The following is a 57,671-nucleotide window of genomic DNA, read 5'->3' as shown; positions in this document are numbered from 1 at the left end:
CCAGCTTGACCAGACAAAAGTAAATGCCCTTTACCATCTCGTATCAAAAAGTGTTCCTGGGCTATCTACAGATAATATCGTCATTATGGATCAAAATTTTGAGTACTTTGATTTAAAAAGTAATAAAAATATTCCTATTGTAGAAAATATTTCCACTCAGCATGATTTGAAAACGAAAATTGAGCGTGATATTCAGCGTCAAGTTCAAAAAATGCTGGGAACAATGATGGGACAGGATAAAGTTGTTGTATCTGTTACAGCTGATTTAGACTTTACCCAAGAAAACAGAGAAGAAAACATCGTAGAGCCTGTTGACAAGGAAAATATGGAAGGTCTTGCTGTGAGTGTAGAAAGAATTACGGAAACGTACACAGGCGAAGGCGCACCAGAAGGCGGTGTCACTGGTGCTGGAGAAGACGATGTACCTGGCTACGAAGCAGTTCAAAGCTCGGGGACAGGCGATTACGAAAAAATCGAAGAACGAATAAATAATGAAGTAAACCGAGTGAAAAAAGAGATTGTTGAGAGTCCATATAAAGTTCGTGATTTAGGAATTCAGGTCATGGTGGAACCGCCTGAAGCAGAGGATCCAAATTCATTATCTGCTGAAAGTGTAAGTGACATCGAACAGCTCCTTGGGACAATCATCCGCACATCGATTAATAAAGATGAAACAGAAGAGCCGCTGACAGATGAACAGGTAGGGGAGAAAATCTCCGTGTCTGTACAACCGTTTGCAGGGAAAATGGACATGCTGGATGAAACAAAAACGTCTCTTCCAGTCTGGCTTTATGCAGCAGGAGGAATTCTCTTGCTGATCATTATCATCCTGCTCTTCCTGCTTTTTAGAAAGAACCGCAAAGCAGATGAGGAATATGAAGAAGAAGACATTTTTGTTCAAGAGAAAATCATCTTGCCGGATGTAAACGCCGAACATGAAAGCGAAACATCTGTAAGGAAAAAGCAACTAGAGAAAATGGCCAGAGAAAAACCAGAAGATTTTGCAAAGCTGCTTAGATCTTGGCTGACGGAAGAATAGGAGGTTTTAAGTGATGGTAAGAAGAGCAAACAATGGAAGACTTACTGGGAAGCAAAAAGCCGCCATCCTTCTGATTTCCCTTGGTCCGGATACAGCTGCATCCGTTTATAAGCATCTATCAGAAGAGGAAATTGAAAAATTGACTCTTGAAATCTCAGGAGTCAGAAAAGTAGATTCTCAAAATAAAGAAGAGATCATTGAAGAGTTTCATCAAATTGCCATGGCTCAGGAATTTATTTCGCAAGGAGGCATCTCTTACGCGAAACAAATCCTGGAAAAAGCTTTAGGAGCAGAACGGGCATCAAGCATTATTCACCGGCTGACTTCTTCCCTGCAGGTAAAACCTTTTGATTTTGCAAGAAAAGCTGATCCTGCACAGATTTTTAATTTTATACAAGGGGAGCATCCTCAAACGATTGCCCTAATTTTATCTTATTTAGACCCTGTACAATCAGGGCAGATTTTATCAGGCTTACCGCACGAACAGCAGGCTGACATCGCAAGGCGCATCGCAAAAATGGACCGCACTTCGCCAGAAATTATTAATGAAGTTGAACAGATCCTTGAGCGGAAATTATCATCCACTGTCACGCAGGATTATACACAAACAGGCGGAGTAGAAGCTGTAGTAGAAGTCCTTAACGGTGTAGACCGCAGCACAGAAAAAACCATTCTTGACTCTCTTGAAATTCAGGATCCGGAACTTGCAGAGGAAATAAAGAAAAGAATGTTTGTGTTTGAAGATATCGTGACACTTGACAGCAGAGCGATTCAGCGCGTGATCCGCGACGTGGAGAACGAGGATTTAATGCTTTCTCTTAAAGTTGCCAGCGAGGAAGTTAAAGAAGTTGTCTATAAAAATATGTCTAAGAGAATGGTTGAGACCTTTAAAGAAGAAATGGAATTTATGGGTCCAGTCAGACTTCGGGATGTTGAAGAAGCTCAATCACGCATTGTTGCTGTTATCCGCAGACTTGAGGATGCAGGAGAAATCGTAATTGCCCGAGGCGGAGGAGATGATATCATTGTCTAAATTGATTAAATCGGCCCATGCCATCCAGCAGGAAGATGCCAAAAAATCAATTTTAATACAGACAACGGACTTTCTTCCTTCTTCTAATGAAATAGAAAATCCAGAACTGTCAATGAAAGCAAACGTCTATCTACAGCAGGCAAGCAAGGAAGCTGATGTTCTTATTCAAAGCGCTAAAGCTGAAGCGGACAGCATCCGTATTAAAATGGCGGCCGAGCAGAAGGAATGGAAAACGGAGCGTGAGAGGCAAAAAGAAAAAGCCAGACAAGAGGGATTTCTTGATGGTCTGGATGCCGGAAAAGAAGAAGTCAGCAGGCAGTACAGTTCGCATCTTGAAGATGCACGGAAAATTGTTGAGCAATCGAAGGAAGACTATATCAGCAAAATTGTCAGCTCTGAAGAAACGATTGTCAATCTTGCTGTTAAATTAGCCGAAAAACTGATTTTTATTGAATTGGATGAACATCCGGAATTGTTTTTGGAGCTAGTTAAAAAAGCTTTACACGAAGTGCGGGAGTATCCTGAAATTAAAATTTTTGTCCATCCTGTTCATTATGGTTATGTACTGAAACAGAAAAATGAATTAGAGAATATGCTTATGTCCAAATCAGAATTATTTATCTTTCCTGATGAAGCATTGCCTGAAGGCAGCTGTCAGATTGAATCTCCTTTCGGAAAGATTGATGCTGGAATAGATGCACAGCTTCAGCAGCTGAAGCAGCAAATGCTCGAATTGATTGGAGAGGAATGAGAACTTTTTGAAAGCAGAGGATTTAATTTCGAAAATAGAAACTCTGGACTCTTATAAGAGATATGGAAAAGTTAACAAAGTCATTGGACTGATGATTGAGTCTCGTGGTCCGGAAAGTTCAATCGGAGATTTATGCTATATCCATGCAGGTTCAAAAAAAGAATCAAGAATTCCTGCTGAAGTGGTTGGATTCAAAGGAGAAAATGTCCTATTGATGCCATTTGAACATCTATCCCATATTTCACCGGGGAGTATTGTTGAAGCAACAAAGGACTCTCTGAAAATAAAAGCAGGTTCCGGTTTGATCGGTCAAGTTGTAGATGCCTATGGCCATCCTCTCAATCAATCTCCATTGCCAAAGGGATTAACACCAATATCTGCTGAACAAAGCCCTCCAAACCCAATGAAAAGACCTCCAATTCATGAACCGATGGAAGTAGGCGTTCGTGTGATTGACAGCCTGCTGACTGTAGGGAAAGGTCAGCGTGTAGGCATATTTGCAGGAAGCGGCGTGGGAAAAAGTACACTCATGGGAATGATTGCAAGAAATACTAAAGCGGACCTGAATGTGATTGCTCTAATAGGAGAGCGGGGGCGCGAAGTCAGGGAATTTATTGAAAAGGATCTGGGAGAAGAAGGGCTGAAACGTTCAATTGTGGTAGTTGCAACATCAGATCAGCCTGCTTTAATGAGAATGAAAGCTTCCTATACAGCAACGGCCATCGCTGAATATTTCCGTGATAAAGGCATGAATGTCATGTTCATGATGGATTCGGTGACCAGGGTTGCCATGGCCCAGAGAGAAATAGGGCTCGCAGTTGGTGAGCCTCCGACAACCAAAGGGTATACACCAAGTGTTTTTGCGGTTTTGCCCAAGCTTTTAGAGCGGACTGGAACTAATGAAAAAGGAACCATCACTGCTTTTTATACCGTGCTGGTTGATGGTGATGACATGAATGAACCGATTGCGGATACGGTGCGGGGAATTCTCGATGGGCACATCGTGCTTGACCGCGGTTTAGCTAACAAAGGCCAGTTTCCCGCAGTCAATGTATTAAAAAGCATAAGCAGAGTCATGAATCAAATTGTTTCGGATCCTCAGAAAAAGAATGCGGCAAAACTGAGAGAATACCTTGCCACTTACATGAATTCTGAAGACTTGATAAACATTGGCGCATACAAGCGAGGTTCGAACAGAGAAATTGATGATGCCATAAGGTTTTATCCAAAGATTCTTTCATTTTTAAAACAGAATGTGCACGATAAAATCACGTTTGCAGAGAGTGCGGCATCATTAGAACGATTGATTGAAAAAGGTGAGAATGGGTGAAATATACATACCGGTTTCAAAAAGTGCTCGAATTAAAAGAAAATGAAAAAGAAAAGTCTCTTCAAGATTATAACCGCTCTGTTACTGAGTTTGAAAAAGCGGCGGAAAAGCTGTATGACAGCTTGAAGAAAAAAGAAGTGCTCGAAGAGAGAACAGCAAGAGAGCTGAACACAGGCATGCCTGTTCAGGAAATCCGCCACTTTCAGCAGTTTGTTACAAACTTAGAAAAAACAATCAGTCATTATCAGAGACTTGTGGTTATTACCCGGGACAACATGCAAGAAAAACAGCTTGAGCTTACTGAAAAGAATATCGAAGTAAAGAAATATGAAAAAATGAAAGAAAAGCATTATGAAGTACATCTCGAACATGTGAAAGCGTCAGAATCAAAGTTCATGGATGATCTCTCGATTCAAGCCTTTGCACTTCGGGGGAATTAGGTGAAAATACTGTGAAAAACAATGAGAATGATTCAAGCAAGCTTCAATGGACGTTATTTGTAATTGTTATTCCCGTCCTTTTTACTCTCACTTTCATTACGGTCATTCTAACAGTCGCAGGCGTTGATGTGGCCGGGAAATTGAAAGCAGCCATCTCGCATATACCAGGAACTGCAGAGCTTACGAGTGTTCAAGAGAAAAATAACAGCAAAAATGCAGATGCCGCCCCTACAGCAGAGCTTGAGGAAGAAAATAAACTTCAGAAAACCACCATTGAAAAACAGCAGCAGGAAATCTCAGCTTTGGAAAATGACGCAGACCTGAAAGTAAGAGAAATACAGCAGCTCAGCCAAGAAGTAAAGTCTTTAAAAGAACAGCTTCAGGCATCTGACAACAAAGAAAAAGAAGGCAAAGACATTGCCAAACTCTATGAAAAGATGTCCAGCAAAAAAGCGGCTGAAATTATTCCTTTTCTTTCAGATGAAGAGGCATTAAGGATTTTAACGTCTATTAATGACGATCAGGTCATTGCAGTAATGGAAAAAATGCCAGCTGAAGATGCTGCGAGATATACAAAGATGCTTGCTGATTCTTGAGATGACTTGACCAGGAGGTGAAAAGGTGAAAATATCGGCTGATTCACTAAGTGCAGGAACTGCATGGCAGAATACTATTCAAAAAAGTGAGCAATCAGCTTCTTTTCAGCCTTTTTTTAATAAATTGCTGATTATTGATCAAGAAAATCATTCAGCAGAATCCGAGAAGGCTGATGAAAAAACAGTTGAAGAATTTGAGTTTAATGAACTTAAAGAGGAAATGGGGAATCTCTTAACCTCATTACCAATGGAAGATGGGTACTTCATTCAATCTAAAATGGTAAGTGAAAAGACTGATGAAATAGCAGGGCTTGTAAATGAGGAAGAAGCCGGTATCATCCTTTCAATCTTAAATCACTCTCGATCTATGGAGGATCTCTTTGCTCAGCTGGAAGAACATCCTGCTGAAGATATAGTGAAACAGCTTACTGTACTTGCTGGAATTATGCAGCTGCCCGGTTCAAAGGAAGTGATTGAGCTTAAAAATGAGGTGATTTTCCATTTTACTAATAATAAGCCTGATCTTGTACAAAAGGACACACCGCTTATAGAAGCACTAAAGATCTTTGAAGAATATGATCAGAGTGAAAATCAAATGAACAGACCTGCAATCAATCGTTTTAATCTTTTGCAAACTGCTGCACATGAGAAGCTGAACCAATCCGTATTGAGATTAGATGCTGAGAAGATTATGGAAGAAGCGAACGTTAGAACCCCACTATCAGCAAGAATAAAAGGACAGGAAATTTACACAAGCCTCTTTTTTAGACAGAACATAACCGGCAGCAAAGGAGAAATTTCAAGAGCCTTAGATATGGATGTGAGCCAAACGGATTATCCAGTTAATACTAATTCATTAGTATCATTTGAGAAATCCAAATTCGAAAACACCGAAGTAAGTAAGATTATTCCTGCTATAGGCGTGACCGGTCCAGATGCACAAAGCAGTTACGCTTTTTCAGAAAGTGTTTTAAAAGGAAATGCTGGAAAAGCGGAAGTTTTCACCATATCAGTTAAGGAGAGTTCAGGCTCTTCTAATCAGCAGCTATTTATTAATCAAGTAACAGAAGCATTTAAACGCTCCAAACCACTTTTCACAGCCTTTGGTTCATCTCAAATGACGATCCGTTTAGCACCGGAGCATTTAGGGATGCTGACAGTAAAACTTCAGCAGCAAGATGGGAAAACGATTGCGAAAATCATTACTTCTACACAATCCGCCAAAGAGCTGGTTGAACAAGGCATTCATCAGCTGAAGCAAGTACTTCCAGCTATGAGTATCCAGGTTGACAGGTTTGAAATTTACGGCGAACAACTTGAGCCTTCATTCAATCGTAAACATGAAGAAGATGATCACCATCGCCGTGAACAAGAAAGAGAAGAATTGAAAGAAGATGAAAAAGATACGTTCAAAACTCATTTAAATATGTTGACGTAAGCGGAGGATGAAAATGACTCAAACCACAATTGATGCAGGACTGCTCATATCTTCTATTAATACTGCAGAACGAACCGGAGGAAAATCCAGTTTAGGAAAAGACGACTTTTTGAAAATCCTGATTGCCCAGCTTCAAAATCAGGATCCGCTAAATCCAATGGAGGATAAAGAATTCATTTCCCAGATGGCCAGTTTTTCCTCACTTGAGCAAATGACAAATATGAGTACCCAGCTCAGTGATTTCATTCAGCTTCAAGTGAATGACGGTATTTTAAAGTACTCTGAAATGATAGGAAAACAAGTTGAGTGGGAGTCAGGTGATGGAAAGTCTTCAGGGATTGTTAAATCCATTAAACAATCAGGTGCAGATATTATTCTGGAAATGCAGGATGGAAAAGAAGTGCCCAGCGCTTTGATCACAAAGGTGACAGTCCAGGATTCTTAATTTTTGAAATTCAAATTGATTCAGCATCAAATGCTGACATAAAGGGAGAGCAAATCTATGTTACGTTCAATGTATTCTGGAGTAAGCGGCATGAAAAATTTCCAAACAAAGCTTGATGTGATCGGAAACAACATCGCAAACGTAAATACATACGGATTTAAGAAAGGCCGTGTGACTTATAAAGATTTAATCAATCAGCAGATTGCCGGCGCAAGTGCAGCTACTGGAAATACAAGCGGTATGAATGCCAAGCAGGTTGGACTTGGTTCAGCACTTAGTTCAATTGATACAATTCACACAGCAGGTTCAAATCAAACAACAGGCAGAACGCTTGACCTTGCTTTAGCTGGAGATGGATTTTTTGTGGTTGGGACGATAAAAGACCCTAACAAAGTAAACGAAGATATTGGCACAGCAAAAGGGAACAACAAAATTACAGAACCAATTGATACTGCAATGGATTTAAGCTATACACGTGCAGGAAATTTCTATTTAGATGATAAAGGATATCTAGTAACATCAGATGGCTATTATCTGGTAGGCCAAACCGGAGATAAAACCCCTGGTAATGCAACTACCGAATCAACTTGGTCAACAACTCCTGCTGGAGCTAGTGCAGGACTAATTCAAATTCCGTTAACAGCTAAAAGTTTTAATATTGGCCCAGATGGTACGGTGAATTTTGTAGATGATGGAGGTCAATTAAGATTTGCAGGACAAATCAGGGTAGCTAATTTCGCAAATGAAGGCGGTCTAGAAAAAGTTGGAGGTAACCTGTACAAGCAATCAAGTAACTCAGGAACTCTTAATACCAATGTAACTGCCGGAATTCAGCTCGACGAACTTTCAGTCCCTGGCCAAGACGGTACAGCAACAATCATGGCCGGAATGCTTGAAATGTCAAACGTGGACCTTGCAGATGAATTCACAGAAATGATTGTGGCTCAGCGCGGTTTCCAGTCAAATACAAAAATTATAACAACATCTGATGAAATTCTTCAGGAATTAATGAATTTAAAACGTTAAGTTTGGGGGGCAAGGGGCTCATATCTTTATATGAACCCCGCAGCATTTGATTTTATTAACTCGTTTGAACGGAAAGTCATTTACATTAAATGCGATTTACATAGAGCAGGTCGAATCTTTTCCGGACACTACCATCACGCTGACAAGCGGGAAAAAGTTTGTTGTAAAAGAATCAGAAGCCGCTGTAGCGTTATTAACCCGCAATTTTTATAGAGAAATTCATCTATTACATACAACAGGTTCTCCGGAGGTGTGTGATCATGAATAAAAAATTATTAACCATCATGCTTGTCATCATTACATCCGTTACGTTAATAGGTGTAACAGCATTAGTTATCGTTACAAATTTTATGGATACTGCTGAAGCAAAAGTAAAAGAGCCGTCTATTGATGAAGTAATCGAGTATTCCTTTGACCTTCCGGAAATCACGACAAATCTTGCTAGTGACAACATTGTCCGTCTGTCTTTTAAATTAGAAACGGACAGCAAGAAAGCGAAAGAAGAGCTCGAAAAAAGAGAATTTCAAGTCAGGGATATCATCATTTCAGAGCTTTCAAATATTCCTGCAGAGAAATTGGAAGGCAAAGACGGTATGAACGCTTTTAAAGAAACGGTTAAAAAGCGGGCAAACGATTTGATGCAAAAAGGGAAAATCCAGAAGGTCTACACAACCTCCTATATCATTCAATAGGCTGGCATAAATCCCATGCACAGGAGGTGTGAATGCATGACAAGTGAAATACTGTCTCAAAATGAAATAGATGCTTTGCTGTCAGCTATTTCGTCAGGTGAAATGGATGCTGATGAATTGAAAAAAGAAGAAACAGAGCGGAGAGTGAAAGTTTATGATTTTAAGAGAGCTCTCAGGTTCTCTAAAGATCAAATCAGAAGCTTAACCAGAATTCATGAAAACTTTGCACGGCTTTTGACCACTTATTTTTCAGCTCAGCTCAGAACGTATGTCCAAATCAGCGTGGGGTCTGTAGATCAGCTGCCATATGAAGAATTTATCCGCTCGATTCCAAAGATGACGATTCTTAATGTATTTGAAGTGAACCCTTTAAATGGACGAATTGTAATGGAAGTCAATCCTAATATCGCTTATGCCATGATGGACAGGCTGATGGGAGGGCTGGGCACAGGGGTAAATAAAACAGATCAATTAACGGAAATCGAAAACAGAATTATGTCAAACTTGTTCGAAAAATCGCTTGATAACTATAAAGAGGCATGGAGTTCGATCTATAGTATAGAGCCAAGTATGAATAATCTTGAAATCAACCCACAGTTTCTGCAGATGGTATCACCGAATGAAACAGTAGTTGTCATATCGCTGAACACACAGATTGGCGAAACAAGCGGCATGATAAATCTCTGTATTCCGCATGTGATCTTGGAACCGATTATTCCGCGGTTAAGTGTTCACTTTTGGATGCAGTCTGAAAGAAAAGAACCAAAGCCAAACGAAGTAGAAGCACTGGAGAGAAAAATTCAATCAGCAGAACTTCAGATTATTGCAGAACTTGGGATTTCAGAGATTTCAATTCAAGAATTTTTAGACATTCAAGCTGGAGATGTGATACAGCTTGAAAAAGCCATTGATCAGCCTTTGGTGGTCAAAATTGGAGATAAACCTAAATTTTATGGTCAGCCCGGAAAAATAAAAAGAAAAGCAGCTGTGCAAATAATCGGCCATTATCAAAGGGGGCACGAAGATAGTGAATAATGGTATGTTATCTCAAGATGAGATTGATGCCCTTTTAAAGGGTACAGATTCAGGCGATGAAGAGGATTATATGATAAATACGGATGATTATTTGGATGTCATGGAGAAAGATGCAATTGGGGAAATTGGCAATATTTCATTTGGCAGCTCAGCAACAGCACTATCTACATTACTGCAACAAAAAGTGGAAATTACCACTCCAACAGTTTCAGTTGTCCAGAGACAAAGATTATCAGATGAATTTCCTCATCCCTATGTAGCAATTAAGGTGAACTATACAGAAGGATTTATCGGCAGTAATTTGCTTGTGATCAAGCAAAGTGATGCTGCCATAATTGCTGACTTAATGATAGGCGGAAATGGTGAAATTACAGATTCATCACTTGATGAAATCATGCTCAGTGCGGTTCAAGAAGCCATGAATCAAATGATGGGGTCTGCTGCAACGTCAATGTCTACAATTTTCAATAAAAAGGTAGACATCTCTCCTCCATTTATTGAACTTTTGGATGTAAAAGAAGGGGAGGGTACAGAAGCCTTTCCGAAGGATGATTTATTTTTAAAAGTAGCATTCAGACTGAAAATTGGAGCCTTAATAGATTCAGAGATTATGCAGCTGCTGCCTCTTCAATTTGGAAAAGATCTTGTTGAAGAGCTGATGAACCCGAAGCAGCAAGCAGCGACTATTGAAGCTATTGAAGAAGAAGTTCGGATTAAACCTGCACCTGCTCATTCAGAGCAGCAGCGCAGTTATCCTGCACAGCCTGTCCAGCAAAGAGCAGAGAGGCAGCCAGTCGATGTAAAACCGGCAGAATTTTCATCTTTCGAATCTGTCCCAATGTATCAAAATGAAATGAAAAATCTTGATATGCTGCTGGATATCCCGCTTCAGGTAACTGTTGAACTTGGCCGCACGAAGCGTTCAGTGAAAGAAATTCTGGAATTATCATCCGGCTCCATCATTGAGCTTGATAAACTGGCAGGCGAACCAGTTGATATTCTGATCAACAACAAAATCGTCGCTCAAGGGGAAGTCGTCGTTATTGAAGAAAATTTCGGAGTTCGGGTGACAGATATTTTAAGTCAGTCAGAGCGTTTAAATAAACTTAAGTAATCAATCATGGGAGTGACTGGAATGGCACATAAAATAATGATCGTGGACGATGCAGCATTTATGAGAATGATGATCAAAGATATCTTAACAAAAAATGGATTTGATGTCGTAGCGGAAGCTGCTGACGGTGCACAAGCTGTAGAGAAGTATAAAGAGCACTTTCCGGATTTAATAACAATGGATATCACAATGCCGGAGATGGATGGCATTACTGCCCTTAAAGAAATTAAAAAAATCAACGCTCACGCTAAAGTCATCATGTGTTCTGCAATGGGACAGCAGGCTATGGTCATTGATGCGATTCAAGCGGGTGCAAAAGATTTTATCGTGAAGCCCTTTCAGGCAGACAGAGTGCTTGAAGCCATTAACAAAACATTAAGCTAAAAGGAGTCTTCCCACTTGCAAGTGAAAATAAAATGGATACCAATAGCTGTGATTCTTCTTATCCTCCTGCTGCCGCAAAGTGAGTCAGCTGTTCATGCGGAGCAGGGGGCTGAATCTGTGGCAGACTGGGTCGGGTCAGATGAAAAAACGGCTGACAGTAAAAGTGAAAAAAACAGCGTGAAATCGGATGTTGGATACCAAGATTCTGACACATCTGTCACAGCATGGGACTTCATTAAGATGATCCTGGCAACTGCATTTATCATATTTTTAATTTACATACTGCTGAAATTTGTGAGTAAAAGAAACAAATTCACTTCTTCATCAAACTACATTGAGAACCTTGGCGGGACAAGTGTCGGACAGAATCGTTCCATCCAACTAATTAAAGTAGGAAAAAAAATCCTTGTAGTAGGTGTTTCAGATTCTGTTCAGCTGCTGAAAGAGATTGAAGATGAAGATGAATGCAGGGAGATCACAGAGGAACATAAGCAGAGGTTTGCTGCCGCAATCGACACGAAGGACTGGCTTAAAAACGCAACAGCACCGTTATTTAAAAATAAAAATAATGAGATGGCGGACGGGCATTCAGTTTCCTTTAAAGAACAGCTGGAGCAATTAAAAAAAGATAGACGAAGCAGCTTAGAGGAATTAGCCAGAAAGGACCACACAAAATGAATGAATTTGTGGAAATTTTCAGCAATAGTGATGCAGAAAATGTCAGCACGTCAGTCAAATTGCTGCTGCTGCTGACTGTCCTTTCTCTCGCACCAAGCATCTTAATCTTAATGACATGTTTTACAAGAATCATAATTGTCCTGTCATTTGTAAGAACGTCGCTTGCAACCCAGCAGATGCCGCCAAACCAGGTGCTGATCGGCATTGCCTTGTTTCTGACATTTTTCATAATGGCCCCGACTTTTTCAGAAATAAATGAGCAGGCACTTACGCCATTATTTAATGAAGAAATTGACCTCGAGGAAGCTTATGAGAAAGCTGCACTCCCTTTGAAGGAATTTATGAGCAAGCATACAAGGCAAAAGGATTTAGCGCTGTTTCTTGAATATGCAAAGATGGACAAGCCCCAATCGGTTGAAGATATTCCTCTTACAGCACTTGTTCCTGCGTTTGCCATCAGTGAAATAAAAACGGCTTTTCAAATAGGATTTATGATCTTTATCCCATTCTTAGTCATCGATATGGTTGTAGCTAGTATTTTAATGTCCATGGGAATGATGATGCTGCCGCCGGTGATGATCTCCCTTCCATTTAAAATTCTGCTGTTTGTGCTTGTAGATGGATGGTATTTGGTCGTGAAATCACTTCTTCAAAGTTTCTGAGTAGGAGATTAAATATATGAGTTCAGAATTTGTCATTTCGATTGCTGAAAAAGCGATTTATACAACTTTGATTATATGCGGTCCTCTTTTGGCGATCGCCCTGGTCATTGGATTAGTTGTCAGTGTTTTTCAGGCGACAACCCAAATTCAGGAGCAGACGCTCGCGTTCGTTCCTAAAATTGTGGGAGTGCTGATCGGGCTCGTCTTTTTCGGCCCGTGGATGCTGTCAATTATCATTTCGTATGCACAGGATATTTTCGGCAATCTTAATAGATTTGTAGGTTAAAGCATGAATGTAATTGAAAGTTTTCCGGCATTTTTGCTTATTTTTGCGAGATTGAGTGCCTTTTTTGTCACATTGCCGCTCTTTTCATATCGCACAATTCCGTCTTCGCATAAAATCGGTTTTTCTTTTTTTCTATCTCTTATTGTATTCACTGCAATAAACCCAGAACCAATGGAACTTAGCGGAGCATTTATACTCCTTGCAGTTAAAGAAGTCATGATAGGTCTTTTCATCGGTTTTTCTGCCTATCTTATGATGGCCGCTGTCCAAATCGCAGGAAGCTTGATTGATTTTCAAATGGGCTTTGCCATTGCCAATATTATCGATCCGCAAACAGGTGCGCAAAGTCCGCTTATCGGTCAATTCCTGAATATTTTGGCCTTGCTTTTCATGCTGAGTGTAAACGCCCATCATCTTTTGCTGGACGGTGTTTTTTACAGTTTTCAATACATTCCGCTTGAGGGTGCTGCTTTTCCTTTTGGTGATGGGAATATCGCCAAAATGATTACAAAATCGTTCAGCGCGATGTTTTTGATCGCTTTTCAAATGTCCTTTCCGGTTGTGGCATCGCTGTTCCTGGTGGATCTGGCTCTTGGCATTGTTGCGCGCACAGTCCCTCAGCTGAACATTTTTGTTGTAGGACTGCCGCTGAAAATAGGCGTCAGCTTTATTATGCTCATATTGGTAATGGGAGCGATGTTTATGCTCATCCAGGATGTGTTCGAAACGATGATTTATACGATGCGGGGTTTGATGGAATTAATCGGAGGAGCATGAAATGGAATTTCTTAAACTTGATCTGCAGTTCTTTTCAGGTGAAAAAACAGAAAAAGCTACACCGCGCAAACGTGATGATGTCAGAAAAAAAGGGCAAGTCGCAAAAAGTGCAGATGTAAATACGGCAATCAGCCTGCTGGCCATTTTTTTATCCCTGCTGTTTATCGGGCCTTTCATGTTTGAACGGATAATCACAATGATGAATGCGTCTTTGCAGGAGACAATTTTAATGAATCTGACAGAAAAAAATGTTCATGAGCTTATGGTTGAAATGGTGATTGAATCAGCCTATATAAGTGCTCCTGTTATGGGGGTTGCATTAGTTGCAGGAGTCGCAGGAAACTACATGCAGGTCGGTTTTTTATTTTCAACGGAAGCCATTCAGATGAAGCTTGAGAAAATCAATCCGATTCAAGGCTTCAAACGCATTTACTCTCTGAGGGCGATTGTTGAACTGCTTAAATCGATAATGAAAATATCATTTGTCGGAGCTGTAACCTTTTCTGTCATCTGGTTTCAGATGGCGGAAATTCTGTCTCTTTCAAAATTAACAGTAGAAAAAGCATTCATCTTCATAGCAAAACTTACCTTTCAAATGGGTTTGTTCGCTTCCATCGCTCTGTTGTTTCTCTCGCTGCTTGACTATTTTTATCAAAAATTTGATTTTGAAAAGAACATTCGCATGTCAAAGCAGGATCTTAAAGATGAGTACAAAAAGTCCGAGGGAGATCCTTTAATAAAATCCCGCATAAAACAAAAGCAAAGAGAAATGGCTGCAAGGCGAATGATGCAGGAAGTGCCGAATGCAGATGTGGTCATTACAAATCCGACACACTTTGCTATCGCCTTAAAATATGACGAAGACAAAATGGATGCACCGTTCGTTGTCGCTAAAGGAGTCGATTTTGTTGCTCAAAAAATCAAAGAAACAGCAAAAGCAAATGAAGTGACAATGGTTGAAAATCGGCCTTTAGCTAGAGCGCTTTACGATCAAGTTGAAATCGGAAAAGCGGTGCCGGAAGAATTTTTTAAAGCCATTGCAGAAATATTGGCTTATGTTTATCAGCTGAAAAATAAGATGTAAAGTTTTTATAGGATACTGGTTCTGTTTGAAAGAGAGGTTAACCATGCAAGCTCGAGATTTATCTGTTTTATTAAGTGTCATATTGATTGTAGCAATGCTGATTATCCCGTTTCCAACATGGCTTTTGAGCCTGCTGATCATGTTGAATATAACCCTCGCTCTGCTCGTTCTTTTAACTTCAATGAATATGAGGGAGCCGCTCGATTTTGCCATTTTCCCATCTTTACTGCTGCTGCTGACTCTCTTTCGTCTTGGATTGAATGTTTCTACTACACGTGCGATTCTCTCACATGGAGAAGCAGGCGGTGTTGTTGAGACATTTGGGACGTTTGTCGTAGGCGGAAATGTATTAGTAGGTTTTGTTGTATTCCTTATCCTGATAATCATTCAGTTTGTGGTTATCACGAAAGGATCTGAAAGGGTATCTGAAGTTGCGGCGCGATTTACTCTTGATGCGATGCCCGGAAAACAGATGAGTATTGATGCTGATTTAAATGCAGGCGTCATTTCTGAGCAGCAGGCCCGCACACGCCGTGAAAAAGTGTCCAGAGAAGCAGATTTCTACGGAGCCATGGACGGTGCGAGCAAGTTTGTAAAGGGAGATGCGATTGCAGGGATCATCATCGTGATTATCAATATGATTTTCGGAATCATTATCGGAATGATGCAGCTGGGCATGGGTTTTGGAGATGCGGCAGCTCACTTTACGATGCTTACAGTCGGTGACGGTATTGTCAGTCAAATACCTGCCCTGCTTATTTCAACCGCAACCGGAATAGTTGTGACAAGAGCTGCTTCTGACGGTAATTTAGGAACAGATATTACAAGTCAATTGTTTGCTTATCCGAAAATGATGTATGTCGCAGCGGGAACCATTCTCCTGCTCGGAATATTTACACCGCTCGGTTTATTTGTTACAGTGCCGATTGCGTCTGCATTTGGTTTCGGAGGATATTTTATTTCTAAATCGAAACAGGATCAGCTGAAATTAGAAGAAGAAGTGGAAGAGGAAGTTGAGATTGATGATATGAAAACACCTGAGAGTGTCGTTCAGCTGCTGAATGTGGATCCCATTGAATTTGAATTTGGATATGGTCTGATTCCGCTTGCTGACACGAATCAGGGGGGGGATCTGCTTGACCGGATCGTGATGATCAGGAGGCAGCTTGCGATTGAACTTGGACTTGTGATTCCAGTTGTGCGAATACGTGACAACATCCAGCTCCAGCCCAATGAATACAGGCTGAAGCTAAAAGGAAATGAAGTAGCCAAAGGTGAGGTTCTTCTGGATCATTATCTAGCTATGGCTCCTGGTATTGAAGATGATTCCATTGAGGGAATTGATACGATTGAGCCCTCGTTTGGGCTTCCCGCCAAATGGATTAATGAAGAAAACAAGGATGCGGCTGAAATGTTCGGTTATACCGTCGTTGATCCCCCGTCAGTTGTTTCTACACATATTACTGAAACGATAAAACAATATGCCCATGAGCTTCTTGGGCGTCAGGAAACAAAACAGCTTATCGATCATTTAAAAGAGTCGTATCCGATTCTGGCAGAAGAGGTTACACCATCTCCCCTTTCAATCGGTGAAATTCAAAAAGTGCTTGCAAAGCTATTAAAGGAGAAGGTGTCGATTCGGAATTTGCCGGTGATTTTTGAATCTTTGGCTGATTACGGAAAAATGACGTCAGATACCGAATTATTAGGAGAATACGTCAGACAGGCATTAGCAAAACAAATTACAAGCCAGTATTCATCAGGTGAAACGCTGAAAGTAGTGACTCTTTCAGGAAGGGTCGAAAAAGCTGTTGCAGAAGGTGTGCAGCAAACAGAGCATGGAAATTACCTGTCTATTGAACCTGACATCTCTCAAGCTATTATTGAATCGATCGCAAAGGAGATCGAACAATTAGCCCTGCAGGAACAGTCACCGATCCTTCTATGTTCGCCGGCTGTAAGAATGTATGTCAGACAATTAATAGACCGCTATTTTCCACAGCTGCCTGTGCTCTCCTATAACGAGCTTGAGGCCAACGTGGAAGTTCAAAGTGTAGGGGTGGTGAATATCGCATGAAGGTAAAAAAATATATTGCTCCGAATATGCAGGAAGCGATGAAAAAAATTAAAAGTGAACTCGGTCATGATGCCGTGATTCTAAACTCAAAGGTCATTCATACAGGCGGAGTCTTTGGTCTTTTTACGAAAAAAAAGATAGAAGTGATTGCCGGGCACGATCCGGATCCGCTGATTAATAGAAGTCACTTGAAAACCGGATATGTAAAAGACGAGCCTGCAGAGACAGCGGCATATGAGATGAATCATGAGCAAACCGTGATGTCAGAGGTTCTTGAACTGAAAAAACTTGTGAAATCCATAACTGTGAATGAACAACAAAAGAATCTGCCTTCTCATCTGATAAAGCTGAATCAATTTCTTAAAGAAAAAGGAATAGGTTCTGCAGGCAGAAATGACATTCTTTCAGACTACTATGGTGACAAGACAGAGCCATCCGAATTACATTCAGAAGTAGTTAAGATGATGGAGAAAAAGATGGGACACCTGGCGTTTGGAGGAATCTCCTATCAAAAGAAATATATTAATGTTGTCGGTCCAACTGGTGTCGGAAAAACAACTTCACTGGCGAAGCTCGCAGCTGAAAGCATGCTGAAAAATCAAAAAAAAATTGCTTTTATTACTACGGATACATACAGAATCGCAGCAATCGAACAGATCAAAACGTACGCCAAAATATTAAATGCACCGCTTGAGGTCTGTTATTCGCTTGAAGACTTTCAGAAAGCAAAAGAAAAATTCAAGGAAATGGATATGGTTTTTATTGATACCGCCGGCCGGAATTTCAGGAACCGGCAGTTTGTAGCAGATTTAGAAAAGCTGATTGATTTCACCGAAGAAGTGGAAACATTCCTCGTGCTGTCGGTTACTTCTAAACTAAAGGACATGCTTGAAATCTATGATAATTTCTCTTCCATTCAAATCGATAAAATCATTTTTACAAAGCTTGATGAAACCAATTCAAAAGGATTGATGTATGATTTTATTCAGTCTGCTGATAAAGGCGTTGCCTATATGACGAACGGACAGAACGTTCCGGATGATATTCTGATGGCTACCGCAAGACTGGCAGCGGAAGAGATTTTGAAGTAATGGATCAGGCAGAGCAGTTAAGGCTGCATTTACAGCAACTGAATAAAAATGATGCAAGATCCATTGCTGTCATCAGCGGAAAAGGCGGGGTCGGCAAATCGAATTTTACAATCAATTTTGCTATCAGGTTAGCAGAAAATGATAAACGTGTGCTTGTTTTTGATTTGGATATTGGTTATGGAAACATAGACATCCTTATAGGGCAATCGAGCTCTTGTTCAATCTTAGACTTTTTTAATCGAAAAAAAGAGCTGGATGAACTGATACAAAAGGGCCCTGGAGGTTTTGACTATATATGCGGAGGAACCGGATTATCATATTTGTTCAAAATGGAGAAATCTCAGTTTGATTCTTTCTCCGCTAAGATTGAAGCATTGTTTAAAAGATACGATTTCATCATTTTTGATATGGGTGCCGGTATGACAGAGGAAAGCTTGAAATTTGTTTTGTCAGCAGATGAGCTGATCATGGTCACTACACCTGAGCCAACTTCCATTACGGATGCCTATTCAGCCATCAAGCAAATAAGCATGCATGATAAAAGCATCCCGATTTCCATTGTTGTGAACAAGGCTGATCATGCCAAAGCAGCCCATCAGATATCTGTAAGAATGCAGGGTGCAATTGAACAGTTTCTTGATATGAAATCCTCATACTCAGGATGGCTGCCTGATGACGGTGTTGTTTCACAGGCTGTAATCAGACAGATACCATTTACTATATTATTTCCCAAAAGCGCGGCAAGCAGGGCGCTGCATGAGATTGCTGCGAATTTTTTGGACGGCGGCAAAAAGGATACGGCAATCCATCCAAAAACTGCTTCGTTTCTCTTTAAAATGTCGCAATTGATCAGAGGAGGCAGATATTAAATGACCAAGATTAGGGTTCTGGTGGTAGACGATTCTGCCTTTATGAGGAAGCTGATCACCGATTTTTTAGAAGAAAGCGGCTTTATAGAAGTGGTGGCTGCAGCGCGCAATGGTCAAGATGCCCTGTCTAAAATCGGCCTATTGGATCCTGATGTCATTACGCTTGATATTGAGATGCCGGGGCTGAACGGTCTTCAACTATTAAAACGGATTATGGAGGATTTCCCAAAACCTGTGATTATGCTGTCGAGCACCACAAAAGAAGGGGCAGATCATACCATTCAATCCCTGCAGCTTGGCGCGATCGATTTTATCACAAAACCTTCGGGAGCGATCTCTCTTGATCTCCATAAAGTGAAACAGGAATTAATTCAAAAAGTACAGATGGCAAGTCATTCAGGCGTTAAAAAAACTAGTTCTATAAGAATGGAACCGATCAAAATAAATAAGAAGACATGCGTACATAGGTACAGTAAACATCTCGTCTGCATCGGAACTTCCACAGGCGGCCCAAGAGCTCTCCAGCAGGTTTTGCCCAGGCTGCCGGAAGATCTTGAAGCACCAGTCTTTATCGTGCAGCATATGCCAGAAGGATTTACTTCTTCTTTAGCTGCAAGACTGAATGCTCTTTCAGCTATAAATGTGAAAGAAGCAGAAGAAGGTGAACTTGCTTTAAATGGAACAGCCTATATTGCGCCGGGCGGATTTCATATGAAGATTGCAGGGGATAAAAACGGGATGATCATCAGGCTGAATAAAGAAAATCCGCGGAGCGGCCACAGACCCTCTGTTGATACGTTGTTTGAATCAATAAGCATGCTTGAAAATATTCATAAAGTGGCTGTTATTATGACAGGCATGGGGGCAGACGGAACAGTAGGATTAAAGAAATTAAAGCAGTCTGGAGATCTGCATGCCATCTCAGAATCTGAAAAAACGTCGATTGTTTTTGGAATGCCGAAGAACGCTTTTCAGACAAAAGCAATTGATGCAGTTTTAGATGTACAGGATATTGCTGCTTCTATTATGAAATTTATTCGAGGCTAAGGGGAGTAAACTTAAATGGATATGAGTCAATACTTAGAGGTCTTCATTGAAGAAAGTAAAGAACATTTGCAGTCTTGTAATGAAAAGCTGCTGGAACTGGAGAAAAACCCTGCAGATTTATTCATCGTTAATGAAATTTTCCGTTCAGCCCACACATTAAAAGGCATGAGTGCGACGATGGGGTACAGTGATTTAGCTAATTTGACCCACCAGATGGAAAACGTGCTTGATGCTATCCGCAATAAGAACCTGCAAGTATCCGATGTCCTGCTTGATGCCGTCTTTCAGGCTGTTGATGACCTTGAAGTAATGGTTTTATCCATTGCGGAAGGCGGAGACGGAAAGAAAGATGTTAGCAGCGTGATTGCCAAGCTGAAAAAGATTGAAACGGGTGAACCTGAGAAAATGGAACATACAGTCGAAGAATCATTCCTCACAACTATGAAAGAATTCGATGATTTTGAGCGGACTGTTCTGCAGCAGTCAAAAGAGCAGGGCTTTCATACATATGAACTGACGATTCGATTAAGAGAAGATTGTCTCTTGAAGGCAGCGCGTGTTTTTATGGTTTTTGAAATAGCTGAAAAGCTAGGAGAAGTCATAAAATCTGTTCCTTCAGTTGATTTGCTTGAAGAAGAAAAATTTGATCGGCAATTTCAGCTCGCTTTTGTCACTAAGGAATCTGCAAATGAAATAGAAAGACAAATCATGAAGGTTTCTGAAATTCAGTCTGTTGAGGTTTCTCCGCTTTCGATTGATGAAAGATTGATAGAAAAAGAACCTGGTCAAAATGAAAGTGCTGCAAATTCAGAGCAGGCAGCTGCAAAAGATGAAGCAGCTGTTTCTAAAGGAGCCGTTCAAGCAAGCTCAAAAACGATCCGCGTGAATATTGACAGACTTGACAGCCTAATGAATCTTTTTGAAGAACTTGTGATTGACAGAGGAAGGCTTGAGCAGATCTCAAAGCAGCTGAAAAATAACGAGCTAAATGAAACAGTGGAGCATATGTCGCGTATATCAGGAGATCTTCAAACGATTATCCTGAACATGAGAATGGTCCCTGTTGAGACGGTTTTCAACCGTTTTCCCCGCATGATCAGACAGCTTGCTAAAGACTTAAATAAAAAAATCAATCTTGAGATAAACGGTGCTGAAACGGAGCTTGACCGGACTGTTATTGACGAAATCGGAGACCCGCTCGTACATCTTTTAAGGAATGCCATTGATCATGGAATTGAATCGCCTGAAACGCGCCTTAAGCACGGAAAGCGCGAAGAGGGCAAAGTTGTCCTTAGAGCTTATCACAGCGGAAATTATGTCTTCATTGAGATTGAAGATGACGGAAATGGCATCAGCAGAGAAAGAGTATTAAAGAAAGCGATTGACAGAGCGATTGTATCAGAAAAAATGGCTGAGGCACTTTCTGATAAGCAGGTATATGAATTGATTTTCTCTTCCGGGTTTTCTACAGCAGAAACGATATCAGACATATCCGGTAGAGGAGTGGGACTTGATGTAGTCAAAAACACCATTGAAGCTCTTGGAGGTTCGATTTCGATCGATTCGAGAGAATGTGCAGGTTCCCTATTTTCCATTCAGCTTCCCCTCACGCTGTCTATCATATCTGTCATGCTTGTCAAGCTTGCGAATGAAACATTTGCTATTCCGATATCTTCAATCATTGAAACGGCCGTGATCAGCAAAGATGAAGTCATGAGTGCACATAATCAGAAAGTCATTGACTTCAGAGGCAGAATTGTCCCGCTTATCTCCCTTACAGAAGTTTTTGAAGTGCCGGCTGAAAAAGAAGAAGACTCACATCTTGCAATTGTTATTGTAAAAAAAGGAGACAAAACGGCTGCACTGACAGTGAGTTCGTTTATTGGCCAGCAGGAAATTGTTCTAAAGTCACTGGGACATTACCTGAACTCCGTTTTTGCTGTATCCGGTGCAACGATTCTCGGCGATGGACAAGTGGCATTAATCATAGATTGCAACGCTCTTATCAAATAGTTTATTTACCGAATAGGGGATGTAGAAATGACGGATACAATCAAAAAACAGATGAAAATGATTGTTTTTCAATTAAATCACGAAGAATACGGTATTTCAGTCGATAAAGTGCGTTCTATTGAAAAAATACAGACCTTTACACGTGTTCCCGGGACAGAGCCTTTTGTTAAAGGTGTTATCAATTTAAGAGGGATTGTCACGCCAATTATTGATTTGCGCACAAGATTTAATCTGGAGCAGAAGCCATTTACTGATAGCACGAGGATCATTGTTGCTTCTTTAGATCAATTTGAGGTCGGATTGATCGTCGATGCCGCTAATGATGTCATTGATTTGGCATTGGATGAAGTGGAATCTGCTCCAGAGGTTGTCGGTGCAGTAGAGGCAGACTATGTAGAAGGTATTGCTAAAATCGGCAGACGCCTGATGATCATTCTTGATTTGAATAAAGTATTGGCAGCAGACAAAACGTTTGCCCTTCAATCTTAAGGTTCTTATGTATGAATGATTTTAATCAGCTTACAGCTCTGCATTTGGATCTTTTAAAAGAAGCGGGCAATATAGGAGCCGGTCATTCGGCTACAGCTCTTTCGGCTCTTTTAAATAAAAGAATTGAAATGAAGATTCCTGATGTCAGCCTGCTTTCATTTAATGAGCTTACAGAACGTTTAGGCGGACCGGAAATGGCTGTGGCTGGCCTTTATTTAAGAATTGAAGGGGACCTGCCGGGTTCCATGTATTTTATCTTATCCCTTGAACAGGCTGAAAGATTCATCCGGAATTTGACGAAGGATCCAGGGTTTAACATAGAAAATATTGAACAGGAAGAAATCGGAACCTCTGCCCTTAAAGAGCTTGGAAATATCGTGACGGGATCTTATTTGACTGCATTGTCAGACTTTACAGGTCTCAGGCTTTATCCATCAGTTCCAGGCCTTTCCATTGATATGTTCGCAGCCGTCATTACACATGGGCTGATTGAGCTCTCGCATGTGAGCGATTACGCTATTGTCATTGATACAGCTATCCAAGAGAGCGGCGATGAGAGCACAGAAGTGATCCAAGGTCATTTTTTCCTGATGCCGGACCCGGACTCTTTTGACAAACTCTTCAAATCAATAGGGGTATAACAGCATGACTCAAATAGTGGAGATTGTAAAAGTCGGAATAGCTGAAAAAGATGTCGTAGAACCGCCAAAGTGGATTCGCACTTCAGGCCTTGGTTCTTGTGTAGGACTTGTTCTTTATGATGAGTTCAGAAAAATAGCAGGATTGGTGCATGTCATGCTTCCTGATTCAGCTCTCGCCAAGTCAGGTGTACAAAATCCATCTAAGTATGCTGACACTGCAGTCAAAGAACTAATCAGACAAATTATTTCATGCGGAGGACGCCGGGGTTTGTTAAAAGCAAAACTTGCAGGCGGTGCGCAAATGTTTCAATTTCAGTCTGCAAACAGCACGATGCGCATCGGTCCAAGAAATGTCGAAGCCATACTCGAACAGCTTCATCAATTGCACATTCCCGTTGTAAGCATGGATGTAGGGGGAAGCAGCGGGAGAACAATCGAGTTTGATCCTGCTACCTGCATGATGCATATAAGAACGGTGAATCAAGGATCTAAAACGATATAAAAAACACACCAGAAGTTAAAAATCACAAATCAAAAGGGGAGAAAAATGATACAAGCAGCAAAAATCGAAGAACAAGAGCATTGGGACAAATGGATTCACTTCCGCGACAATGATGCGTGCGATGCGCTGATTAAAAGATACATGCCGCTTGTAAGCTATCATGTGCAGCGCATCTCCGTCAGTCTGCCTAAATCAGTGAATAAAGAGGATTTAAAGAGCATCGGAATGATCGGGTTATATGACGCCCTTGAAAAATTTGACTACAAAAGAGATCTGAAGTTTGAAACATATGCTTCATTCCGGATAAGAGGAGCCATTTTAGACGGTCTCAGAAAAGAAGACTGGCTGCCGAGAAGCTCAAGAGAAAAAGCTAAAAAAGTGGATGCGAGTATAGAGCGTCTTGAGCAAAAGTATTTGCGGAATGTGATGCCCCGCGAAGTTGCAAAGGACCTTGAAATGTCAGAAGAAGAAGTAACACACATTATTAATGAGGGTTTCTTTGCAAATGTTCTTTCTATAGACGACCAAAATCACGAGCACGATGAACAGGAGCACCATTCAAAAATGGTTCTGAAAGACGAGAAGTCAATTTCTCCCGAGGAAAAAATCGTGAAGGATGAGCTGATTCGGCAATTAAGTGAAGTCATCATCGGCCTCTCTGAAAAAGAACAGCTTGTGGTCAGTTTATTTTATAAAGAAGAACTGACGCTTACAGAAATCGGACAAGTGATGGGGCTTTCGACATCGCGCATTTCCCAAATTCACTCGAAAGCGCTGTTCAAATTAAGAAATTTACTTGAAAAAATCATTCAATAATGAATCAGCATAAGTCTTAAAACAAGTGAGTGAACAAATATATGACAGCCGTTCTATTGATCATCAGCATGATTCTCCATGCTGCAGGTTTTTATTTTATTGCCCTTTTATTTTTAAAATATCAATCAGTTAAACAATCAGAAGAAAAGCAAGCAGCCATGCTTGAAGAAGCAGAGCAGTCGCTTGCAGCTTATTTGATTGAATTTAAGGAAGAGAATGAAAAACTGATAGCCGGAATGAAAATGGCTCAGCAGAAAGATATTAATATAGGTAGAAACAGCTCTCACCCGGAAAAATCAGAGACAAAACCGGAAGATCCGGAATTTCCGGTTCTCCGAATAGCCCATGAAGATCAGCCGGAGTTATCAGACCTATTGGAAAAAGGTCAACACGAATCAGAAGAGGAAAAGATCATTTCCCTTTATCAAAAAGGGTTTTCTTCTGAGGAAATAGCGAGAGAATTTAATAAAGGGAAAACAGAAGTTGAGCTTTTGCTTAAATTCCGTCAAAACTAGTCGATTTTTGCTTGCTTATGATCAATCCTTATGATATATTAATTTTTGGTGTTAATACACACGCCATAGATTTGGGCAATGGTGCTGTTTAAAACAGTTTTGCCTAAAGATGATATGTGCGGAGGAGCAAAAACCATTTAGGAGGAAATATCATGTCAGTCATTTCAATGAAGCAACTACTTGAAGCAGGTGTTCACTTCGGTCATCAAACACGCCGCTGGAACCCTAAAATGAAACGTTACATCTTCACAGAGCGTAACGGCATCTACATCATCGACCTTCAAAAAACAGTTAAAAAGGTTGAAGAAGCTTACCAATTCACGAAAGAACTTGCTGCAAACGGCGGTACAATTCTTTTCGTCGGTACAAAAAAACAAGCTCAAGATTCTGTTAAAGAAGAAGCTGAGCGTTCAGGCATGTACTTCGTTAACCAACGCTGGTTAGGCGGAACGTTAACAAACTTTGAAACAATTCAAAAGCGCATCAAACGTCTTAAAGACATCGAAAAAATGCAAGAAGACGGCACTTTCGAAGTACTTCCTAAGAAAGAAGTTGTTCAGCTTAACAAAGAGCTTGAGCGTCTTGAAAAATTCTTAGGCGGAATCAAAGACATGAAAGGTCTTCCTGATGCATTGTTCATCATTGACCCTCGCAAAGAGCGTATTGCAGTTGCTGAAGCTCGTAAATTAAACATTCCGATCGTTGGTATCGTTGATACAAACTGTGATCCAGATGAAATTGATTACGTTATCCCTGCAAACGATGATGCAATCCGTGCAGTTAAGCTTTTAACTTCTAAAATTGCTGATGCAATTCTTGAAACAAAACAAGGTGAAGAAACAACTGCTTAATTAGGTAAAGTAAAGGTGATAAGAGGGGAATGCCTTTTATCACCTTTTTTAAAGAGGCTCCATTCTTCGGGAGGAGCCGTCCTTTTATAATGCAAAAGCAAACAGCATTCATTTATGAATGAAAACAATACATAACGCCGAAAACGGCCACATAATAAGGAGGAAAACTCTCATGGCAATTACTGCTCAAATGGTAAAAGAACTTCGCGAAAAAACTGGTGCAGGCATGATGGACTGCAAAAAAGCTTTAACAGAAACAAACGGTGATATGGAAAAAGCAATCGACTTCCTTCGTGAAAAAGGAATCGCTTCTGCATCTAAAAAAGCAGACCGCGTTGCTGCAGAAGGCTTAGCACTTGTTAAGTCTGAAGGCAACGAAGCTGTTATCCTTGAAGTAAACTCAGAAACGGACTTCGTAGCTAAAAACGAAGGCTTCAAAGAACTTCTTGATGCACTTGCTTCACATTTGCTTGCTAAAAAACCTGCAAACCTTGATGAAGCTATGACTCAAACAATGGACAACGGATCAACAGTTGCTGATTTCATTAACGCTGCAATCGCAAAAATTGGTGAGAAAATCACGCTTCGCCGCTTTGAAATTGTAACAAAAACAGACAGCGACGCATTTGGTGCTTACCTGCACATGGGCGGACGCATTGCTGTATTAACTGTTCTTGAAGGAACAACTGAAGAAGAAACTGCAAAAGATGTTGCTATGCATGTTGCTGCGGTTAACCCTAAATATATCGGACGCGACGCTGTAAGCGAAGAAGAAGTAACTCGCGAGCGCGAAGTATTATCTCAGCAAGCTCTAAACGAAGGCAAGCCTGCTAACATCGTTGAGAAAATGGTAGAAGGCCGTCTTGGCAAATTCTTCGAAGACATTTGCCTTCTTGAGCAAAGCTTCGTTAAAAACCCTGATTTAAAAGTTAAACAATTCGTAGAATCTAAAGGCGCTTCAGTGAAGAGCTTTACTCGCTACGAAGTTGGCGAAGGCATTGAAAAACGCCAGGATAATTTCGCTGAAGAAGTTATGAACCAAGTCAAAAAATAATCAAGTCTGTTACGCCTGCTGAAGCAAAACTTTAGCAGAAGACAGAAATGAGTAAATGAAAAACAGGGAACACACATCTGTGTTCCCTGTTTTTAAAAAATCATTTACACGGTACTTAGATCTATTGGAAAAGACTTGGAGGTCATTATGAGCAAACCTAAATATAATCGTATTGTACTTAAATTAAGCGGTGAAGCTTTGGCTGGAAACGACAGCTTTGGCATAAAGCCTGCCGTTATTCAATCCATTGCTAAGCAAGTAAAGGAAATTGCAGAACTGGATGTTGAGGTTGCTGTTGTAGTAGGCGGCGGAAACATTTGGCGCGGTAAAATCGGCAGTGAGATGGGCATGGACCGTGCGACAGCAGACTATATGGGGATGCTCGCCACTGTTATGAATTCACTTGCTCTTCAGGACAGCCTTGAAACGTTTGGAATTCAAACTCGCGTTCAAACTTCCATTGAGATGCGTCAAGTGGCTGAACCGTACATAAGAAGAAAAGCAATCAGACACCTGGAGAAAAAACGGGTTGTCATCTTTGCTGCCGGTACAGGAAATCCGTATTTCTCTACTGACACAACAGCTGCACTGCGTGCTGCAGAAATTGAAGCTGATGTCATTCTGATGGCTAAAAACAATGTCGACGGAGTTTATACAGCCGATCCTAAAAAGGACTCAACAGCTGTAAAATATGAAACACTTTCTTATCTGGATGTTTTAAAAGAAGGTTTAGAAGTAATGGATTCAACTGCTTCATCACTATGCATGGATAATGATATTCCGCTTATTGTCTTCTCAGTTATGGAAGAAGGAAATATTAAACGTGCGGTATTAGGCGAAAATATCGGAACTATTGTAAGGGGGAAATAATCATGGCAAAACAAGTGCTATCACAAGCGAAAGACAAAATGGAAAAAGCAGTATCTGCATTTAACAGAGAGCTTTCTACTGTCCGTGCCGGACGTGCGAATGCATCATTGCTTGATAAAATCGTTGTAGACTATTACGGTGCTCCAACACCTGTAAATCAATTAGCTTCCATCAATATTCCTGAAGCAAGATTGCTTGTAATCCAGCCTTATGACAAAACAGTCTTAGGCGAAATTGAAAAAGCGATTTTAAAATCAGATCTTGGTTTAAACCCGACAAATGACGGATCTTTAATTCGTCTTGCTATTCCTGCACTTACTGAGGAGCGACGCAAAGAGCTTGCAAAGCTTGTTAAAAAATATGCTGAAGAAGCAAAAGTTGCTGTCCGCAATATTCGCCGAGATGCAAACGACGACTTGAAAAAGCTTGAAAAAAATGGCGAAATTACGGAAGATGAGCTTCGCAGCAACAATGACAATGTTCAAAAAGCAACAGATGATTTCATCAGCAAAATTGATGCAATTGCAAAAGATAAAGAAAAAGAAATCATGGAAGTTTAAGAAAAAACTCTGTACAATGGAATTGTGCTTAAAAGACCCTCTAATGTTTACAGGGGGTTTTTTTGTTAATACTGTTAACATTGTTGCAGTATATGAGACCGCAGAATGGTGATGGAGGAATCACATGCTTGGCAAACTGAAAAAATGGAGAAATCCTAACCGTGAGCAATCGGAATTGACAAAAGAAGAAATTCTGCAACGGGAAATTCCGGAACATATTGCAATTATTATGGATGGAAATGGCCGCTGGGCTAAAAAAAGAGCTCTTCCCAGAATTGCCGGACATCATGAAGGCATGAAAGTTGTCAGAAAAATAACGAAGCTTTCTAATGAACTAGGAGTAAAAGCCTTAACCTTGTATGCTTTTTCTACAGAGAACTGGAAGAGACCAAAAACGGAAGTAGATTACTTGATGAAGCTGCCTGAAGAATTTTTGGGAACATTCCTCCCTGAGCTTGTAGAAGAAAATGTGCAAGTGAGAATTATAGGAGAAGAATCAAAAATTCCAGAACATACACTTCGCGCTGTGCAAAAGGCAAAGGAAGATACGAAAAATAATAATGGTCTTATCCTGAATTTCGCCCTTAATTATGGCAGCCGGGCCGAAATGATTCATGCGGTTCAGGGAATTGTGCAGGACGTTGAGAAGGGCAGCATCAGCCCTGAAGACATTAATGAAGCATTGTTTTCACAATACTTAATGACAAAAGACATGAGAGATCCGGATTTGCTGATTCGAACAAGCGGAGAAATCAGGCTGAGCAATTTTATGCTCTGGCAGCTTGCATATTCTGAATTTGTCTTTACAGACGTGCTTTGGCCGGACTTCAGCGAGGATCATTTACTTGCAGCCATTGATGAATACCAGCATAGAGGGCGAAGATTTGGCGGCTTATAAGATGAGGGTGACAGAGTGAAACAAAGAATCATAACTGCCGTAATCGCTTTGGCCGTTTTTTTGCCGGCCGTAATTTATGGACGCGCTCCTTTTACTATTTTTATCTACTTATTAGCTTCCATCGCCCTTTATGAACTGCTGAAGATGAAGCGAATTACGATATACAGTGTACCGGGGCTGCTCAGTTTATTCTTGCTTTGGGTTCTATTAATCCCCAGTAACTACATAAACTTATTAGATGAATACAGCATTACTAAAATAGAAATTGCATTGCTTGGTGTCCTGTTTTTCTTATGTTATACCGTGATGACAAAGAACAGATTTTCCTTTGACGATGTAGGATTCACCATTATAGCAACCATGTACATCGGGATCGGATTTTTTTATTTTATTGAAATGCGAAACATTGGCCTTTATTCAATCTTTTATGCCCTGCTGATTATTTGGGCTACAGATTCAGGCGCTTATTTTATCGGAAAATCTGCAGGTAAAAGAAAGCTGTGGCCGGAAATAAGTCCAAACAAAACGATTGAGGGATCTATTGGAGGAATCTTCTGCGCTGTCATCATCGCATGGATCTTTCAATCTTTTACTGCCTTTGCAGACTCCTATTTCAGCATCACACTAATCACTGTTTTACTGTCCATTTTTGGACAAATTGGGGATTTGGCCGAATCAGCGTTAAAGCGTCATTATCAAGTAAAAGATTCAGGACATATCCTGCCTGGACACGGGGGAATCTTGGATCGCTTTGACAGTCTGATCTTTGTATTGCCGATCATGCATTTCTTGTTTCTGTTTTTTAACTGAATAGATTATCTGTGACAAACGAATGGGAGTGACATGGTGAAGAAGATTAGCTTATTGGGTGCAACAGGTTCAATTGGTCAGCAAACACTGGATGTAATTAAATGTCATCCCGATCAATTTCAGCTTGTTGCCATGTCTTTTGGAAGTAATTTGGAGCTTGGAAGAAAAGCGATTTCTGATTTTTTACCAAGTCTTGTAGCTGTTAATGATTTTAATGCATATTCACAGCTTAAAGAAGAATTTCCGAACATAACATTTACATATGGTGCCGAAGGTCTTATAGAAGCAGCTGTTATTTCTGAAGCTGAAATTGTGGTAAATGCAGTTGTTGGAAGTGTCGGACTAATGCCTACTTTAAAAGCAATTGAATGCAAAAAAACGATTGCGCTTGCAAATAAAGAGACCCTGGTTACTGCCGGACATCTTGTAACAGAACATGCAAGAAAATATGGTGTGGATCTTCTTCCGGTTGACAGCGAACATTCCGCTATTTTTCAATGTCTGCAGGGTGAAAATCCTAAATCACTGGAAAGATTGATTGTAACGGCATCCGGCGGAAGCTTCCGCGACAGAAAACGTGAAGAGTTAGCAGATGTAACAGTCGACGAGGCACTGAACCATCCGAATTGGTCCATGGGTGCTAAAATCACAATTGATTCTGCTACTATGATGAACAAAGGTCTTGAAGTGATTGAGGCACACTGGCTCTTTGATTTGCCATACGAAAAGATAGAGGTACTGCTTCATAAAGAAAGCATTATTCACTCTATGGCAGAGTTTCATGACCGCAGTGTGATCGCGCAGCTAGGATCTCCGGATATGAGAGTGCCCATTCAATATGCCTTATCCTATCCAGAACGATTGCCGCTCTCATCAACCAAGCAATTAAATCTGTGGGAAGTAGGCAAGCTTCATTTCGAGAAAGCGGACTTTGAAAGATACCGCTGCTTACAATTTGCGTATGATTCAGGTAAAATAGGCGGTACAATGCCGACTGTTCTGAATGCTGCAAACGAAGAAGCAGTCGGAGCATTTTTAAAAGGACAAATTGCCTTCCTTCAAATTGAAGATCTCATAGAAAAAGCTTTGACAAAACATAGTGTGATATCAAACCCGGATTTGCATATCATTCAAGAAGTGGACAAAGAGACGAGACAATTTGTTCAAACATTATATTCATAAAGGTGGTCATGAAACGTGAATACCGTTTTAGCGTTTGTTATTATTTTTGGAGCACTCGTATTCTTTCACGAGCTGGGACATTTAGTTTTAGCAAAACGGGCAGGTATTTTATGCCGTGAATTTGCAATTGGGTTTGGACCGAAGATCTTTTCTTTCATGAAAGATGAAACGGTCTATACCATCAGACTCCTTCCCCTTGGCGGATTTGTCCGCATGGCTGGTGAAGATCCAGAAATGATAGAAGTGAAGCCTGGATATAATGTAGGTTTGCTGTTTAATAAAGAAAATAAAGTTGAAAAAATCATCCTTAATAATAAGGAAAAATATCCGCGTGCAAGAGTCATTGAAGTAGAACAGGCTGATCTTGAACATAAAATGTTCATTTCAGGTTATGAACAGGGCGAAGAGGATGAAATTCTGAAAAACTTTGAAGTGAGCGAAAAATCTTTCTTCATTGTGGATGGTTCTGAAGTTCAAATTGCCCCTTATAACCGCCAGTTTGGCTCGAAAACGCTTGGACAGCGGACAGCGGCGATTATTGCCGGACCGCTGATGAATTTTATTTTAGCGTTTGTCCTGTTATTCTCCCTTGGATTTATTCAGGGGGCTCCAATAGATGAACCGATTTTAGGGAAGCTGACGCCGGACGGTTCAGCTGTAGAATCTGGACTTAAAGAAGGCGACGAAATCACATCCATTGAGGGAAAAGTAATGTCTTCATGGAAACAGGTCGTTTCTGTTATTCAGGCAAATCCAGAACAAGAACTGACTTTTGCCATTAACCGCGGCGGTCAAAACCTTGAAGTGGAAGTAGTTCCTGAAGCGAGTAAAGTAGGGGAAGAAACGATTGGCAGAATCGGTGCTTATAACCCTGTTGAAAAATCTTTCTTCGGCTCATTGAAATATGGAGTAACGGAAACATTCAATTGGACAAAAGAAATTCTGCTTGGACTTGGAAAATTGGTCACTGGACAGTTTTCGATCGACATGCTTTCAGGTCCGGTGGGAATTTATGACATGACAGACCAAGTAGCAAAAACAGGCATCATCAATTTAATGAGCTGGGCTGCCATTCTGAGCATCAACTTAGGTATTGTCAATATGCTTCCGATTCCTGCACTGGACGGAGGAAGACTATTATTCTTCCTTGTAGAAGCGCTGAGAGGGAAACCGATTGACCGCCAAAAAGAAGGCGTCGTCCATTTTATCGGTTTTGCCTTATTGATGCTGTTGATGCTGGTTGTCACATGGAATGATATTCAAAGATTCTTTTTATAAGGCTTAGCTATGACCTGAGAGGCCGTTGTCATTTTTACTCAGACCGTCCTCTCTTTTTCTTAAACCAGACTATTAAAATGTATAAATAGATAGAGGTGCCCAAAGATGAAACAGAGTATGACATTTATTCCTACTTTACGAGAAGTGCCTGCAGACGCTGATATTAAAAGCCATCAGCTTTTATTGCGTGCAGGCTTCATGCGTCAAAATGCAAGCGGGATTTACAGTTATTTGCCGCTTGCTTCCATTGTCCTGAAAAAAATTGAGCAAATTGTGCGTGAAGAAATGAATCGTGCCGGATCATCCGAACTGTTAATGCCTGCACTTCAGCAGGCAGAGCTTTGGCAGGAGTCAGGCAGATGGTATACGTACGGCCCTGAACTAATGCGGATGAAAGACCGTCACAGCCGTGAATTTGCGCTTGGTGCAACCCATGAAGAAGTTATTACTTCTCTTGTTAGAGACGAGGTAAAATCGTATAAAAGACTGCCTTTGAATCTATTTCAAATTCAATCTAAATTCAGAGATGAAAAGCGACCTCGTTTCGGTCTGCTTCGCGGCCGTGAATTTATTATGAAAGACGCCTATTCTTTCCATGCATCTTTTGAAAGTCTTGATGATGTCTACGAAAAAATGTTCCAGGCTTACAGCAATATCTTCTCACGCTGCGGCTTAAATTACCGTGCAGTCATCGCAGATTCCGGTGCAATGGGCGGGAAAGATACGCATGAATTCATGGTACTCTCAGATGTAGGAGAAGATACGATTGCATACTCTGATACTTCCCAGTATGCTGCAAACATTGAAATGGCTCCTGTCATTAATCAATACGAAAAAAGCGGCGAGGAAGCTCAAAGTCTTGAAAAGGTGGAAACACCCGATCAAAAAACTATTGAAGAAGTTTCTGCGTTCTTAAATACAGCTAAAGAGCAATTAATTAAGTCTCTTCTTTTCAAAGTGGATGAGAAATTCGTCTTAGTTTTAGTACGCGGTGATCATGAGGTTAATGACATCAAAATTAAAAACTTGTATGGAGCTTCCGTTGTAGAGCTTGCATCGGCTGAAGAGACAAAGCAGGCAGCCGGAGTACTGCCGGGCTATGTAGGTCCTGTTGCAGTCAGCTCAGAAGTAGAGATAATTGCTGACATGGCCGTTCAGGCAATCGTAAACGGTGTGTGCGGAGCTAACGAAGAGAACTATCATTACACAGGCGTGAATATTGAACGTGATGCAAACGTATCTCAATTTGCTGATTTGAGATTTATTGAAGAAGGAGACTTATCTCCTGATGGACAAGGCATCATTCAATTTGCAAAAGGCATTGAAGTAGGTCATGTATTTAAACTTGGCACACGTTACAGTGAAGCTATGAATGCTACGTTCCTGGATGAAAACGGCAGAGCGCAGCCGATGATCATGGGCTGCTACGGAATTGGAGTTTCACGAACACTTGCAGCCATCGTCGAGCAATATAACGATGAAAAGGGCATTGTATGGCCTGCTGCGGTTGCTCCGTTCCAGGTTCACCTAATTAGTGCCAATGCAAAAAATGAGGTTCAGGCTGAATTAAGTGATAAATTATATGCAGATCTTAAAGAAGCTGGATTTGAAGTTCTATACGATGACCGCATTGAACGTGCAGGCGTGAAATTTGCAGATTCAGATCTCATCGGCATTCCAGTAAGAGTCGTGGTTGGGAAACAGGCGGCTGACGGAATCGTTGAAGTGAAGGTCCGCAAAACAGGTGAAGGAATGGATGTTGCATTGTCTGATTTAACTGGCACCATTTCCAATTTATTATCCAATTAAAAAACATGAAGCTCTCATTTATTCATGTTATGATAAGTAAGTGAATAAAACATTTAAAGGTACCTCGCAAAGAGCGAGGTACCTTCAATTATGAGGATCGATTATTGTAAGAGGGGACGGTTAGAATGGACGAACTTTCGAAAGCTCAAAAAGAGCGATTTCAGCTGCTGCTTCAGCAAATCGATTTAACAGACGATGCTGTTTTTAATCATTTTAAAAACGGTGCGATCACTAAACTGACGGTCCATAAGCTGTCAAAGAAATGGGAATTTCAATTTTCATTTGACCGGATCCTTCCTTTTGAAGTGTACCGGATTTTTTATGCGAAATTAACAAAATCGTTTTCGCATATAGCTGATGTATCATTTAAAATTACCGTTAATGATCAAACATTTGATGAAAAATTAATTGCAGACTATTGGTCGGTTTGTGTCCAGGAAATGCAGGGGATTTCTCCTCCTATGCTCTCGTTGTTAAATGAGCAAATTCCTGAAGTACAGGGATTAAAGCTGATTGTAAAAACGAGAAATGAAACCGAAGCAATGGCCATCAAGAAAAAATACACATCGGTTCTTCAGGACAGCTTTGCTCAATTTGGCTTTCCGCTCATTCAGCTGGATACGACCGTTAATATATCAAAAGAAGAAATTCAAAAGTTCCAAGAGCAGAAGAAGCTTGAAGATCAAGAAAAAATGATGCTTGCCATTACAGAAATGGATAAGAAAGATCAAGAACAGGAGGCTCCTCAGGGTCCTCTGATGATCGGCTATGCCATTAAGAATGACGAAGAAATCAAACAGATCAGCACGATTGAAGATGAGGAGCGCCGCATCACCATTCAAGGATATGTATTCGATGCCGAAACTAGAGAGCTTCGCAGCGGAAGAACATTAAGCACGTTTAAAGTTACGGACTATACAAACTCCATTTTAGTAAAAATGTTTGCTCGTGATAAAGAAGACGCAGTTCTTCTGCAAACACTGAAAAAAGGGATGTGGGTTAAGGTTCGCGGCAGCATTCAGAATGATACATTTGTAAGAGATTTAGTCATGATTGCAAATGATATTAATGAAATCAAACCTGAAATTCGTCAGGATACGTCTGATGAAAAAAGAATAGAGCTTCACTTGCACACTCCAATGAGCCAAATGGATGCTGTATCATCTGTCAGTTCTTTAGTCGGACAGGCAAGTAAATGGGGGCATCCTGCTGTAGCAATCACTGATCACGCTGTTGCACAGTCGTTCCCTGAAGCGTATTCTGCCGGCAAGAAAAATGGCATCAAAGTCCTTTACGGTGTTGAAATTAACCTGGTAGATGACGGAGTGCCGATTGCTTATAACGAGCAGGATCGCTTTTTGCCTGAAGCAACCTATGTCGTATTTGACGTAGAGACAACCGGCTTATCAGCTGTATACGATACGATTATCGAGCTTGCAGCCGTTAAAATCAGAAACGGCGATATCATCGACCGTTTTGAGTCATTTGCAAATCCTCATCACCGTCTATCAGCGACAACAATAGAGTTAACCGGCATTACAGATGATATGGTGGCAACAGCTCCAAATGTAGATGAAGTGCTCCGCAGGTTCAAAGAGTGGGCAGGAGAGGACATTTTAGTTGCGCATAATGCAAGTTTCGATATGGGCTTCTTAAACGTTGGCTACAAACAGCTGCTTGGTGCCGGCAAAGCAGCCAATCCTGTCATCGATACTCTTGAACTTGGCAGATTTTTATACCCTGAGCTGAAAAGCCACAGATTAAATACACTTGCCAAAAAGTTTGATATTGAGCTGACTCAGCATCACCGTGCTATTTTTGACGCGGAAGCGACAGGATATCTCCTGCTCCGAATGCTGAAAGATGCTGCTGAAAAAGGAATTGAGAACCATAATCAGCTTAACGATAATATGGGGCAGGGCAATGCTTATCAGCGAGCTCGTCCTTATCATGCGATTCTGCTTGCCCAAAATGAAATTGGCTTAAAGAACTTGTTTAAACTAGTTTCGCTTTCTCATATTGATTATTTCTACCGTGTTGCACGAGTGCCGAGATCTCAGCTTACAAAGCACCGCGAAGGGATCCTTGTCGGCTCAGCATGCGACCGCGGGGAAGTGTTTGAAGGCATGATGCAAAAGTCTCCGGAGGAAGTGGAAGATATAGCCGCTTTCTATGACTACATTGAGGTGCAGCCTCCTGAAGTATACCGCCACTTAATTCAGATGGAGTATATCAAGGACGAAATGGCTCTCAAAGAAATCATCACGAACCTGGTGAATCTTGGCGAAAAGCTTGAAAAGCCGGTCGTTGCAACCGGAAACGTGCACTATCTTCAGCCGGAAGATAAAATTTACCGCAAGATTCTAGTAAACTCTCAGGGCGGTGCGAATCCGCTCAACCGCCACGAGCTTCCAAACGTTCATTTCAGACCAACAAATGAAATGCTCGATTGCTTCAGTTTTCTCGGGAAAGAGAAAGCACGTGAAATTGTCATTGACAATACACATCGTGTAGCAGAATTAATTGAAGAAATAAAACCTATTAAAGATGACCTTTATACACCAAAAATTGAGGGTGCAGACGATGAAATCCGCGAAATGAGCTACAGCATGGCCAGAAGCATTTATGGCAGCCAGCTTCCGAAAATCGTCGAAGCAAGACTTGAAAAAGAACTGAAAAGTATCATCGGCCACGGCTTTGCCGTTATCTACCTGATTTCGCACAAGCTTGTTAAAAAATCTCTTGACGATGGATATCTTGTTGGATCAAGGGGCTCTGTCGGATCATCCCTTGTTGCAACCATGACAGAGATAACAGAGGTTAACCCGCTGCCTCCGCATTATGTTTGTCCTGACTGCAAGCATTCAGAATTCTTTAATGATGGTTCAGTAGGTTCAGGGTTTGATCTGCCGAATAAGGACTGTCCTCAATGCGGAGCTAAATTCCATAAAGATGGACATGATATTCCGTTTGAAACGTTCCTTGGTTTTAAAGGAGATAAAGTACCCGATATCGATTTGAACTTCTCGGGAGAATATCAGCCGAGAGCGCATAATTACACGAAGGATCTATTTGGGGAAGATAACGTGTTCCGCGCCGGAACCATCGGTACCGTCGCTGAGAAAACAGCTTACGGATATGTGAAAGGCTACGCGGGTGACAACAACTTGATGCTGAGAAATGCAGAAGTCGACCGTCTTGTCCAAGGCTGTACAGGCGTAAAAAGAAATACCGGCCAGCATCCGGGCGGAATCATCGTTGTACCGGATTATATGGATATATACGATTTTTCACCGATTCAATTTCCAGCTGATGCCACAGGTTCTGAATGGAAAACGACTCACTTTGACTTTCATTCCATTCATGATAATTTGCTGAAGCTTGATATTCTGGGACACGACGACCCGACAGTGATCAGGATGCTCCAGGATCTTAGCGGAATTGATCCGAAAACGATTCCGACTGATGATAAAGAGGTAATGAAAATATTCAGCGGGACAGAATCCCTTGGCGTAACAGAAGAACAGATTATGTGTAAAACCGGTACACTTGGAATTCCGGAATTCGGTACCCGCTTTGTCCGCCAAATGCTTGAAGACACAAAGCCGACTACATTTTCTGAGCTCGTGCAAATTTCCGGACTTTCCCATGGAACGGACGTATGGCTTGGAAATGCACAGGAATTAATTCACGATAATACTTGTACGCTGAGCGAAGTAATCGGGTGCCGTGATGATATTATGGTTTATTTAATCTATCAGGGGCTCGAACCTTCATTTGCCTTTAAAATAATGGAGTCTGTGCGTAAAGGGAAGGGTCTTACACCGGAAATGGTTGAGGAAATGAAAAAGAATGAGGTGCCTGACTGGTACATCAGCTCATGCCTCAAAATAAAGTACATGTTTCCGAAAGCCCATGCCGCAGCATATGTTTTGATGGCTGTCCGGATTGCCTATTTTAAAGTGCATCATGCCCTGCTTTATTATTCTGCTTACTTCACAGTCCGTGCCGATGATTTTGACATCGAAACGATGGTAAAAGGATCAGAGCCAATTAAGGCGAAAATAGTTGAGATTAATCAAAAAGGACTTGAGGCATCTCCTAAAGAAAAGAGTTTACTGACAGTTCTTGAACTTGCCCTTGAAATGTGCGAGCGCGGCTATTCGTTCCAAAAAGTAGATCTGTACAGATCAAGCGCAACGGATTTCCTGATTGACGGGAACTCTTTAATTCCGCCTTTCAATTCCATTCCAGGGCTCGGAACAAATGCTGCTATAAATATCGTAAATGCAAGACAGACCGGAGAATTCCTCTCCAAAGAGGACCTTCAGCAGCGCGGCAAGGTGTCTAAGACAATTATTGAATACCTTGACAAGCAAGGCTGTCTCGAGTCACTCCCTGATCAAAATCAGCTGTCTCTGTTTTGATTTTTTTGACAGACTTGTTAATTGGGAAATATTCACTGAATCTTTTCAGGAGAAAAATCTTGCAATATCTTCTGAAATGCCTTACACAGTTTGATTTTAATTTGCAATAAATGGCCGGTTATGTTATATTTTTTATGGAAATGCTAACGATAGTTAGAGGCAGAGAGTGGGGCAACCCACTCTTTCGTATTGAGTAGAGATTTTATTGTCTCTTCATTCGGATCGCGTGTTGTGTACATACATTCCCTGCTCAATATGAAGCAGGGTTTTTCAGCAACTAATAGTGTCATATTTGCTTCTATTTCACAAGGAGGAACGGGATGAGCAAAAAAGTTACTGAAATCGTAGCAGAATTAGCTATGCCGATTTTAGATGAATTAACATTGGAATTAGTGGATGTGGAGTTCGTAAAAGAAGGAAAAGAATGGTTTTTGCGGGTATTCATAGATTCAAGTGATGGAATCGACATCGAGCATTGCGCGATTGTCAGCGAAAAACTAAGTGAAAAATTAGATGAAACAGATCCAATTGAACAAAATTATTTTCTTGAAGTTTCATCGCCTGGGGCTGAGCGTCCGCTTAAGAAGGACTCTGACTTCACAAAATCAATCGGCAAAAATGTTTATATTAAAACATATGAGCCTTTTGAAGGCTCAAAAGTATTTGAAGGAGAGCTTACTGCTTTTGACGGTGAGCATGTTATTGTGACGATCTTAATTAAAACACGCAAAAAACAAATTCAAATACCTTACGAAAAAATCGCCAGTGCCCGGCTCGCTGTCACATTCAACTAAATAAACTGTTAGATGGATAAGGGGGAAACCGTTAAGATGAGTAATGAACTTTTAGATGCCTTAACGATTCTTGAAAAAGAAAAAGGCATCAGTAAAGAAGTGATCATAGAAGCCATTGAAGCTGCTTTGATCTCAGCTTATAAACGAAATTTTAATCAGGCTCAAAATGTGCGCGTTGATTTAAACCGCGACACAGGAACAATGAGAGTCTTTGCAAGAAAAGATGTAGTTGATGAAGTATATGATCCAAGACTTGAAGTTTCTGTTGAAGAAGCTCAAAGCGTAAATCCAAGCTATCAAGTAAATGATGTTCTTGAAATGGAAGTTACGCCTAAAGACTTCGGCCGCATTGCAGCTCAAACAGCCAAGCAGGTTGTAACGCAGCGTGTGCGCGAGGCAGAACGCGGCGTGATCTACTCTGAATTTGTAGATCGCGAAGAAGATATCATGACTGGCATTGTCCAAAGAATTGATTCTAAATTTATTTATGTGAGCCTTGGCAAAATTGAGGCGCTGCTTCCTGTAAGCGAACAGATGCCAAATGAGAAATACAAGCCTCATGACCGCATTAAAGTATTTATTACAAAGGTTGAAAAAACAACAAAAGGACCTCAAATTTTCGTTTCACGCACTCATCCTGGCTTATTAAAACGATTATTTGAAATTGAGGTTCCTGAAATTTATGACGGCACGGTTGAAATTAAATCAGTGGCGCGCGAAGCTGGCGACCGTTCGAAAATTTCTGTGCATTCAGACAACCCTGAGGTTGATCCAGTCGGTTCATGTGTAGGTCCTAAAGGCCAGCGTGTGCAGGCAATTGTAAATGAATTAAAAGGCGAAAAGATTGACATTGTAAAATGGTCAAACGATCCTGTTCTGTTTGTGGCTAATGCTTTAAGTCCATCTAAAGTTCTTGATGTTAATGTGAACGAAGATGATAAAGCGACAACAGTGGTTGTTCCTGACTATCAATTATCGCTTGCTATCGGCAAAAGAGGCCAAAATGCACGCTTGGCGGCCAAATTGACAAACTGGAAGATTGATATTAAAAGCGAGACAGACGCACTTCAAATGGGCATTTATCCTCGTGCAGGAGCAAATGTTCCGCTTGACGAAAGCGATGATGATGAGCCGCTTTTTTCTTTCAATCAAGATGAATTAGACAAGTAAGAGGTGAGGCAATGTGAACAATCAAAGAAAAGTTCCGCTGCGCAAATGCGTGGCAACTGGGGAAATGAAGCCGAAAAAAGAACTTGTTCGTATTGTCCGTTCAAAAGAAGGAGAAGTTTCCGTTGATCCTACAGGCAAGAAAAACGGACGCGGAGCTTACCTCTCACTTGATAAAGACTGTATTTTACAAGCTAAAAAGAAGAATGTACTGGCTAATCACCTGCAAGTAAAAATTGAAGATGCCATCTACGAAGAATTGCTTCAGCTAGCTGAGAAGGAGAAACATTAATGGTATGGTAAAGCATCAATGGATGTCCTTATTGGGCTTAGCAAATCGGGCAAGAAAGATTGTTTCAGGAGAAGAACTTGTCATCAAAGAAGTTAGACAATCACGTGCAAAACTTGTTCTGCTCTCAAAAGATGCATCAGAAAATACTGCTAAAAAGGTTCATGATAAATGCAGTTTTTACAACATTCCTGTTGTCTCGGTCCCGGATCGGTACCTGTTAGGTCAGGCGATTGGAAAGGATGCTCGAGTAGTTGTGGCATTAGTTGATGCAGGCTTTGCTGCAAAAATGAAAACCTTGCTCGATTAAATTTCTTGGGGGTGACCATATGACGAAAATGAGAGTTTACGAATATGCAAAAAAACAAAACATATCAAGCAAGGATGTTATTACAGCCTTGCAGAGTATGAATGTTGAAGTCAGCAACCATATGTCAACAATTGACGATCATATAATTGTCAAACTGGACGGAAAATACAAGGCAGATAAGAAAGAAACAACTAAATCCATTTCTGTCAAACAAAGGGAAGATCACAAAACGCCTATGCAAAAACAAGAGAATACTAACAACACAAAACCGGCTAATCCAACTAAACCAGCAGCAGCAAAAGGCGGCAGCAAGCCTTTTAGCCAGCAGGGAAAATCAAATAATAACAACAATAACCGCAACAATAATAACAAGAAGAATTTCGGCAACAAGAAAAACAACAGCAATAATAATCAGCGCAGACCTCAGGGAGCAGCACCTGTTCAGCCTAAAAAGGAAATGCCGAGCAAAATTACTTTTACAGGCAGCCTTACAGTAGGAGAATTGGCAGGAAAGCTTCATAAAGAGCCTTCTGAGATCATTAAAAAATTATTTATGCTTGGCGTCATGGCAACAATCAATCAGGATCTTGATAAAGATTCAATCGAATTGATTGCCGGCGAGTATGGTGTGGAAGTTGAAGAAGTTATCGTATTTGACGTAACTGAATTTGAAGGCTATGCAACAGAGGATCAAGAGGATCAGCTTCAAATCCGTCCTCCGGTTGTTACAATTATGGGTCACGTTGACCATGGTAAAACAACTTTACTCGACTCAATCCGAAATACAAAAGTAACTGCAGGCGAAGCTGGCGGAATCACTCAGCATATCGGTGCCTATCAGGTTGTTGTAAACAACAAAAAAATTACATTCCTTGATACTCCCGGACATGCCGCGTTTACAACAATGCGTGCCCGCGGTGCTCAAGTAACAGATATTACAATCCTTGTCGTAGCTGCTGATGACGGCGTTATGCCTCAAACAGTGGAAGCAATCAGCCATGCTAAAGCGGCTGAGGTTCCAATCATTGTAGCTGTAAACAAAATGGATAAAGAATCGGCAAACCCTGACCGCGTGATGCAGGAACTGACTGAATACGGTTTAGTATCTGAAGCATGGGGCGGGGACACAATTTTTGTTCCGCTTTCAGCTTTATCAGGCGACGGGATCGATGAATTGCTTGAAATGATCCTTCTTGTCAGTGAAGTAGAAGAATGGAAAGCAAATCCAAACCGTGCAGCAACAGGAACGGTTATTGAAGCTCAGCTTGATAAAGGCCGCGGTTCAGTTGCAACACTTCTTGTTCAAAATGGTACACTTCGCGTAGGTGACTCAATCGTAGTGGGTAATACTTTCGGACGTGTCCGTGCAATGGTCAATGACCTTGGACGCCGTGTGAAAGAAGTAGGACCTTCAACACCTGTTGAGATTACAGGTCTAAGCGATGTACCTCAGGCAGGAGATCAGTTCATGGTCTTCACTGATGAGAAAAAAGCCCGCCAGGTTGGAGAAGCGCGTGCAAGCAAGCAGCTTGATGAACAGCGTAAAGAAGGCGCGAAATTAAGCCTTGATGACCTGTTTGAACAAATTAAACAAGGCGATATCAAAGATATCAACCTGATCGTCAAAGCAGACGTTCAAGGTTCTGCTGAAGCTTTGGCTGCTTCTCTTCAAAAAATTGATGTAGAAGGCGTTAAAGTGAAAATTATCCTTACGGGTGTTGGAGCAATCACGGAATCTGACATTATTTTAGCTTCTGCTTCAAACGCGATTGTCATCGGATTTAACGTGCGCCCTGATGGGAATGCTAAGAGAACGGCTGATGCAGAAAAAGTAGACATTCGTCTCCACCGCATCATCTACAAAGTAATTGAAGAAATTGAAGCAGCAATGAAGGGAATGCTTGACCCTGAATTTGAAGAAAAAGTCATCGGTCAAGTTGAAGTCCGTCAAACAATTAAAGTATCTAAAATCGGTACAATTGCCGGTTCTTATGTAACAGACGGCAAAATCACCCGCGACAGCAGCATCCGTGTTATTCGCGACGGAGTCGTTGTCTTTGAAGGTGAAGTGGACGTTCTGAAACGTTTTAAAGATGATGTAAAAGAAGTTGCGCAAAACTATGAGTGCGGGATTACGATTAAAAACTTCAATGATATCAAAGAAGGAGATATCATCGAAGCATACGTCATGGAAGAAATTGAGCGCAAGTGATTGGATATGCAGAATGTGAGTGCATGATTTATGATGCACAATCATTGAAGGACAAACGGGCTGTTTTACAGCGCATTTTGATGAGGCTGAAGCAGAGGCACAATGTCTCTGTTTCAGAAATTGATTTTCAGGACACATGGCAGAGAACCAAGATTGGCATCGTCGCCATCACATCAAATAAAGTTCAAACAGAAAAAGAATTGAACAAAGCTCTCGCTATGATTGATTCTTTTCCGGAGATTGAACGCACTGTAACCTCGTTTGATTGGCTTTAACAGTGAGGTGATAGCATGAGTTTACGAGCGAACAGAGTCGGCGAACAAATGAAAAAAGAATTAGGCGAGATTATCAGCCGGAAAATTAAAGATCCCCGTATTGGATTTGTTACTGTTACAGATGTAAGAGTGTCAGGAGATCTGCAAATTGCAAAAGTCTACATTTCAGTTCTTGGAGATGAAGAAAAGAGAGAAAACACTTTAAAAGGCCTTGCAAAAGCAAAAGGCTTTATCCGTTCTGAAATCGGCCAGCGCATTAGGCTGAGAAAAACACCTGAAATCCTTTTTGAATTTGATGAATCCGTTGATTATGGAAACCGGATCGAAACATTGATCCACGAAATTAATCAAGAAAACAAGCAGGAAGATTAAAGGGAGAGGATAGACATCAGTCTATCCTTTTCGTTTATGTAATCTTACTGGATGAAGAAGGGCGGAAAGCGTAATGGAAGGTGTTTTATTAATAAATAAGCCTGCCGGAATGACATCACATGACTGTGTTGCTAAAATGAGACGAATTGCCAGGACAAAAAAAGTCGGTCATACCGGAACGCTCGATCCAGATGTCACAGGAGTTCTGCCTGTCTGCCTTGGACGGGCAACTAAGATTGTTGAATATTTAACGGCAGCATCTAAAACATATGAAGCAGAAGTTACCCTTGGATTCTCAACAACGACAGAGGACTCCTCCGGAGAAGTTGTTGAAAAGAAGAAAGTGGATACGGTTATTACTAAAGAAGATGTCCTAGAAGCGCTAAAGTCTCTTACAGGTGAAATCGATCAGGTGCCTCCGATGTATTCAGCGGTAAAAATAGGAGGAAAAAAACTGTACGAATATGCTAGAGCAGGGCAGACAATTGAACGGCCATCGAGAAAAATCGCGATTCACGAAATGACCCTTTTATCTGACATAGAAATCAAAGAAGATACCGTTTCTTTCCGTTTTAAAGTTCAATGTTCCAAGGGTACATATGTAAGAACACTTGCTGTGATGATTGGCGGAAAATTGGGCTTTCCTGCCCATATGTCGCATTTAATCAGAACAGCTTCAGGACCGTTTTTAATTGATCAATGCCACACCTTTGAAGACATCGAAGAAATGGCAGAAGAGGGCAGACTGCAGGATATACTCATCCCGATCAGTACAGCTTTAAATCATTTGCCCAAATTGTCCATAAATGATACATTAGCAAAGAAAGTGAAAAATGGTGCGGTGCTTGAGGTTCCGTCTGGTTTTGAACAGTATGCGGCTGAAGATTCTATTGCCGTTTATGATGAACAGGGAACCTGCCTTGCGATATACAAGCAGCATCCTGAAAAACCCCACTTCCTTAAACCTTCCAAAGTCCTAGTCATCTGACCTGGCGGGAAGAAAGCTGATACAGAAAAGGTGAAACACGAGTGAAAACGATCAAACTAACGCATCCGCACTCTTTAAACGACATAGAAATGCCCCAGCTGGCAATGGCGCTTGGCTATTTTGACGGCGTTCATCGTGGGCATCAGGAAGTCATATTGACAGCAAAAAAAACAGCAGAAGAAAAAGGATTAAAAAGTGCAGTTATGACGTTTGATCCTCATCCTTCGGTCGTTTTAAGAAGAAATATTCAGCACGTCGAAGCGATTACAACCCTCCGGGACAAAATTGATTTAGTTGAAAAACTTGAAATTGATTATCTTTTTATCGTTCAATTTTCCGAAGAATTTGCAGCATTGCTTCCCCAGGAATTTGTAGACCAATATATTATCCGCCTGAATGTAAAACATGTGATTGCAGGCTTTGATTATTCCTATGGAAGACTTGGCAAAGGAACGATGGAAACCTTGCCGTTTCATTCAAGAAACGCTTTTGAACAGACGACAATCACCAAGCAGACTGATCATGACCGGAAAATCAGTTCAACTTTGATCAGGGAGGTACTGAGAAACGGGGATGTGGAGTATGCATCACGCCTTCTGAACAGGCCTCACAAGGTAAACGGAACGGTGATTCACGGAGATAAGCGCGGAAGAACAATCGGGTTTCCAACGGCTAATATAGAGCTTGACGGGGCATATATCATCCCGCCTACAGGGGTATATGCTGTCAGATTTCAAATCGGGGAAGAGATTTACAATGGAGTATGTAACATTGGCTACAAACCTACCTTTTACGATGAAAAAAAACTAAAACCAAGCATCGAAGTTCATATTTTTGAGTTTAATAAATCTATATATGGAAAGAATGTTTCTATATTCTGGTATAAACGGATAAGAAGCGAGCAAAAATTCGGTTCCATTGACGAACTGATCCAGCAGATCGGGAAAGACAAAGCTTCCGCTGAGCAATTTTTTCAAGATCTGCAAGATTAACACTTGCCTTATTCCACGAATAATAGTATTCTAATACTTGTAACTTTTATAACCATTGCTTGGCAAAACGATTCACCAACGTTTGCTCGGTAATTGGGGTTTTTAAATGAAGGAGGTGAATAGGATGGCAATCACTCAAGAACGTAAGAATGAAATTATCACTGAGTACAGAACGCATGATACGGACACTGGTTCTCCAGAAGTTCAAATCGCTATCCTAACTGAGGATATTAACAATCTTAATGGACATTTACGTGTTCATAAGAAAGACCACCATTCACGTCGCGGTCTTTTGAAAATGGTAGGTAAACGCCGTAATCTTTTGACGTACCTGCGCAATAATGACGTAACTCGTTATCGCGATCTAATCAACAAGCTTGGTTTACGCCGATAATCTTTGAAAAGCGGGAGAATTCCCGCTTTTTTAGTGTATTAAAATAAGAAAGCAGGAGCGTTTTGGCCTGATCGTTTCAGACCGGGGACCCTGGCGCTGCAGCTTTCATGAATGCGGAAATTTATATATTCTATTTGAATAAACAATAAGATTTTCACGCGATCTATTTACATACCGGAATAACATTGATATGTTGAATTTAAATGGTTCATAATAATACATAATTGTATGTTGTGACTTATATGACGAGAGGAGTTCATTCTTATATGGGACAAGAAAAACAAGTGTTCTCCATTGATTGGGCTGGAAGAGAATTGACCGTAGAAGTTGGCCAGCTGGCAAAACAGGCTAACGGCGCGGCACTGATCCGCTATGGAGACACAGCTGTATTAAGTACAGCAACAGCATCAAAAGAACCTAAAACGGTTGACTTTTTCCCGTTGACTGTCAATTATGAAGAGCGCCTGTATGCCGTTGGTAAAATCCCTGGAGGATTTATTAAACGTGAAGGCCGCCCAAGTGAAAAAGCAATCCTTGCAAGCCGTTTGATTGACCGTCCATTGCGTCCATTGTTTGCAGATGGTTTCCGCAATGAAGTACAGGTTGTCAGTATCGTAATGAGTGTCGATCAGGACTGTTCATCTGAAATGGCTGCAATGTTTGGTTCATCCCTTGCATTAACTGTATCTGACATTCCGTTTGAAGGTCCGATTGCAGGCGTTGTTGTCGGCCGTGTGGATAATGAGTTTGTCATCAATCCTACAGTTGACCAAATGGATAAAAGCGATATCAACTTGATTGTTGCAGGCACAAAAGATGCCATTAACATGGTAGAAGCAGGAGCAAATGAAGTTCCTGAGGAAATCATGCTTGAAGCTATTATGTTTGGTCATAATGAAATCAAACGTCTGATTGCATTCCAGGAAGAAATTGCAGCTCAAGTAGGGAAAGCAAAATCAGAAGTGAAACTCTATGTTCTTGATGCTGATCTTGAGACAAGCATTCGTGAAATGGCTGAAAAAGACCTGCTTTCAGCGATTCAAGTGCAGGAAAAACATGCACGCGAAGAAGCAATTAATGAAGTAAAGAAAACAGTCGTTTCTCATTTTGAAGAGCAGGAAGCAGAAGCTGACACTCTTAAACAAGTGAAAGAAATCCTCTCGAAATTAGTAAAACAAGAAGTCCGCCGTCTGATCACAGAAGATAAAGTCCGCCCGGATGGACGTAAAATTGACGAAATCCGCCCTCTTTCTTCTGAAGTCGGATTACTGTCCCGCACACATGGTTCAGGTCTGTTCACACGCGGACAAACTCAGGCGCTTAGCATTTGTACGCTTGGAGCACTAGGGGATGTGCAGATTCTTGACGGTCTTGGCATTGAAGAAACAAAACGTTTCATGCATCATTACAATTTCCCGCTGTTCAGCGTAGGGGAAACTGGATTTATGCGCGGACCTGGACGACGTGAAATCGGCCATGGCGCGCTCGGCGAAAGAGCACTTGAGCCTGTCATTCCTTCTGAAAAGGATTTCCCGTACACAGTCCGTCTTGTATCAGAAGTTCTTGAATCAAACGGTTCAACCTCACAAGCAAGTATTTGTGCAAGCACACTTGCCATGATGGATGCCGGTGTTCCTCTTAAAGCTCCTGTAGCAGGGATTGCAATGGGACTTGTGAAATCAGGAGAGCATTACTCAGTGCTGACTGATATTCAGGGAATGGAAGATCACCTTGGAGACATGGACTTTAAGGTAGCAGGAACGGCTAAAGGCGTAACTGCCCTTCAAATGGACATTAAAATCGAGGGATTATCCCGTGAAATTTTAGAAGAAGCTCTTCTTCAGGCTAAAAAAGGACGCATGGAAATCCTTGAATCAATGCTTGCAACGATCAAAGAGCCTCGCACTGAGCTGTCTCAATATGCTCCTAAAATCTTAATGATGGCGATTAATCCTGATAAAATCCGCGATGTTATTGGACCAAGCGGTAAACAAATCAATAAAATCATCGAAGAAACTGGCGTTAAAATTGACATTGAACAAGACGGAACAGTCTTTATTTCGTCAACGAATGAGGAAATGAATCAAAAAGCGAAGCAAATTATCGAAGACATTGTCCGCGAAGTAGTAGTCGGACAAATGTATTTAGGAAAAGTGAAGCGCGTTGAAAAGTTCGGTGCTTTCGTTGAAATATTCAATGGCAAAGACGGTTTAGTACACATTTCTGAACTCGCAGAAGAGCGCGTTGGAAAAGTTGAGGATGTTGTTAAAATCGGTGATGAGTTGCTTGTGAAGGTAACTGAAATTGATAAACAAGGTCGCGTCAATCTTTCTAGAAAAGCAGTTCTTCGTGACGAGAAAGAAAAAGAAAAGCAAAATTCTTAAAGTGTAGAAGCCAGAGAAGCTAGTCTGGCTTCTTTTTGCATTTTTCCAGGTAACCAATGCATCTAATGCAACATGTTCTACCTTGTCCCCTTCGTACATATTTTCTAGTAAAAAGGGGGAAGACAAACATGAAGAGGTTCCATTTATTAAGCATTGCGCTCATCATAATCGTAACTGGTGCTATTATACAGAATCCATATACATCAGCCTATGTGTCTACAATCAAAGTTGAAGATGTTTCAGCTGTAAAGCAGCCTGATGAGCTCTATCAGGTGATAGCTGCAAAAGCAAAGGACTATGAAAAGCCGGCACAGGATGCTCAAATACATACCGTCTGGAAAGCTACTCCCGGCTACAATGGCATAACGGTTGATATTGATGAGTCGTATAAAAAAATGAAGAAAAAAGGGAAGTTCGATGAAAAGCAGCTTGTCTTCAGACAGGTTAAGCCAAAAGTTCACCTAGGTGACCTGCCGCCTGCTCCCATTTACAGAGGGCACCCTGATAAATCCATGGTCTCGTTTCTCATTAATGTTGCCTGGGGAAATGAATATCTTCCAGCTATGCTTGAAGTGCTTAATAAGCATGGAGTAAAAGCTACCTTTTTCCTTGAAGGAAGATGGGCAAAAGAAAATCCGGTACTTGTCAAAAAAATAAAAGAAGCGGGTCATGAAATCGGGAATCATTCTTATTCCCATCCTGATATGGCAAGAATCACAACAGACCAAATCCGTAAACAGATTGGTTCAACAAATGAAGTCATCAAAGAGATAACAGGCGCCGCCCCGGTCTGGTTCGCACCTCCAAGCGGAAGCTTCAGGCAGGACGTGATTACAGCAGCAGATGAATTTAAGATGGAGACGGTCCTTTGGTCAGTTGATACGATTGACTGGCAAAAGCCCGAACCCGGCGTTTTAGTTGAACGCGTCCTTAAAAAGGTTCATAATGGTGCTATGATTCTTATGCATCCTACTGATTCCACGTCTAGAAGTTTAGAAACATTGATTCAGTCAATAAAACAGAAGGGCTATTCTTTCGGTTCTGTCTCAATGCTCATGGATGAAGAACGGCTGCCTGCATCTAAATAACATATTCACATCAATTAGAGATCCTTGGAGCTTACAGATAGATAGGAGGAACAAGTTTGATTAAAAAGTATACATGCCAAAATGGTGTAAGAATCGTGCTCGAAAATATCCCTCACGTAAGATCAGTTGCAATCGGGGTATGGATTGGCACTGGCTCACGAAACGAAAATGAAAAAAACAATGGGATTTCCCACTTTTTAGAGCATATGTTTTTCAAAGGCACAAAAACAAGATCAGCACGGGATATTGCTGAATCATTTGACAGCATCGGCGGGCAAGTAAACGCTTTTACTTCTAAAGAATACACATGTTATTATGCAAAAGTGCTTGATGAACATTCTGACTATGCACTTGAAGTGCTTGCAGATATGTTCTTCAACTCAACGTTTGATGACATTGAGCTGAAAAAAGAGAAAAATGTTGTTTACGAAGAAATTAAAATGTATGAAGATACTCCGGACGATATCGTACATGATTTGCTCAGCAAAGCAACATACGGCGATCATCCGCTGGGGTATCCTATTTTGGGAACAGAAGAAACGCTTGCGAAATTCGAGAGCGACACATTGAGAGAGTATATGGATCAATATTACACTCCAGAAAACGTCGTAATTTCTGTAGCCGGCAATATTTCAGAGAGCTTTATTGCGGAGGTCGAAAAACAATTCGGTTCGTTTGAGACGTCTCAAAAGGGAACTGAAATTGGCGCACCTGCATTCATGACTCATAAGCTTGCGCGCAAAAAAGATACAGAGCAGGCTCATCTTTGCATCGGCTTTGACGGACTTCAAGTCGGCCACGAGAAAATTTATGATCTGATTGTATTAAATAACGTACTTGGCGGCAGCATGAGCTCAAGACTGTTCCAGGATGTCCGTGAGCAAAAAGGGCTTGCCTATTCCGTTTTCTCCTATCACTCTTCTTACCAGGACAATGGCATGCTGACGATATACGGCGGCACAGGCCGTGCACAGCTTGATGTTCTGTTTGAAACGATCCAGGAAACACTTGCTACATTGAAAAAAGAAGGCATCACTTCAAAAGAGCTTACAAACAGCATTGAGCAAATGAAGGGCAATTTGATGCTCAGCTTAGAAAGCACAAACAGCCGCATGAGCCGAAACGGTAAAAATGAACTTCTTCTTGGCCGTCACCGCAGCCTGGATGAAATGATTGAAAAGATCAATGAAGTTACTGCAGATAATGTAAATGCACTCGCTAAACAATTATTTACAGATGACTACTCCATTGCTCTGATCAGCCCGGATGGAAAGCTTCCATCTGCTTTTAAACAATAATCAGCTAAGACCTGCAGGGATTTTCCTGCAGGTCTTTTTTATGTCCAAATGGATATATATGATAAAAAGGATGGTGATACCATGAGGCTGAGCGAGCTGAGCGGAAAAGAAATCGTAGATGTGAAAAGAGCTGAGAGATTGGGAATTTTAGGACAAACGGACCTTGAGATTAATGAACAGACCGGTCAAATAACCGCCCTTGTCATTCCGTCTGTCAAATGGTTTGGGTTCAGAAAGCAGGGAGGTGAAATAAGAGTCCCCTGGCTTCACATTAAAAAGATCGGCACCGATATGATTATTTTAGACATTGAAGATGAGCAAATAAAACTTTTAGAGTGAAAGCGATTGGACTTCAGTCGCTTTTTTTTATGGGAAAAGAAGTATAAAATTTTGCGCTTTGATGCGGGCGGAATCGCTCAGGCTTCTCGGACAGAACGGCGCGCCTTTTCTGCCTGATCCTTATCTGTCATGCCTGCGCTAATCGGGCGCTTGCGCATTTCTGATGGGATCAGCTTCTAAGAGACAGCAGTAAAACGATTCATTATTTGTGTGCATAGGCTGATCTGCTGCTGATTTCAACATGCTGAAAGTCAACTGCCTGACTCATAATTATATGCAGGAAAGTCTATCACCCCGCCCGCTGATATTACATAAGATGTTTAAGTAAGTTCACTCAGGATTTAATCAATATGAATATATACATCGCGAAAAAGTAGGTGAAAGGGTCGTATGTTAACAGGACTTAACATAGCAGTCATTGGAGGAGATGCTCGGCAGCTGGAGGTCATACGGAAATTGACTGAACTTGATGCAAAGCTTTTTTTGGTAGGCTTTGACCAGCTGGATCATGGATTTACCGGAGCCGCGAAATTAAAGCTTGCCGAAGTGCAATTTGAAGAAATAGATGTCATTATTCTGCCTGTTCCCGGAACGAATTTAGAAGGGCACGTCGATACAATCTTCTCCAATGAGGAAGTAGTGTTAACGGAGGAGATTATTGCAAGAACACCTCCTCACTGCATCATTTATTCTGGAATCAGCAATCCATACTTAGATGGAATAATTGATGGAACAAATCGAGAACTTGTTCAGCTTTTTGAAAGAGATGATGTAGCGATATACAATTCTATTCCGACCGTAGAAGGAACAATTATGATGGCTATTCAGCACACCGATTTTACGATCCACGGTTCAAGAATTGCTGTACTGGGACTTGGACGGGTAGGAATGAGCGTAGCGCGCACATTCTCGGCACTCGGGGCAAAAGTGAAGGTGGGAGCAAGAAAGTCTTCGCATATTGCAAGAATTATTGAAATGGGACTTGAGTCTTTTCAGCTTGAGGATCTTGAAAAAGAAGTTTCTCAAATAGACATCTGCATTAATACGATTCCTTATCACATCGTGACGGCAAAGGTGATCTCAAAAATGCCTGCACACACATTGATCATTGACCTTGCATCAAAGCCGGGGGGAACGGATTTTAAATATGCTGAAAAAAGGGGCATAAAAGCATTGCTCGCACCGGGTCTTCCGGGGATAGTCGCACCGAAAACGGCCGGTCAGATTGTGGCGAACGTATTGGCGGCGCTGCTTACAGAGGAATTCTCCAAAAGGAAGGGGTCATCATCATGAAGGTTAAAGGCAAAAGAATCGGATTTGGACTAACGGGGTCTCACTGCACATATGATGCAGTTTATCCGCAGATTAAACGGTTGATTGACGAAGGAGCAGATGTCATGCCTGTCGTCACAAATACGGTGAAATTCACTAACACAAGATTTGGCGAAGGTGAGGAGTGGATAAAAAAGATTGAAGAACTGACTGGCCATAAAGTCATTGATTCCATTGTAGGAGCAGAACCCCTTGGGCCGAAAATTCCGCTTGACTGCATGGTTGTTGCCCCTATGACCGGAAATTCAATGAGCAAGCTTGCAAATGCGATGACAGAATCACCGGTGCTGATGGCTGCAAAGGCTACTTTAAGAAACCACAAACCTGTAGTACTTGGCATCTCGACGAATGACGGGCTTGGTTTAAACGGTGCAAATCTGATGAAGCTGATGGCGGCAAAGAATATTTATTTTATTCCATTCGGCCAGGATGCTCCTTTTAAAAAGCCGAATTCTTTAGTGGCTAAAATGGACTTATTATTGGAAACAGTAGAAGCAGCATTAGAGCATTCGCAATTTCAGCCGGTGATCATTGAAAAATTTCGTGATGACGAATAGCCTCCTTCTTGATAGAATAGAAGGCAAGAAAAATCATGGTTGTATAATGAATACACCTAGTCTATGATAAACTAATACACAATATGATATAAAGTTAATCCGGGTTGTATACGGATAATCGCGGAAGGAGTTTTGATTTATGAATACTAATGGTTATCATGTTGCTGTCCTTGGTGCAACAGGCGCAGTGGGACAGCAAATGCTGCAGACTTTGGAAGAGCGGGACTTTCCTATTTCTAAACTGACTTTATTGTCTTCTGCAAGATCGGCAGGCAAAAAAGTCATGTTTAAAGGAGAGGAATATGAAGTTCAGGCTGCAAGCCCTGACAGCTTTAAAGGTGTTCAAATCGCCCTTTTCAGCGCAGGCGGCAGTGTTTCTAAAGAATTTGCTCCTGAAGCTGTCAAGCACGGGGCAATTGTTGTTGATAATACAAGTGCCTTCCGCATGGATGAAAATGTTCCGCTTGTCGTTCCAGAAGTAAATGAGGAAGATATTAACGAACATAACGGCATTATCGCCAATCCAAACTGCTCTACTATCCAAATGGTTGTTGCTCTCGAACCTTTGCGAAAGGCTCACGGCTTAAACAAAGTAATCGTATCGACATACCAGGCAGTATCAGGATCCGGCGCCGCTGCAATTGAAGAATTAAAAACCCAATCGGAAGCAATCTTAAAAGGCGAAGAGTTTACTCCTGAAATTCTCCCTGTTAAAGGCGATAAAAAGCATTTCCAGATTGCCTTTAATGCCATTCCTCAAATTGATAAATTTGAAGAAAATGGCTTTACTTTCGAAGAAATGAAAATGATGAATGAAACGAAAAAAATCATGCACATGTCAAACCTTGAAATTGCCGCTACTTGTGTGCGAATTCCGGTTGAGACTGGTCATTCTGAATCTGTTTATATTGAACTTGATTCAGATTCTGTCAGTGTTCAGGACATTCATGAATTATTAAAAGATGCACCTGGAGTTACTCTTCAGGATGATCCGCTTACACAAACATATCCAATGCCTGCAGACTGTGTAGGAAAAAATGATGTATTTGTCGGACGCATCCGCAAAGATCCTGATCGTGCAAATGGCTTCCATTTGTGGATCGTCTCTGATAATCTCTTAAAAGGTGCTGCATGGAACTCTGTTCAGATTGCAGAAAGTCTTGTTAAATTGAAATTAGTATAAGCAGGGTCGGAGAGAGCGAGGGTACATAATACCTGCTCTCTTCTCTTACGTATAGAGTCGGGGTGTAAGGATGAAAATAATCGTTCAAAAATTCGGCGGAACATCTGTTAAAGATGATCACGGCCGGAAAATGGCATTAAAACATATAAGTGATGCATTAAAAGAGCAGTATAAAGTGGTTGTAGTTGTCTCAGCAATGGGCAGAAACGGGGACCCGTACGCGACAGATTCATTTTTAAATCTTCTATACGGCGGCACAGCTTCGATTTCAAAGCGGGAACAGGATATGCTGTTATCCTGCGGCGAAACAATCTCTTCTGTAGTTTTCACAAGCATGCTGAAGTCAGAAGGAATTGCAGCTTCTTCACTGAGCGGAGCACAGGCAGGATTTTTAACAAATGAAGACTATACAAATGCAAAGATCCTTGATATGAGATGCGAGCGTCTCAGAAGAGAGCTGGACTACAATGATGTGGTTGTTGTTGCCGGTTTCCAGGGAGCAACTAAAAGCGGCGACATAACGACGATCGGCAGAGGCGGCAGCGATACATCCGCAGCTGCGCTTGGAGCAGCTCTTGAAGCAGAATTCATTGATATTTTTACGGATGTAGAAGGTGTCATGACAGCAGATCCAAGAATAGTTGAAAAAGCAAAGCCGCTTACAACTGTTACGTATACAGAGATTTGCAACCTTGCGTATCAGGGGGCAAAAGTGATTCACCCGCGGGCTGTTGAAATTGCCATGCAGGCCAAAGTCCCAATCAGAATCCGTTCAACCTATTCAGAAAGTCTTGGCACACTTGTTACCTCCCATCATTCTGAAAATCTGGGCAGTGACATCAATGACAGACTGATCACAGGCATCGCCAACGTATCAAATGTCACACAGATTCATGTCTCTGCCAAAGAAGGACAATATGAGGTGCAGACTGAGGTATTTAAAGCAATGGCGCGCGCAGGGATCAGTGTCGATTTCTTCAATATCACGCCAAGATCTGTTATCTATACGGTTGCAGAAGATGTAACAGATGCTGCGATTGAAATTTTAAGAGGCATGGATTATGAACCAGCCGTTAAAAGGCATTGTGCAAAAGTTTCGACAGTTGGAGCGGGGATCGCCGGAGTGCCCGGTGTTACGGCTAAAATTGTAACTGCACTGTCTGAACAGGGCATACAAATTCTTCAATCGGCAGATAGTCATACAACAATTTGGGTATTGGTAAAAGAAGAGGATATGATTAATGCAGTCAACGCTTTGCATGAAGCATTTGATCTATCGGACTAACACTAAGATTCAAGTGAATAAAGAGGAGTGACACAATGATTGACTTTGGAAAAGTATCTACAGCCATGGTAACCCCGTTTGATAAAAATGGAAACATTGATTTTGCTAAAACATCACAGCTAGTGAATTTCTTAATTCAAAATGGATCAGATTCATTAGTTGTGGCAGGAACGACAGGAGAATCTCCTACACTTACATCAGAAGAAAAGATCGCTTTATTTAAGCATGTTGTTTCTGAAGTAAACGGCAGAGTGCCTGTTATTGCCGGCACAGGCAGCAACAACACGAAAGCATCAATTGATTTGACAAAAAAAGCAGAAGCTGCAGGAGTGGACGCAGTGATGCTTGTAGCACCTTATTACAATAAGCCAAATCAAGAGGGCCTTTACCTGCATTTTAAAACGATTGCAGAGGCCACTGAGCTTCCTGTTATGATTTACAATGTACCTGGACGCACAGTAGTAAGCATTTCTCCGGATACCATCGCCCGCCTTGCAGAGCTTCCAAATGTGGCTGCTGTGAAAGAAGCGAGCGGTGATTTGGATGCAATGTCTGAAATTATTTCAAAAACGCCGGAAGATTTCGCTTTATATTCTGGAGATGACGGCTTGACGCTTCCTGTTCTTTCTATCGGGGGTGCAGGGGTGGTCTCTGTAGCTTCACATGTGATCGGAAACGAAATGCAGGAAATGATTGCTGCTTTTAACACGGGTGAAAATGTAAGAGCAGGCGCGATTCACCGTCAGCTGCTTCCTGTAATGAAACAGCTTTTCAAAGCACCAAACCCGGCACCTGTTAAAACGGCTCTTCAGCTCAAAGGTCTTGACGTAGGACCTGTAAGACTGCCGCTCGTCTCATTAACTGAAACAGAAAGAAATGAATTGACGAACGTCATCCACTCCATCTGAAAACAAGAGGACCAATCACAGGATTGGTCCTTTTTTAATCTCATTAAATGAAAATTGACTCGTATTCTTTTCATTTCCTAAGCTTCCAAGAGATTATTTCCTTGTATTCCATTTCTTTCATCAGTTATAATAGGCAGTAGTTGTATTGGACGGGTTCAAGGAGGATTACCAATTGAATAAACAGACAGAAAACATCAAGATTATTGCCCTAGGCGGAGTTGGAGAAATTGGCAAGAATCTGTATGTCATTGAAATCGATCATAACATCTTTATCGTTGATGCTGGATTGATGTATCCAGAAGCCGGGATGTTAGGGATTGATATGGTCATTCCTGACATTACATACTTGCGGGAGAATGCAGATCGCGTGAAGGGCATCTTTTTAACACACGGTCACGACGAGAACATTGGCGGCGTTTTCTATGTGCTGAGACATCTGTCGATTCCAGTTTATGGTACGAAATTGACTCTCGCGTTAGTGTCCCAAAAGGTAAAAGAACTAAATCCGAAGCAAAAGGCAGATTATCAGGAAGTTGATTCTTCCACTGTTTTAGATTTTGATGGGGTGAATGTGTCTTTCTTCAGAACGATTCACAGCATTCCTGACTCAGTCGGAGTATGCTTCCACACTTCACTTGGATCAATTGTGCATACAGGGGATTTTAAATTTGATACAACACCTGTACTTAATACAAGCTCTGATTTAGGCAAAATGGCTCTGATTGGAGAAGAAGGCGTCCTTTGTCTTCTATCAGACAGTACAAATGCGGAGCGTCCAGGGTTTACAGCATCTGAGACAGTTGTAGGTCATGAAATTTCAGATGCGATGTACAATGCAAATGGAAGAACGATTGTAGCGATTTATGCTTCAAACATCAACCGCATCGTCCAAGTG

59 protein-coding genes (2 of these 59 only partly in view) are annotated in these 57,671 nt (G+C 41.2%); all 59 read left to right on the top strand.

The genetic code is table 11. The features are described 5' to 3' along the window. Positions 1-1,039, top strand: the 3' portion of a protein-coding gene (gene fliF / locus E2R53_RS07395; protein WP_133311067.1) for a flagellar basal-body MS-ring/collar protein FliF. The gene continues 554 nt to the left of window position 1, outside the view; only the last 1,039 of its 1,593 coding nucleotides appear in the window; its start codon lies beyond the left edge, outside the window; the stop codon is at positions 1,037-1,039. 13 nt (positions 1,040-1,052) lie between these two features. Continuing rightward, positions 1,053-2,072, top strand: a complete 1,020-nt coding sequence (fliG, locus tag E2R53_RS07390; protein WP_133311201.1) for a flagellar motor switch protein FliG — start codon at positions 1,053-1,055, stop codon at positions 2,070-2,072. Beyond that, positions 2,065-2,823 (top strand): flagellar assembly protein FliH, encoded by a 759-nt coding sequence (gene fliH / locus E2R53_RS07385; RefSeq protein WP_165970919.1) that lies wholly within the window; start codon positions 2,065-2,067, stop codon positions 2,821-2,823. The genes fliG and fliH overlap by 8 nt, the downstream gene beginning before the upstream one ends. A 7-nt stretch (positions 2,824-2,830) precedes the next feature. Beyond that, positions 2,831-4,153, top strand: coding sequence for a flagellar protein export ATPase FliI (gene fliI, locus E2R53_RS07380; protein WP_133311065.1), 1,323 nt, complete (start codon positions 2,831-2,833; stop codon positions 4,151-4,153). Continuing rightward, positions 4,150-4,593 (top strand): flagellar export protein FliJ, encoded by a 444-nt coding sequence (gene fliJ / locus E2R53_RS07375; protein ID WP_133311064.1) that lies wholly within the window; start codon positions 4,150-4,152, stop codon positions 4,591-4,593. The genes fliI and fliJ overlap by 4 nt, the downstream gene beginning before the upstream one ends. An 11-nt stretch (positions 4,594-4,604) precedes the next feature. Then, positions 4,605-5,189: a MotE family protein gene (locus tag E2R53_RS07370; protein ID WP_133311063.1), complete on the top strand. Its 585-nt coding sequence runs from the start codon at positions 4,605-4,607 to the stop codon at positions 5,187-5,189. 25 nt (positions 5,190-5,214) lie between these two features. After that, positions 5,215-6,627 (top strand): flagellar hook-length control protein FliK, encoded by a 1,413-nt coding sequence (locus E2R53_RS07365; protein WP_133311062.1) that lies wholly within the window; start codon positions 5,215-5,217, stop codon positions 6,625-6,627. Positions 6,628-6,640: 13 nt separating this feature from the next. After that, positions 6,641-7,072 (top strand): flagellar hook assembly protein FlgD, encoded by a 432-nt coding sequence (flgD, locus tag E2R53_RS07360; protein ID WP_133311061.1) that lies wholly within the window; start codon positions 6,641-6,643, stop codon positions 7,070-7,072. A gap of 57 nt (positions 7,073-7,129) precedes the next feature. After that, entirely contained in the window at positions 7,130-8,098 is a 969-nt protein-coding gene (gene flgG / locus E2R53_RS07355; RefSeq protein ID WP_133311060.1) for a flagellar basal body rod protein FlgG, read from the top strand. A gap of 46 nt (positions 8,099-8,144) precedes the next feature. After that, positions 8,145-8,366 carry a flagellar FlbD family protein gene (locus E2R53_RS07350; RefSeq protein WP_133311059.1) on the top strand — a complete coding sequence of 74 codons (222 nt, stop codon included), beginning with the start codon at positions 8,145-8,147 and terminating at the stop codon, positions 8,364-8,366. Next, positions 8,359-8,790 (top strand): flagellar basal body-associated protein FliL, encoded by a 432-nt coding sequence (fliL, locus tag E2R53_RS07345; RefSeq protein ID WP_206197358.1) that lies wholly within the window; start codon positions 8,359-8,361, stop codon positions 8,788-8,790. Before E2R53_RS07350 ends, fliL begins: the two co-directional genes overlap by 8 nt. A 36-nt stretch (positions 8,791-8,826) precedes the next feature. Continuing rightward, on the top strand, positions 8,827-9,825 hold the full coding sequence (fliM, locus tag E2R53_RS07340) for a flagellar motor switch protein FliM (protein WP_133311058.1): 999 nt from the start codon (positions 8,827-8,829) through the stop codon (positions 9,823-9,825). Continuing rightward, complete coding sequence (gene fliY, locus E2R53_RS07335) at positions 9,815-10,939, top strand: flagellar motor switch phosphatase FliY (RefSeq protein ID WP_133311057.1); 1,125 nt, start codon at positions 9,815-9,817, stop codon at positions 10,937-10,939. Before fliM ends, fliY begins: the two co-directional genes overlap by 11 nt. A gap of 21 nt (positions 10,940-10,960) precedes the next feature. After that, positions 10,961-11,323, top strand: a complete 363-nt coding sequence (locus E2R53_RS07330) for a response regulator (RefSeq protein WP_070877260.1) — start codon at positions 10,961-10,963, stop codon at positions 11,321-11,323. Between the two features lie 21 nt (positions 11,324-11,344). Continuing rightward, positions 11,345-12,001, top strand: a complete 657-nt coding sequence (fliO, locus tag E2R53_RS07325) for a flagellar biosynthetic protein FliO (protein WP_286166109.1) — start codon at positions 11,345-11,347, stop codon at positions 11,999-12,001. Next, the gene (gene fliP, locus E2R53_RS07320; RefSeq protein ID WP_133311055.1) at positions 11,998-12,663 is read left to right on the top strand and encodes a flagellar type III secretion system pore protein FliP; all 666 of its coding nucleotides are present in this window, start codon (positions 11,998-12,000) and stop codon (positions 12,661-12,663) included. Before fliO ends, fliP begins: the two co-directional genes overlap by 4 nt. A gap of 16 nt (positions 12,664-12,679) precedes the next feature. After that, on the top strand, positions 12,680-12,949 hold the full coding sequence (fliQ, locus tag E2R53_RS07315) for a flagellar biosynthesis protein FliQ (RefSeq protein ID WP_070877263.1): 270 nt from the start codon (positions 12,680-12,682) through the stop codon (positions 12,947-12,949). A gap of 3 nt (positions 12,950-12,952) precedes the next feature. After that, positions 12,953-13,726 carry a flagellar biosynthetic protein FliR gene (fliR, locus tag E2R53_RS07310; protein ID WP_133311054.1) on the top strand — a complete coding sequence of 258 codons (774 nt, stop codon included), beginning with the start codon at positions 12,953-12,955 and terminating at the stop codon, positions 13,724-13,726. A gap of 1 nt (position 13,727) precedes the next feature. Beyond that, positions 13,728-14,810 carry a flagellar biosynthesis protein FlhB gene (gene flhB / locus E2R53_RS07305; protein WP_133311053.1) on the top strand — a complete coding sequence of 361 codons (1,083 nt, stop codon included), beginning with the start codon at positions 13,728-13,730 and terminating at the stop codon, positions 14,808-14,810. A 43-nt stretch (positions 14,811-14,853) separates the two neighbouring features. Then, positions 14,854-16,887, top strand: a complete 2,034-nt coding sequence (flhA, locus tag E2R53_RS07300) for a flagellar biosynthesis protein FlhA (RefSeq protein WP_133311052.1) — start codon at positions 14,854-14,856, stop codon at positions 16,885-16,887. Beyond that, on the top strand, positions 16,884-17,978 hold the full coding sequence (flhF, locus tag E2R53_RS07295; protein ID WP_133311051.1) for a flagellar biosynthesis protein FlhF: 1,095 nt from the start codon (positions 16,884-16,886) through the stop codon (positions 17,976-17,978). The genes flhA and flhF overlap by 4 nt, the downstream gene beginning before the upstream one ends. Beyond that, positions 17,978-18,847 carry a MinD/ParA family protein gene (locus E2R53_RS07290; protein ID WP_133311050.1) on the top strand — a complete coding sequence of 290 codons (870 nt, stop codon included), beginning with the start codon at positions 17,978-17,980 and terminating at the stop codon, positions 18,845-18,847. The genes flhF and E2R53_RS07290 overlap by 1 nt, the downstream gene beginning before the upstream one ends. Further along, the gene (locus E2R53_RS07285) at positions 18,848-19,894 is read left to right on the top strand and encodes a protein-glutamate methylesterase/protein-glutamine glutaminase (RefSeq protein WP_133311049.1); all 1,047 of its coding nucleotides are present in this window, start codon (positions 18,848-18,850) and stop codon (positions 19,892-19,894) included. It begins immediately after the preceding gene. A gap of 15 nt (positions 19,895-19,909) precedes the next feature. Continuing rightward, on the top strand, positions 19,910-21,907 hold the full coding sequence (locus E2R53_RS07280; RefSeq protein ID WP_133311048.1) for a chemotaxis protein CheA: 1,998 nt from the start codon (positions 19,910-19,912) through the stop codon (positions 21,905-21,907). A 27-nt stretch (positions 21,908-21,934) separates the two neighbouring features. Further along, positions 21,935-22,396 carry a chemotaxis protein CheW gene (locus E2R53_RS07275; protein WP_133311047.1) on the top strand — a complete coding sequence of 154 codons (462 nt, stop codon included), beginning with the start codon at positions 21,935-21,937 and terminating at the stop codon, positions 22,394-22,396. 11 nt (positions 22,397-22,407) lie between these two features. Then, positions 22,408-23,037 (top strand): chemotaxis protein CheC, encoded by a 630-nt coding sequence (locus E2R53_RS07270; RefSeq protein WP_133311046.1) that lies wholly within the window; start codon positions 22,408-22,410, stop codon positions 23,035-23,037. Positions 23,038-23,041: 4 nt separating this feature from the next. Beyond that, positions 23,042-23,539: a chemotaxis protein CheD gene (locus E2R53_RS07265; protein ID WP_133311045.1), complete on the top strand. Its 498-nt coding sequence runs from the start codon at positions 23,042-23,044 to the stop codon at positions 23,537-23,539. A gap of 48 nt (positions 23,540-23,587) precedes the next feature. Beyond that, the gene (locus E2R53_RS07260; RefSeq protein WP_133311199.1) at positions 23,588-24,355 is read left to right on the top strand and encodes a FliA/WhiG family RNA polymerase sigma factor; all 768 of its coding nucleotides are present in this window, start codon (positions 23,588-23,590) and stop codon (positions 24,353-24,355) included. 41 nt (positions 24,356-24,396) lie between these two features. Further along, the gene (locus E2R53_RS07255; protein ID WP_133311044.1) at positions 24,397-24,870 is read left to right on the top strand and encodes a DUF6115 domain-containing protein; all 474 of its coding nucleotides are present in this window, start codon (positions 24,397-24,399) and stop codon (positions 24,868-24,870) included. A gap of 152 nt (positions 24,871-25,022) precedes the next feature. Continuing rightward, a complete protein-coding gene (rpsB, locus tag E2R53_RS07250) occupies positions 25,023-25,721 on the top strand; it encodes a 30S ribosomal protein S2 (RefSeq protein WP_029281282.1) in 699 nt (232 codons plus the stop codon). Between the two features lie 172 nt (positions 25,722-25,893). After that, on the top strand, positions 25,894-26,775 hold the full coding sequence (gene tsf / locus E2R53_RS07245; protein ID WP_133311043.1) for a translation elongation factor Ts: 882 nt from the start codon (positions 25,894-25,896) through the stop codon (positions 26,773-26,775). A gap of 147 nt (positions 26,776-26,922) precedes the next feature. After that, positions 26,923-27,645 (top strand): UMP kinase, encoded by a 723-nt coding sequence (gene pyrH / locus E2R53_RS07240; RefSeq protein ID WP_133311042.1) that lies wholly within the window; start codon positions 26,923-26,925, stop codon positions 27,643-27,645. Between the two features lie 2 nt (positions 27,646-27,647). Further along, positions 27,648-28,205 (top strand): ribosome recycling factor, encoded by a 558-nt coding sequence (gene frr / locus E2R53_RS07235; protein WP_133311041.1) that lies wholly within the window; start codon positions 27,648-27,650, stop codon positions 28,203-28,205. Between the two features lie 124 nt (positions 28,206-28,329). Continuing rightward, a complete protein-coding gene (locus tag E2R53_RS07230) occupies positions 28,330-29,103 on the top strand; it encodes an isoprenyl transferase (protein ID WP_133311040.1) in 774 nt (257 codons plus the stop codon). A gap of 15 nt (positions 29,104-29,118) precedes the next feature. Next, positions 29,119-29,913, top strand: a complete 795-nt coding sequence (locus E2R53_RS07225) for a phosphatidate cytidylyltransferase (protein ID WP_133311039.1) — start codon at positions 29,119-29,121, stop codon at positions 29,911-29,913. Between the two features lie 36 nt (positions 29,914-29,949). Next, positions 29,950-31,095, top strand: coding sequence for a 1-deoxy-D-xylulose-5-phosphate reductoisomerase (gene dxr, locus E2R53_RS07220; RefSeq protein WP_133311198.1), 1,146 nt, complete (start codon positions 29,950-29,952; stop codon positions 31,093-31,095). Between the two features lie 15 nt (positions 31,096-31,110). Beyond that, positions 31,111-32,373 (top strand): RIP metalloprotease RseP, encoded by a 1,263-nt coding sequence (rseP, locus tag E2R53_RS07215; RefSeq protein WP_133311038.1) that lies wholly within the window; start codon positions 31,111-31,113, stop codon positions 32,371-32,373. 105 nt (positions 32,374-32,478) lie between these two features. After that, positions 32,479-34,182, top strand: coding sequence for a proline--tRNA ligase (locus E2R53_RS07210; protein ID WP_133311037.1), 1,704 nt, complete (start codon positions 32,479-32,481; stop codon positions 34,180-34,182). 125 nt (positions 34,183-34,307) lie between these two features. Further along, positions 34,308-38,609: a PolC-type DNA polymerase III gene (locus E2R53_RS07205; RefSeq protein ID WP_133311036.1), complete on the top strand. Its 4,302-nt coding sequence runs from the start codon at positions 34,308-34,310 to the stop codon at positions 38,607-38,609. 320 nt (positions 38,610-38,929) lie between these two features. Then, positions 38,930-39,403: a ribosome maturation factor RimP gene (rimP, locus tag E2R53_RS07200; protein WP_070877284.1), complete on the top strand. Its 474-nt coding sequence runs from the start codon at positions 38,930-38,932 to the stop codon at positions 39,401-39,403. A 36-nt stretch (positions 39,404-39,439) separates the two neighbouring features. Next, entirely contained in the window at positions 39,440-40,573 is a 1,134-nt protein-coding gene (gene nusA, locus E2R53_RS07195; protein ID WP_070877285.1) for a transcription termination factor NusA, read from the top strand. Between the two features lie 13 nt (positions 40,574-40,586). Then, positions 40,587-40,862, top strand: a complete 276-nt coding sequence (gene rnpM, locus E2R53_RS07190; protein WP_133311035.1) for an RNase P modulator RnpM — start codon at positions 40,587-40,589, stop codon at positions 40,860-40,862. Positions 40,863-40,866: 4 nt separating this feature from the next. Beyond that, positions 40,867-41,169, top strand: coding sequence for a YlxQ family RNA-binding protein (locus E2R53_RS07185; protein ID WP_070877287.1), 303 nt, complete (start codon positions 40,867-40,869; stop codon positions 41,167-41,169). 19 nt (positions 41,170-41,188) lie between these two features. Beyond that, positions 41,189-43,381, top strand: a complete 2,193-nt coding sequence (gene infB / locus E2R53_RS07180) for a translation initiation factor IF-2 (RefSeq protein ID WP_133311034.1) — start codon at positions 41,189-41,191, stop codon at positions 43,379-43,381. After that, positions 43,378-43,656: a DUF503 domain-containing protein gene (locus tag E2R53_RS07175; protein WP_070877289.1), complete on the top strand. Its 279-nt coding sequence runs from the start codon at positions 43,378-43,380 to the stop codon at positions 43,654-43,656. The genes infB and E2R53_RS07175 overlap by 4 nt, the downstream gene beginning before the upstream one ends. 15 nt (positions 43,657-43,671) lie before the next feature. Next, entirely contained in the window at positions 43,672-44,028 is a 357-nt protein-coding gene (gene rbfA / locus E2R53_RS07170; protein WP_070877290.1) for a 30S ribosome-binding factor RbfA, read from the top strand. Positions 44,029-44,101: 73 nt separating this feature from the next. Next, positions 44,102-45,016 (top strand): tRNA pseudouridine(55) synthase TruB, encoded by a 915-nt coding sequence (gene truB, locus E2R53_RS07165; RefSeq protein WP_133311033.1) that lies wholly within the window; start codon positions 44,102-44,104, stop codon positions 45,014-45,016. A 41-nt stretch (positions 45,017-45,057) separates the two neighbouring features. Then, complete coding sequence (ribF, locus tag E2R53_RS07160; RefSeq protein WP_133311032.1) at positions 45,058-46,008, top strand: bifunctional riboflavin kinase/FAD synthetase; 951 nt, start codon at positions 45,058-45,060, stop codon at positions 46,006-46,008. A gap of 124 nt (positions 46,009-46,132) precedes the next feature. Further along, positions 46,133-46,402 carry a 30S ribosomal protein S15 gene (rpsO, locus tag E2R53_RS07155; protein WP_070877293.1) on the top strand — a complete coding sequence of 90 codons (270 nt, stop codon included), beginning with the start codon at positions 46,133-46,135 and terminating at the stop codon, positions 46,400-46,402. A gap of 266 nt (positions 46,403-46,668) precedes the next feature. After that, on the top strand, positions 46,669-48,786 hold the full coding sequence (pnp, locus tag E2R53_RS07150; RefSeq protein ID WP_133311031.1) for a polyribonucleotide nucleotidyltransferase: 2,118 nt from the start codon (positions 46,669-46,671) through the stop codon (positions 48,784-48,786). A 128-nt stretch (positions 48,787-48,914) separates the two neighbouring features. Next, positions 48,915-49,874: a polysaccharide deacetylase family protein gene (locus E2R53_RS07145; protein ID WP_133311030.1), complete on the top strand. Its 960-nt coding sequence runs from the start codon at positions 48,915-48,917 to the stop codon at positions 49,872-49,874. A 56-nt stretch (positions 49,875-49,930) separates the two neighbouring features. Beyond that, positions 49,931-51,172, top strand: a complete 1,242-nt coding sequence (locus E2R53_RS07140) for a M16 family metallopeptidase (protein WP_133311029.1) — start codon at positions 49,931-49,933, stop codon at positions 51,170-51,172. A gap of 81 nt (positions 51,173-51,253) precedes the next feature. Then, positions 51,254-51,511: a YlmC/YmxH family sporulation protein gene (locus tag E2R53_RS07135; RefSeq protein ID WP_133311028.1), complete on the top strand. Its 258-nt coding sequence runs from the start codon at positions 51,254-51,256 to the stop codon at positions 51,509-51,511. A 390-nt stretch (positions 51,512-51,901) separates the two neighbouring features. Further along, entirely contained in the window at positions 51,902-52,804 is a 903-nt protein-coding gene (dpaA, locus tag E2R53_RS07130) for a dipicolinic acid synthetase subunit A (RefSeq protein ID WP_133311027.1), read from the top strand. Continuing rightward, complete coding sequence (dpaB, locus tag E2R53_RS07125) at positions 52,801-53,400, top strand: dipicolinate synthase subunit B (protein ID WP_070877299.1); 600 nt, start codon at positions 52,801-52,803, stop codon at positions 53,398-53,400. The genes dpaA and dpaB overlap by 4 nt, the downstream gene beginning before the upstream one ends. Positions 53,401-53,539: 139 nt before the next feature. Beyond that, positions 53,540-54,583 carry an aspartate-semialdehyde dehydrogenase gene (gene asd / locus E2R53_RS07120; RefSeq protein WP_133311026.1) on the top strand — a complete coding sequence of 348 codons (1,044 nt, stop codon included), beginning with the start codon at positions 53,540-53,542 and terminating at the stop codon, positions 54,581-54,583. Between the two features lie 70 nt (positions 54,584-54,653). Next, positions 54,654-55,868, top strand: a complete 1,215-nt coding sequence (gene dapG / locus E2R53_RS07115; RefSeq protein ID WP_133311025.1) for an aspartate kinase — start codon at positions 54,654-54,656, stop codon at positions 55,866-55,868. Positions 55,869-55,903: 35 nt separating this feature from the next. Next, positions 55,904-56,776, top strand: a complete 873-nt coding sequence (gene dapA, locus E2R53_RS07110) for a 4-hydroxy-tetrahydrodipicolinate synthase (RefSeq protein WP_133311024.1) — start codon at positions 55,904-55,906, stop codon at positions 56,774-56,776. Between the two features lie 172 nt (positions 56,777-56,948). Then, positions 56,949-57,671: the beginning of a ribonuclease J gene (locus tag E2R53_RS07105; protein WP_133311023.1), read on the top strand. 942 nt of this gene lie beyond the right edge of the window; the window shows 723 of its 1,665 coding nt (coding positions 1-723); the start codon lies at positions 56,949-56,951; the stop codon falls past the right edge of the window.

This window comes from Peribacillus frigoritolerans, from assembly GCF_004358755.1.
In the GTDB taxonomy this organism is placed as follows: domain Bacteria; phylum Bacillota; class Bacilli; order Bacillales; family Bacillaceae; genus Bacillus_P.
Note: the sequence above shows the minus strand (reverse complement) of the source record. Positions and strands in the feature narration are given on the sequence as shown.

Coding starts and splice junctions, on each gene's coding strand:
- E2R53_RS07205 (WP_133311036.1), top strand. CDS start 34,308: ATGGACGAACTTTCGAAAGCTCAAAAAGAGCGATTTCAGCTGCTGCTT.
- infB (WP_133311034.1), top strand. CDS start 41,189: ATGACGAAAATGAGAGTTTACGAATATGCAAAAAAACAAAACATATCA.
- flhB (WP_133311053.1), top strand. CDS start 13,728: ATGGAATTTCTTAAACTTGATCTGCAGTTCTTTTCAGGTGAAAAAACA.
- frr (WP_133311041.1), top strand. CDS start 27,648: ATGGCAAAACAAGTGCTATCACAAGCGAAAGACAAAATGGAAAAAGCA.
- fliG (WP_133311201.1), top strand. CDS start 1,053: ATGGTAAGAAGAGCAAACAATGGAAGACTTACTGGGAAGCAAAAAGCC.
- pyrH (WP_133311042.1), top strand. CDS start 26,923: ATGAGCAAACCTAAATATAATCGTATTGTACTTAAATTAAGCGGTGAA.
- fliR (WP_133311054.1), top strand. CDS start 12,953: ATGAATGTAATTGAAAGTTTTCCGGCATTTTTGCTTATTTTTGCGAGA.
- E2R53_RS07270 (WP_133311046.1), top strand. CDS start 22,408: ATGAATGATTTTAATCAGCTTACAGCTCTGCATTTGGATCTTTTAAAA.
- flgG (WP_133311060.1), top strand. CDS start 7,130: ATGTTACGTTCAATGTATTCTGGAGTAAGCGGCATGAAAAATTTCCAA.
- dapA (WP_133311024.1), top strand. CDS start 55,904: ATGATTGACTTTGGAAAAGTATCTACAGCCATGGTAACCCCGTTTGAT.
- E2R53_RS07265 (WP_133311045.1), top strand. CDS start 23,042: ATGACTCAAATAGTGGAGATTGTAAAAGTCGGAATAGCTGAAAAAGAT.
- pnp (WP_133311031.1), top strand. CDS start 46,669: ATGGGACAAGAAAAACAAGTGTTCTCCATTGATTGGGCTGGAAGAGAA.
- fliQ (WP_070877263.1), top strand. CDS start 12,680: ATGAGTTCAGAATTTGTCATTTCGATTGCTGAAAAAGCGATTTATACA.
- rpsB (WP_029281282.1), top strand. CDS start 25,023: ATGTCAGTCATTTCAATGAAGCAACTACTTGAAGCAGGTGTTCACTTC.
- E2R53_RS07275 (WP_133311047.1), top strand. CDS start 21,935: ATGACGGATACAATCAAAAAACAGATGAAAATGATTGTTTTTCAATTA.
- rbfA (WP_070877290.1), top strand. CDS start 43,672: ATGAGTTTACGAGCGAACAGAGTCGGCGAACAAATGAAAAAAGAATTA.
- E2R53_RS07210 (WP_133311037.1), top strand. CDS start 32,479: ATGAAACAGAGTATGACATTTATTCCTACTTTACGAGAAGTGCCTGCA.
- flhA (WP_133311052.1), top strand. CDS start 14,854: ATGCAAGCTCGAGATTTATCTGTTTTATTAAGTGTCATATTGATTGTA.
- asd (WP_133311026.1), top strand. CDS start 53,540: ATGAATACTAATGGTTATCATGTTGCTGTCCTTGGTGCAACAGGCGCA.
- E2R53_RS07280 (WP_133311048.1), top strand. CDS start 19,910: ATGGATATGAGTCAATACTTAGAGGTCTTCATTGAAGAAAGTAAAGAA.
- fliP (WP_133311055.1), top strand. CDS start 11,998: ATGAATGAATTTGTGGAAATTTTCAGCAATAGTGATGCAGAAAATGTC.
- truB (WP_133311033.1), top strand. CDS start 44,102: ATGGAAGGTGTTTTATTAATAAATAAGCCTGCCGGAATGACATCACAT.
- dpaA (WP_133311027.1), top strand. CDS start 51,902: ATGTTAACAGGACTTAACATAGCAGTCATTGGAGGAGATGCTCGGCAG.
- rpsO (WP_070877293.1), top strand. CDS start 46,133: ATGGCAATCACTCAAGAACGTAAGAATGAAATTATCACTGAGTACAGA.
- E2R53_RS07135 (WP_133311028.1), top strand. CDS start 51,254: ATGAGGCTGAGCGAGCTGAGCGGAAAAGAAATCGTAGATGTGAAAAGA.
- E2R53_RS07290 (WP_133311050.1), top strand. CDS start 17,978: ATGGATCAGGCAGAGCAGTTAAGGCTGCATTTACAGCAACTGAATAAA.
- fliL (WP_206197358.1), top strand. CDS start 8,359: ATGAATAAAAAATTATTAACCATCATGCTTGTCATCATTACATCCGTT.
- E2R53_RS07255 (WP_133311044.1), top strand. CDS start 24,397: ATGACAGCCGTTCTATTGATCATCAGCATGATTCTCCATGCTGCAGGT.
- E2R53_RS07145 (WP_133311030.1), top strand. CDS start 48,915: ATGAAGAGGTTCCATTTATTAAGCATTGCGCTCATCATAATCGTAACT.
- nusA (WP_070877285.1), top strand. CDS start 39,440: ATGAGTAATGAACTTTTAGATGCCTTAACGATTCTTGAAAAAGAAAAA.
- E2R53_RS07285 (WP_133311049.1), top strand. CDS start 18,848: ATGACCAAGATTAGGGTTCTGGTGGTAGACGATTCTGCCTTTATGAGG.
- flgD (WP_133311061.1), top strand. CDS start 6,641: ATGACTCAAACCACAATTGATGCAGGACTGCTCATATCTTCTATTAAT.
- flhF (WP_133311051.1), top strand. CDS start 16,884: ATGAAGGTAAAAAAATATATTGCTCCGAATATGCAGGAAGCGATGAAA.
- dapG (WP_133311025.1), top strand. CDS start 54,654: ATGAAAATAATCGTTCAAAAATTCGGCGGAACATCTGTTAAAGATGAT.
- E2R53_RS07330 (WP_070877260.1), top strand. CDS start 10,961: ATGGCACATAAAATAATGATCGTGGACGATGCAGCATTTATGAGAATG.
- dpaB (WP_070877299.1), top strand. CDS start 52,801: ATGAAGGTTAAAGGCAAAAGAATCGGATTTGGACTAACGGGGTCTCAC.
- fliM (WP_133311058.1), top strand. CDS start 8,827: ATGACAAGTGAAATACTGTCTCAAAATGAAATAGATGCTTTGCTGTCA.
- E2R53_RS07230 (WP_133311040.1), top strand. CDS start 28,330: ATGCTTGGCAAACTGAAAAAATGGAGAAATCCTAACCGTGAGCAATCG.
- tsf (WP_133311043.1), top strand. CDS start 25,894: ATGGCAATTACTGCTCAAATGGTAAAAGAACTTCGCGAAAAAACTGGT.
- rimP (WP_070877284.1), top strand. CDS start 38,930: ATGAGCAAAAAAGTTACTGAAATCGTAGCAGAATTAGCTATGCCGATT.
- E2R53_RS07185 (WP_070877287.1), top strand. CDS start 40,867: ATGGTAAAGCATCAATGGATGTCCTTATTGGGCTTAGCAAATCGGGCA.